The following is a 57,671-nucleotide window of genomic DNA, read 5'->3' on the forward strand; positions in this document are numbered from 1 at the left end:
GCGGCGTGCCAGGGCACGGACGGCGCCGGCCAGCGGTGCGGCGCCCATCGCGTCCGCCTCGACGAGGGCCTTGGTCGCCTCCACCCCGGCGAGCTCCCGCTCGCCGGCCCCGAGCAGGGCCTCGGCCCACCGGTAGCGTGACCGCGCCACCTCGTACCGGTAGCCGAAATCGAACGCTGTCACGGTGTCCTGCCACACGTGGGCCGAGTCCCGCCAGGTGGAGGGATCGGCGACCGCCCGCAGGCGGGCGTTCTCCGCCTCGGCCCGCTGTAGCCACGCGCGCCCCTCGGGGCCCAGGACGCCGCCGCGGGGGCGTCCCCGCCGCGCGGTCTCGCGGGCCACCGCGAGCAGGGCGTCACCGCGGGCCACCCGGCCGGGATCCGCGCGACCCGGACCCGGGTCGGCGTCCGCGGCGTCGGCCAGGGCGGCGATGGCCAGCGCCGACAGCCAGACGCGCCCCAGGAAGAACTCCGACCACACGGCGCCCAGGTGCGCGGTCAGCTCCTCGCCGATGGTCACCGCCTCCTCGTACCGGCCTGCCCAGGTCAGGGCGTCCACGAGGCAGCCGCCGGCCACGAGCGCGATCATGGCGTCGTGGTCCCAGCCGGACCGCAGGACGATCCCCCGCTCCACCACGTCGGCGTCCCCGCGAGCCACCGCCGCGTACATGCGCGAGCCCGCCAGCCACGGCGCGGCCTCCGGCGTCACGTCGCCCACCGGCCGGTCCGCGAGGTCGCCCAGGAAGTAGCGGCACACCTCGCCGACCACCCGGAGCTCCATCGCGGGCCCGCTCCACCCCAGACCCAGCTCCTCGGCACGGGACAGCGCCTGGTCGAGGATCTCCTGGGCGGCCTCGAGATGGCCGGCGTAGAAGCGGTTGGACGCGATGTTGTACCAGCAGCGCAGCTCGGTGAGCACCTCACCGGCGTCCGCGGCACGCCGGCGGGCGGACTCGAGGAGCCGGGCGGACTCGTCGGCGTCGCCCACGAGGAGGACGGCGAGCGTCGTCAGCGCGTCGGCCTCCGCCCCGGGGTCGGGCACGGCCCGCGCCACCTCGATCGCCTGCTCGGCGACCTGCCGCGACTCGACGTCCTCCGCGCTGCCCTCATGGGCGAGGTACATGGCGGCGCGGGCCCGGATCGCCAGCGTCCAGGCGCGCGCGGACGACGACTCGTCCGGCAGGGCGTCGAGCGCGGCGGCCGTCTGCTCCATGGACTCCTCCACCGAGCCCGGGAGGTCGATGTCCAGCAGCCGGCGCGCGAGGACGTGGCGGGCGGTCGCCTGCCGGACCGGGTCGTGGGCCAGCGCCTCCACGGCACGACGGGCGAGCCGGACCGACCGGGTGCTGTGGCCGGCGCGGACGGCGGCGTCGCTGGCGGCCAGCGCCACGTCGACCCGGTCCTCGCCGAGCAGGTCGGCGGCGCCGGGCACCGAGTCCCAGAGGTTGAGCACCTGCTCCAGGTGCCGGAGCTGCTCCTCCGGCGCGAGGATGTGGCCCGCCCGGCGGGCGGCGTCCCGTGACGCGACGAGGGCGGTCGGGAGGTCGTGCGCCTGCAGCGCGTGGTGCGCGCGCTCCGCGGGCGACCCGAGCGGCCGGCCGGACGGGTCGGCATCCGCGAGGGCGGCGAGGTACGCGCGGTGCGCGGCGGCGCGCTCGCCGGGCAGCAGGTCCAGGTACAGGGCCTCGGCGAGCAGGGCGTGGCGGAACGCCAGGTAGCCGTCCTCCACACCGAGGACCTGGTGGGCGACAGCCTCGCGCAGGGCGGCGTCGATCCGCTCCGCGGACCCGGCCGTCGCGTCTCCGGGACGCGGTGCACCTCCGGTGAGCGCGACGTCGTCGGGCGCCCCGGCCGGGTGCAGGTGGACCGCCGCCGCACGCAGGACGTCCTCGCGGACGCGGCGCCCGGCCACCGAGGCGAGCCGCACGACCTGCTGCACCGCCGGGTCGAGGCGCTCGAGACGGGCGTGCAGAACGTCTGCCAGGGACCACGGCAGGCCGCCCCCGGGGCCGGCCTCGACCAGCTCCTCGGCGAAGAAGGCATTGCCCTCCGAACGGACGCGGACCTCCTCGAACGGTCCGCCGGGCAGCGGCCCGCCCGCCAGGGCGGTGGTGAACTCCCGCAGCTCGTCCGTGGTGAACGGCGCCAGGTCGACGCGCTCCGTGCTCGGGTCCCGGTGCAGCTCGGCCAGGAGGCGGCGCAGAGGGTGCCGGCGGTCGACGTCGTCCGTGCGGTAGGAGACGACGCACGCGACGTGCTGGGAGCGCAGGCGCGACACGACGAAGCGGAGCGCGTCGCGGGACGACGCGTCGGCCCAGTGCATGTCCTCCAGGACGAGGAGCAGGGGGTGCCCCGCCTCGCCGGCGGCCTCCAGGCTGCGCACGATCCCGTCGAAGAGCTGCAGGCGCTCGCCATGGTCGGCCTGCCCGCCGCCGCCCGGCTCGAGCAGGCGCCACAGCGCGGGCCGCTCGGCCACGAGGCTCTGCACGCGCTCGGCCACCTCGGGGCCCGCCCCACCGCCCTGGAGCTGCGTGAGGGCCTCGGTGAACGGGAGGTACGGGATGCCCACCTCGCCGAGGTCGACGCAGTTCGCAGTCACCACGACGGCTCCGTCGCGGCGTGCCCGCTCCATGACGTGGGCGAGCAGCCGGGACTTGCCCACCCCGGCGTCCCCGCCCAGCAGCACCACCCCCGGCTTCCCACCGGAGGCGCGCTCGACCGCCGCGAGGAGGGCGGCGGACTCCTCGCGGCGGGCGACCAGCGGCCCTCCGGCAGACCTGCGCATGCCGTCATCGTGCCACCGGTCGCCTACATCGAGTGCCGCCTTTTCCACGGGGGCTGCCATCAACGGGGCCGCGGTCCTCGCGGTCGTCACCACCGGTGCGGTGTTCACGCGGACCGACGGTCCGCCCCGTGGCCATGGCCGTCCGTCTCGTGCCGACGGTCCGCAGCCCGCCGCGCCTCCGCGGCCTTCTCCGCGCGCCGCCCGGCCCGCGTGGCCCCGCCCCTCCGGCTGGAGCCCCGGTCGTACGCGGACCGGACCTGCTCCTGGCGGTAGGCCAGCTCGGCGTCGAGCGCCGGTCCCCACAGCGTGCTCATGATTCCTCCTGCGTCCCCGGGAGGCCCAGCGCCTCCCGATGACCACGACTCTCGTCCTGAGTCGCGGCCCGGCGGATCGGGAGGTCGGGCAGTCCTGGCCGGTCAGACGGCCATCGGGACGTCTGAGGTACCTCAGACGGCGCCCGGGGTGCGGGAGCACCGGGACTGAGGCAGCATCGGACGAGTCGGGCACGCTCCGACCTTCTGCACATCCAGGGCCTGCCAGCCGTTGCGATCCGCGTCACAGCGGTCGCACACTGGAAGAGGCACCAACCTCGACGGGGGTGGACTCGTGACTGGAACCGAAGCAGGACCGTACGACATCTTGCCGATGCTCGGCCGTGGCAAGCACAGGAACCCGAAGAAGGGCGCGTGCTTCATGGAGCTGGCGTCCTACCTGGCGGGCGAGAGATGGAGCGATCACCCGCAGTGCACGCACCCGCTGATCGCGATGCTCGCACGCGCGGTGAACGACCTGACCTCCGACCAGGCCAGGCCCAAGCTGGCGCCGCTGATCCCGTCCGTGATCGGCCTGACCAGCGACGACCCGCGGTGGGACGTGCAGATCGCCCTCCGCGCGGCGCAGACCGCGCTGCCGGTGGCCCCTGCGGACCGCCAGCAGACCCTTGCCGTGGCGATCCTGGGCAGCGAGCGCATGCTCGACGCCCTCGACGGCCGCCCGGACGGGACCCTCGCGCCCGCGAGCCGTGACGCGCTGGCCACCGTTCCCCGCACGGCGGCGTGGGCGGAGCGCTTCTGCGCCGGCACCACCGTGCGACCCAAACGGTTCGTGCGGGACGCGGCACCGAGCGTGGTCTCGACGGCGGTGCAGGGGATCTCGGAGGCCTTCGTCCCGGACGTGGACGACCGCCTGCGGATGCTCCTCAACGACACGATCGAGGACGCGCGCCGCTGGGCGGGCCTGGTGGAGGAGGAGCCGGTGTCCCTCGAGCCTCAGGTCTGGGAGCCGGTGGTCAAGCCGGCGCCTGCGAGCGTCTGACCGGCCGCCTGTCGATCGGGACCCTGCCGGATCGTCATGGTGGTGTCCGACACCAGACACCACCGACGACCCGGAGGGCCGAACCATGCGCTACACCCTGCTCCTGCACTACCGCGAGATGACCGAGGCCGACCTGGGACCTGAGGTCCAGGCAGAGGGCGAGCGCGCCTTCCAGGCCTACGCCGCAGCCCTCGACGAGGCGGGCGCACTGATCTCGGCCGAGGTGCTCCAGCCGTCGAGCGCGAGCACGACGGTCACGCTGCGCGACGGCGAGCTGCGCGTCCAGGACGGCCCCTTCGCCGACACGAAGGAGCAGCTCGGCGGCACCTTCGTCATCGACGTGCCCGACCTCGACGCCGCGCTGGCCTGGGCGCAGAAGGCGCCCAGCGCCCAGTGGGGCACGGTCGAGGTGCGCCCCTCGGCCACGCACTACGCCGACGGCGCCTGGACGCGCTGAGTGCACGGCGTCGTGACCCCCGGCTCCGGCGCGCCGGCCGCCGGGGCCGGGGGTCCGCCGTCGGGCGCTGGAGAGGTGCTCGCCCGGGCCGACCTGGTCGCCCGGGCCTCGTACGGACGCCTGCTGGCGCTGCTCGCGGCCCGCGACGGGGACATCGCCCGCGCCGAGGACGCCCTCGCCGACGCGTTCGAGCGCGCCCTGCGCGTCTGGACCGCCGACGGCGTGCCCGCCAACCCGGAGGGCTGGCTCCTCACGGTGGCGCGCAACAGGCTCCGCGACCTGTACCGGTCGGCGGCCTTCCGCAGCGGCCCGCTGCCCGACGACGCCACGCTCGCGCAGGTCCTGCACGTCGCCCCGGGCGGGGAGCACGCGGGCGCCCCGGCCGACGCCGCCCTCGGCGAGCTGCCCGACCGGCGGCTCGCGCTCCTGTTCGTGTGCGCCCACCCCGCGGTGGACCCGGGGATCCGTACGCCGCTGATGCTGCAGACCGTGCTCGGCGTCGAGGCTCGCGACATCGCGGCGGCGTTCGCCGTGCCGGCGTCCGCGATGGCACAGCGGCTCGTCCGGGCGAAGCGCCGCATCCGCGACACCGGCATCCCGTTCCGCGTCCCCGGGCCCGAGGAGCTCCCGGACCGCCTGGGACCGGTGCTCGAGGCCGTCTACGGCGCGTACGCCGTGGACTGGCGCGGTGACCAGCCCGAGGTCCGCACGTCGCTGGGCGGCGAGGCGCTGTACCTCGCACTGCTGCTCGCCGACCTCCTGCCCCGTGAGCCCGAGGTGCTCGGGCTCGCGTCGCTCCTCTGCCACTCCGCCGCGCGGGCGCCCGCGCGCGTGGTGGACGACGAGCTGGTGGCGCTCGACGAGCAGGACCCCGGCCGGTGGGACAAGAGCCTCGTCCGGCAGGGCGACGTCCTCCTGGAGCGGGCGCGGCGCGTCGGCGGCCTCCGCCGGGTCGGCCGGTTCCAGCTCGAGGCCGCCGTCCAGTCGGCCCACGCGGACCGCGCCCGGACGGGGACCACCGACTGGTCCGCCCTCCTGCTGCTGCACCGGGCGCTCGTCCGGGTCGCGCCCAGCCTCGGCGTGCGCGTGGCGCTCGCGGCGGTGGTCGGCCGGACGGACGGGCCCGCCGCGGGCCTCGCGGAGCTCGACCGGGTCGACGACGCCGCCCTGGACGGCTTCCAGCCCGGCTGGGCCGTGCGCGCCCACCTGCTCGCCGCGACAGGCGACCCTGCGGCCGACGTGGCCTACGCCCGCGCGATCGAGCTCACGGCGGACCCGCACCTGCGGCGCCACCTGCAGCGGCGGCGGGCCGCCTTACCCGCTGAGACGCCGGACGGCGAGACCTGGAGCGGGTGAAAGACCGGGTCGGCATGGTCCTTCCAGGGAGTTACCTGTACGGTCCGGGCGTGACCCCTGCTGCCCGCTGGTGGGTCGAGCACGCATCCTGGTTTCTCGCGACTGAGCTCGTCCGCCGACATCCCGCGTGCTCCGTCGTGCACGTGCGCTCCGCCGACGGGCAGTCCGACCGGATCTGGATCGGCGGGTGGACGGGCGCGGCGTCGTCCCCCGTGTTCGTGCAGCGGTGGGCCCTGGACCGTCTGGGTGGCACCCTGCATGTGGGCCGCGAGATGCGTCTCGTCGCCACCGAGCCCTGGTTCGAGATCGTCCGCGACGACCCGACAGCCCTCGTGGACCTCCTCGAGGAGGCGGCCGGGTTCCCGGTCACAGTCGACCCGCGGCCGCCGTCGGCCCGGACGCTGACGTACCAGGTGATCTGCCGTCTTCAGGCGGTCACCGTGATGACGCCCGACCGCATCGTGGGCCGCTCCGTCGTGGTCGACGAGGCCGGGACCGGCCGTCTCGACGCACCAGCCGAGTACCAGGGCGTCATCGCCGCGCTCGCCCCTGGTGGCGCGCCCGCCGAGGCCTACCGCTTCTGGGTGCTCGAGCAGCGTGGGCGCCCCGCAGCCCTCCTGCACGACTCCGGGCTGGCCTGGATCGGCGGCGCGCAGCACGACCTGGCGGCGCTCTTCCACGCGCACGGACGCCTGCACCCCGTGGTGCACGCCGTGTTCGGCGATCTACTGACGTGACCTGGGGTGTCACAAACTGGTGACATCTCGCTCCCTGAACAACGGATCGAGGTGCTCGTGCGTCTTGATCAGTAGTGGACAGCACGGCGAGCCAGGAGTGGACCATGACCGCGACGTTGACGCAGGACGAGCGTGACCTCCGCCGGATGGAGATCCTGAACCGCCGGCAGCAGCAGCGCCTCCTGGCGCTCGCGGCGAGCCGCCCCCGATACACCCCGCTCCCCGTGGTGCGGCGCGTATCGTGGCGGCGTGCTGAAGCCTGACCTCACCACCACCCCGCTGGACGCGCTCGGCCTGGACGAGCTCCGGCGTCGGACCTCGGTCAAGTGGCGCGCCTTCGCGCCCGACGTGCTGCCGATGTTCGTCGCGGAGATGGACACGCCGGTGGCGCCGGTCGTCGCCGACGCGGTGGGACGGGCCCTCGCGACGGGCGACCTCGGCTACGACCACGGTCGCGTCTACGGCGAGGCCCTGGCCGAGCTCGCGGACCGGCGCTGGGGCTGGGCGGTGGACCCGGCGCGGACCCGGACCGTCGCCGACGTCATGGTCGGCACCATGGAGATCCTGCGGGTCCTGACCGGGCCGGGCGACGCCGTCGTCGTGACCCCACCGGTGTACCCGCCGTTCTACGGGTTCGTGCGCAACGAGGGCCGCCAGATCCTGGAGGCGCCCCTGCGTGACGGGCGCCTCGACCTCGCCGCCCTCGAGACCGCCTTCGACCGTGCGGTGAACCCGCACGGACCCGGCCCGGGCGCAGGACGGCGCGCCGTCCTGCTGCTCTGCAACCCGCACAACCCGACAGGCACCGCGCACACGCGCGACGAGCTGGCCGCGACGCTCGCGCTCGCCGCGCGCTACGGGGTGCGGGTCGTCAGCGACGAGATCCACGCGCCCCTCGCGGGCTACCCCGGGATGCCCGACGGCGCCGCAGCCGGGCTCGCGGGGAGCACGGCGGGCGGCGCGGGAGGTCCTGCGGGTCATCCTGCGGGTCAGGTGGCCGCCGCGGCGTGGGACGACTTCGTGCCGGTGCTCACCCTGCCCGGGTCGGAGTCGGCGATCGCCCTGCACTCCGCCTCCAAGGCGTACAACCTGGCCGGGCTGCGGGCTGCCGTCGCCGTCGCGGGGCCCGACGCCGTGGCCGACCTCCGCCGGGTGCCCGAGGAGGCCGACCACGCGGTCAACCACCTCGCGGTCCTGGTCCACGCCGCCGCGTACCGGGACACGTCCGACTGGCTGGACCGTGTGCTCGCCGGCATCGCCCGCAACCGCGCGCTCCTCGACGCCCTGCTCGCCGAGCACGCACCGGAGCTGCGGCACCGGGCGGGCGGGGCGACCTACCTCGCCTGGGTGGACGCCCGCGACGCCCTGCCGGAGGTCTCGCCGTACCGGTTCTTCGTCGATCGGGCCCGTGTGGCCCTCGGCGACGGCGCGACGTTCGGCGCCGGGGGAGAAGGGCACGTGCGGGTGAATCTTGCGACGAGCGCGGAGATCCTCACCGAGGCCGTGCAGCGGCTGGGCCGCGCGCTGGACGAGCGCGGCTGACGGCCGCCCAGGCTCGGCATGACCGGCGCGTGACGGCGGCGTGGCCTGCCAGGCTCCGTTACTCTCACCCGCGTGGGCCCAGAGTCGAGCTATCCCCCGAACCAGTCCGGACCCGGCGTGCCGGGCTACGCAGGCGTGCCCGGGCCGCCGACCGGCGGTGGGCAGCCGGGGACCTGGCAGCCGAGCGCGCAGCCTGCCGGGTACCCGCAGGACAGCACCACCCAGGGGTACCCGGGCGGGTCGGGTTATCCCGCCGGCCAGGGCTACCCGGGCGGGCCGGGGTACGCCGCCGGGCCGGGGTATCCGGGCGAGCCCGGTGGCCCAGGGGGCGCCCTCGGCGCCCAGGGCCGGCCCGAGGTCCCGGCAGGCCCGGCACGGTCGCGGGGCAAGGTGGTGGCCGTCGTGGTCGGGGCCCTGGTCCTCGCGGCGGCGGCCGTCCTCGTCTGGTTCCTCTTCTTCCGCGGCCCGACGACCCCCGAGCCGCTGGACGCCGCGGAGACGCTGGCCGCGGCCCTCGAGTCGGGTGACGTGTCGGCCGTCCCCCTCCACACCACCACCTCGGTGGTGCCGCAGGAGCAGTACGCCGCGGTCTTCGAGCAGCTGGCGGCCGCCGTGGGCGACCGCGGGCACACGGTCTCCGTGGCAGACCTGGAGGAGGTGGCGGAGGGTGCCGACGCCGGCAAGCGTGCCACGGCGACCCTCCAGTGGACGTGGCCGGTCACGAGCGAGACCGCCTGGGAGTACTCCACGCGTGTCGACCTCGCGTACGCGGAGCCCGCGGAGGGCGAGGACACCGGCGAGTGGGTGGCCACCTGGGACCCGACGGTCCTGGTCCCCGACCTGAAGGCCGGGGAGCGGCTGTCCGTCGACCGCACCCTGCCCCGGCGCGGCGAGATCCTCGGCGCCGGCGGTGCGCAGATCGTCACCGCCCGGACGGTCCACCGCGTGGGCATCGACAAGTTCAACCTGCCTGCCGACCAGTGGGACAGCTCGGCCCGTGCCCTGGCCACCCTCATGCACGACCTCGACCCTGACGAGTTCGTGGCAGCCGTCCGCAACGCGGGCGACAAGGCCTACGTCGAGGCCTACGTGGTGCGCGAGGGCGACAGCACCCACGACCTGGGCGCCATCCGGTCGGTGCCGGGCGTCCTCGTGCGCGAGGACACCCTGAACCTGGCACCGACGCCGGACTTTGCGCGGGCCGTCCTGGGCCGGTCCGGCGAGGCGACCGCCGAGATCATCGAGAAGTCCGAGGGGAAGATCCAGCAGGGCGACCAGGTGGGCCTGTCGGGGCTGCAGCTGCAGTACGACGAGCAGCTGCGCGGCCTGCCCGGCATCTCCGTCATGGTCCAGCCGGCCGAGGGCGCGGAGGAGGGTGCCGAGCCGCGGCAGGTCTTCGCCGTCGAGCCGGTCGACGGCACGTCGGTGCAGACCACGCTGGACGTCGACGTCCAGGCGCGCGCCGAGTCGGTCCTCGCGGGGGTGGTGCCGGCGAGCGCGCTCGTCGCGATCCGCCCGTCCACGGGCGAGGTGGTGGCGGCCGCGAACGGGCCGGGCAACGAGCACCAGAACTTCGCGCTGCTCGGGCAGTACCCGCCCGGTTCCACGTTCAAGATCGCCACGACCCTGGGCATGCTGCGTTCCGGCATGACGCCGTCGTCGATCGTCTCGTGCCCGCCGGAGATCGCGGTCGACGGCCGCGCGTTCCAGAACGTGCCGGGCTACCCCACGAGCGCGCTCGGCGAGATCCCGCTCGCGACGGCGTTCGCGAACTCGTGCAACACGGCGATGATCGGCCAGCGCGAGACCGTGAGCCAGCAGACGCTCCACGACTCCGCCGCCGCCCTCGGCCTGGGCGTCGAGTCTCCCCTCGGCACGGGGGGCTTCTTCGGGAGCGTCCCGACGGAGGCGGGCGCGACCACGCACGCGGCCTCGATGATCGGCCAGGGCGAGATTCTCGCGTCGCCGCTCGGGATGGCGACCGTCGCCGCCAGCGTCGGTGCAGGCCACAGGGTCGCCCCGGTGCTGGTGCCGTCGGACGAGGCGGCCGCGCCGGCGCCGGGCGGAGTGACGGCCGAGGAGGCCGCGGCGCTGCGCGACCTGATGGCGGGAGTGGTGCGCGAGGGCTCCGCGCAGGTGCTGCAGGGCGTGCCCGGCATCGTGGGGGCCAAGACCGGAACGGCGGAGCACGGCGACAACTCCGGGCCGCCGCACGTCTGGATGGTGGCGATCGCCGGCGACCTGGCGGTGGCCGTGTTCGTCGCGGAGGGCGAGTTCGGCTCCACGACGGCCGGCCCGATCATGCGGGCGTTCCTGGGCGGCTGAGCCGGGGGCGCCGTCGCCGGGTCGGCCCGAGAGCGGGGGCCCGCACGACGAGGCCGCCGGACCCTTTGTGGGGGTTCCGGCGGCCTCGTCGTCTGTCCGGCGACCGCCCGGGTAGCAGGGGTGCCCGGTTCTGAGGGTCAGCCCGTGTAGCCGGCCGTCTCGCAGGCGGCGGCGTACTCGTCCACCGCGGTGGTGACGTCGGCCGGGTCGGCCACCGTGCCCTCGATCGCCTGGTCGAACGGCAGCTTGATGGGCTCGAGGTACGCCACGGTCTCCTCGTCGACCAGCGGGATGAGGGCGGCGATCCGCTGGCTCGCGCTGGTGACGGGGCCCGTCGTCGTCTCGTCGAGCGGCGCGCTCACGAGCGGCGCTGCCGTCTGGATGTACGAGTTGAGCGAGCCCTCGCCGTAGAAGAACGTGCGGCAGGCGCCGACGGTGTCGTAGACGGCCGAGGAGGTCTCGCTCGCGGTGGTGGACGGGCTCGCGGTAGCGGCGTCGTCCGTGGTGGTAGCCCCGTTGTCGGAGCAGGCAGCAAGGAGCAGAGCAGAGGTCAGGACCGCGGTAGCGGCAAAGTACTTACGCATGCTAACGATTTGATCCTTAGGAGCGGGGTGTTCGCAAGTTGATATCGAAACGATCCGAGCCGGAGGCCCGGCTTCTAGCGGAAGTTGCGTGTCGGATGTGGCCAGGTTCACGTCGCCGGGTCACCTCCCGCCCCGCGACCCCGCGCGATCGGCAGTTCGGTGCATGATCGGCAGTTCGAACTGCCGATCATGCACCGAGCTGCCCATGACGCGGGGTGCCGGCTCCGGGGCGGGGGTTATGCGTCCGCGGGCGGCGTGCCCTGGCCGCCGCCGGGCGGCGTACCGGGCGCTGCGCCCGACCTCAGCGCGGCGAGCCGCGACCGGAACTCCGGCTCGTCGATCTCACCGCGGGCGAACCGCTCGGCGAGGATCGCGACCGGATCGCTGCCGGCCGTGGCCTGGTAGCCCGGGTAGCCCTGGTAGGCGGCCCACGGCGGCGGGCCCGCGTGGCCCCTGCCGAAGCCGTTCCGCGCCCGGCGGGCGAAGAGGAAGATCAGTGTGGCGAACAGCAGGAACCAGAGCAGGGGAAAGACGAACCACCAGGGACCCGGGCCCCAGTGGCCGTGCGGTCCGGACGCGACGGCGTCCGTGAGGGCGGTGAGCATCTCGACCTCCAGTGTCGGTGCGCCGGACGGTCCGGCGGGAACACCTCAAGGCTTCCCGCCCAGGGCCGACTGCGCGTCCGCCTGCCGTACCGTCCCGCGTACCCCACCGGTACCTCACCCGGCCCATCCCGGCCGCACGAGGCCCGCCTCGTAGGCCAGCACGACGAGCTGCGCCCTGTCCCGCGCGCCCAGCTTGGTGAGCACGCGGGACACGTGAGTCTTCACCGTCGACTCGGACAGGTACAGCCTCGCGGCGATCTCGTCGTTGGCGAGCCCGCCAGCCACCTCGACGAGCACCTCGCGCTCGCGCGGCGTGAGCCCGTCGAGACCGGGCACCGGTGCGACCGCGCGGGTGGCCTCGGCGACCCGTGCCAGCAGCCGGCGGGTCACGGTGGGCGAGAGCAGCGCGTCGCCGGCCGCCGCCACCCGGACGGCGCGGACGAGGTCGGCCGGCTCGGTGTCCTTCACGAGGAAGCCCGACGCCCCGGCCCGGATGGCCTCCGTCACGTACTCGTCGAGCTCGAACGTGGTCACGACGACCACGTGCACGCCCGACGCCCGCGGAGCCGCCACGATCCGGCGCGTCGCCTCCAGGCCGTCGAGCCCGGGCATGCGGATGTCCATGAGGACCACGTGGGGCAGGTGCTCGAGCGTGAGCCGCACGGCGTCGTCGCCGGTCGAGGCCTCGGCGACCACCCGCATGTCGTCCTCGGAGTCGACGAGCGCGCGGAAGCCGCCGCGCACGAGCGCCTGGTCGTCGGCCAGCAGGACGTCGATCACGTGTCTCCCTCGGTGGTGGATCCGGTGGATCCGGTGGATCCGGTCGGTCCACCGGGTCCGCCGGGTCCGGTCGGTCCGGCGGCGACCGGCAGCACCGCCCGGACCCCCCATCCCGGTCCGGGCTCCCGGGGCCCGGCCTCCAGCGTGCCGCCCGATCCCTCGACACGCTCCCGCATGCCGAGCAGCCCGTACCCGGGTGAGGTGTCCGCCCGGGGCGCGCGGCCGTCGTCGGACACCATGACCTCGACCGTGCCGCCGCGGCGGCGGACCGCGACCGCGACCTGCGTGGCGCCCGGCGCGTGGCGGCGCACGTTCGTCAGCGACTCCTGGACCACGCGGTGGACCACGCCCGCGAGGCGGTCGGGGAGGTCGTAGGCGGAGGGCTCCACGTCGAGCGTGACGGCCACGTGGGCGCGGGCCTGGTCGGCCAGCCGTTCCAGGTTCGCGAGGTCCCAGGTGGGGGCGAGGGGCGCGGCCGGGTCCCGCACGATGCCGAGCACCTCCCGCACCTCGTCCAGCGCGTCGCGGCTGGTGTCGCGGATGTGGGTGAGGGCGGTCCGGGCCTGGCCCGGGTCGCGGTCGAGCAGGTGCAGGCCGACGCCGGCCTGCACGGTGATGGCGGAGAGGGAGTGGGCGAGGACGTCGTGCAGCTCGCGGGCGATCCGGAGGCGCTCGGCGGTGACGGCGGTGCGCTCGCGCTCCTCCGCGCTGCGCCGCGCGGCCTCCCGGGCGGCGGCGAACCGCCCGGCCCGGTCCCGGAACGAGCCCGCGACCAGCAGGAGGACCGCCACCCAGGCTCCCCCGGCGACCAAGGACGCCGGGCTCGGTACGCCGGGGGCTGTGCGCAGGAGACCCGCCACGGTGACCACGACCCCGAGCAGCGCAGCCCCCGACCACGCGACCCATCTGCCGCGCGCCGCGGGCCCGCTGAGGATCACGCCCACCAGCACCAGCACCGGGCCCACCAGCACGGGACCCCAGGCGTAGCCGAGGGTGAGGAAGAGGCCCACCGCCGCCACCGACGCGGCCACGGCGAGGACCGGGCGTCGCGGAAGGAGGAGCACGAGGGCCAGAGGTGCGACGAGGAGCAGGGCGAGGCCGAGCCCGTCGGGCGGTGCACCGAGGCTCTCCCACGTCCCCGGCCCCCACCGGCCCCGGCCCGGTCCGTCGCCCCACCTCGGCCCGTCCCAGGGGCCGTGCGCCGCGCCGAACGATCCGGGCACGCTGATCACGAGGGCCAGGACGGCGAGGAAGACCCGTGGGCGACGGCGGTCCAGGGGGCCGGTGGAGCGGTCCGGGGGACCGGCGGGGCCGGGCGTCATGCCAGCACGGTACGCCCGGGAGTGGGGCGGCGCGTCGTCCTGGGGTGCCGCGCGGCGTGGTCCCGTGGTGCCGCGTGCGCGACTACCCCTCCCGGACCGCTTCCAGCACCCGCGGGTCCTGGCAGCCGCGCGCGAAGCCCGCGATCCGGCGGTCGATGTCCTTGCGCAGGAGGTACGCACCGACCCGCTCCGCGAGCGGGGCCAGCCAGCGGGGCCGGCAGCTGAAGGAGTACCGCCAGACGGCGCGCGTGCCGCCGCCGGGCTCGGGGGCGAACCGCCAGCCCGCGGCGAAGTGCTGGAAGAACCAGGTGCCGGTGAGCATCTTCATGCCGACGTTCGTGGGTGGGTTGTACGACACGTACTCGCTGGTCATCCGCAGTCCGGAGCGGTGCGTGGTGGCGACGCGCACGCCCTTGGCCGGGCGGGCGGCGCCGTCGAGCAGCCGTTGGCGCCGGATGAACGGGTCCCACAGGAGCCGCACCTCGCCGGTGGTCTGCGACACCGCGTAGGCGGTGTCGACGTCGACAGGGACGACGAGCGAGGATTCGACGACGGGCACTGCCCCATCGTGCCCGACGCCGGGCACGACGGGGCGCCGCGTCACGTCAGGCGAAGCGCTCCATGCGCTCCGCCACGACACCCCGGCCGCGACCGTTGCCGGCCGCGGCGTCCCACGTGAACACCTCGGTGCCCGTGATGAAGACGTGCTCGGCGCGCGAGTTCACGTCCAGCGGGTCGCCCGACCACACGACGACGTCGCCGTCGAGGCCCGGGGCCAGGGCGCCCACGCGGTCGTCGAGCCCGAGGAACGCGGCCGGGTTGGTGGTGAGCGCCTCGAGGGCGACCTGCGGGTCCAGGCCCTCCTTCACCGCGAGCGACGCCTGGTGCACCAGGAAGTTGATCGGCACCACGGGGTGGTCGGTGGTGATGGCGACCCGCACGCCCGCCGCGGCGAGGATGCCCAGGTTGACGATGGCGCGGTGGCGCAGCTCCACCTTGGAGCGCGAGGTGAACAACGGGCCGAAGATGACCGGGACGTCCTTCTCGGCCAGGACGTCGGCGAGGAAGGCGCCCTCGGTGCCGTGGTTGATCACGAGGCGGTAGCCGAACTCGGCCTGCAGGCGGAGGGCGGTGGCGATGTCGTCGGCGCGGTGGACGTGCTGGTCCCACACGAGCTCGCCGGCCAGCACCCGGGCGAGGGTCTCCTTGCCGAGGTCGCGGTCGAACGGCTTGCCCTCGGCGGCTGCGGCGTCGCGCTTGGCGACGTAGTTCTGCGCGTCCACGAAGGCCTTGCGGATGACGTTCGCGACGCCGAGGCGGGTGGACGGGAGCTGCTTCTTGTCGCCGTACACGCGCTTCGGGTTCTCGCCGAGGGCGCTCTTCACCGAGACGGACTCGCTGATGATCTGCTCGTCGACGGTGCGGCCGCCCCACGTCTTGATCGCCACCGTCTGGCCGCCGATCGGGTTGCCCGACCCGGGCTTGATGACCGCGCTCGTCACGCCACCGAGCAGCGCGTCCCGGAAGCCCTCGTCCTCGATGTTGATGCCGTCGAGCGCGCGCAGGGCCGAGCCGTCGGGGTGGGTCATCTCGTTGGTGTCGTTCCCGGCCCAGCCCTCCCCCTCCTCGTGGGTGCCGATGTGCGCGTGGGCCTCGACGAAGCCGGGCAGCACGTGGCGGCCGCGCGCGTCGAGGGTGGGGACGCCGTCGGGGACCGTCACGTCGGTGCCGACGGCGGTGATGACGCCGTCCTCCACGAGGACCGTTCCGTTCTCGATCGGCGCGGCGGCGACCGGCACGACGTAGGCGTTGATGATGGCGATGCTGGAGCGGGAAGTCATGGGGGACATCATTACGTAAGGAAATTACCTGGAGCAACGATGTGGTCGGGGCGCACCGGATCGCCGCAGGGTTCCTAGACTCAGGGCGTGGACTTCTACTCGGCCTACGCCCACGGGTTCGCCCGCGTCGCGGCCTGCACCATCCCCGTCGCCGTGGCAGACCCCGCCGCCAATGCCGCGGCGGTGCTCCAGCAGGCGCGCGGGTGTCACGACGACGGCGTGGCCGTGGCCGTGTTCCCGGAGCTCTGCCTCAGCGGGTACGCGATCGACGACCTGCACCTGCAGGACACGCTCCTCGAGGCCGTGCTCGCCGCGCTCGAGGAGATCGTGGCCGCCAGCGCGGACCTGCTGCCGATGCTCGTCGTCGGCGCGCCGCTGCGGGCCGGCAGCCGCCTGCTCAACGCGGCCGTCGTCGTCCACCAGGGGCGGATCCTGGGCGTGGCGCCCAAGTCGTACCTGCCCAACTACCGCGAGTTCTATGAGAAGCGGTGGTTCGCGCCGGGCGACGACCGGCACGGCGACACCATGACGATCCTCGGCGAGGACGTACCGCTCGGCCCTGACCTGATCTTCCGCGCCACCGACGTGCCCGGCCTCGCCGTGCACGCCGAGGTCTGCGAGGACATGTGGGTACCGGTCCCGCCGTCGAGCGAGGCGGCGCTCGCGGGCGCCACCGTGCTGCTCAACCTCAGCGGCAGCCCCATCACCGTGGCGCGCGCCGAGGACCGGCGGCTGCTGGTCCGCAGCCAGAGCTTCCGCTGCCTCGCCGCCTACGTCTTCGCGGCGGCGGGCCAGGGCGAGTCGAGCACCGACCTCAGCTGGGACGGCCAGACGATGGTCTACGAGACCGGCGACCTGCTCGGCGAGACCGAGCGGTTCCCCGACGGCCCCCGCCGCACCGTCGTGGACGTGGACCTCGACAAGCTCCGGCAGGAGCGCCTGCGGCAGGGCAGCTTCGACGACAACCGGCGGGGCCTCGGCTCGCGGCCCTTCCGCGACGTCCCGTTCGCGGTGCGCCCGCCCGTGGGCGACGTCGGCCTGCGTCGCAAGGTGGACCGGTTCCCCTTCGTCCCGGACGACCCCGAGCGCCTCGCCCTCGACTGCTACGAGGCCTACAACATCCAGGTCAGCGGGCTGGAGCAGCGGCTGCACGCCATCGGGCACCCCAAGGTCGTGATCGGCGTGTCGGGTGGGCTCGACTCCACGCACGCGCTCATCGTCGCGGCCAAGGCGATGGACCGGCTGGGCCGCCCCCGGAGCGACATCCACGCCTTCACGATGCCGGGCTTCGCCACGAGCGCGGTCACCAAGGAGCGGGCCACCCGGCTGTCGCACGCCCTCGGCGTCACGTTCGAGGAGCTCGACATCCGCCCCGCGGCCGAGCAGATGCTCAAGGACCTCGACCACCCGTTCTCGACCGGCGCTAAGCAGTACGACGTCACCTTCGAGAACGTCCAGGCGGGTCTCCGCACCGACTACCTGTTCCGGCTCGCGAACCACCGCGGCGGCATCGTGCTGGGCACGGGCGACCTCTCCGAGCTGGCCCTGGGCTGGTGCACCTACGGCGTGGGCGACCAGATGTCGCACTACGCGGTCAACACGGGCGTGCCGAAGACGCTCATCCAGCACCTGATCCGCTGGGTCATCGACTCGGGCCAGTTCGAGGCCGACACCGACGCGGTGCTCCGCGAGATCCTCACGCAGGAGATCACCCCGGAGCTCATCCCGACGGAGGTGGGCGAGACGCCCCAGTCCACCGAGGCGACGGTGGGCCCGTACGCCCTCCAGGACTTCTCCCTCTTCTGGACGCTGCGCTTCGGGTACCGGCCGTCCAAGATCGCGTTCCTGGCCTGGCACGCCTGGCAGGCGGCCGACGACGGCGCGTGGCCCCCCGGGTATCCCGTCGAGGGCCGGGCGGAGTACGACCTCGCGACGGTCCGCCGCTGGCTCGGCGTGTTCGTACGGCGGTTCTTCGCGTCCCAGTTCAAGCGCTCGGCCCTGCCGAACGGTCCCAAGGTCGCGGCAGGCGGCACGATGTCGCCGCGCGGGGACTGGCGCATGCCGTCGGACGCCAGCCCGGCGGCCTGGCTGGCGGAGCTGGAGCGGAACGTCCCGGAGGCCTGAGGTCGACCCGGCGGGGGTGGGGCTCCCAGGCGCGGGCGATATTGTCGGGACATGCCTGCCGTCAGCCTCGCTCTCCCGCAGCCGCGGGTCCCCGCACGCCTTCTCGCGCTCGCCGCGGCCTTCGTCGCCCTGACGGTCGTGACGGTGCTGGGCCTGGTCGTGGGCGCGCAGCCGGCCGCCGCGCACGACCGGCTGCTGTCGTCCGAGCCCGCCGACGGCCAGTCGGTCGAGGCGCCGGAGAGCATCCTCCTGACCTTCTCCTCGGCGCCGCTCGAGACGGGCGCCCAGCTCGCGATCACGGGGCCCGACGGCGCCGCGGTGGACGCCGAGGCGCCCGTCGTGGACGCTGCGGGCGCGAGCGTCGAGGCGGCGCTCCCCGCCGGCCTCCCGGGGGGCGCGTACACCGTGGCCTGGCACGTCGTGTCGTCCGACGGGCACCCGATCGAGGGCACGTTCGGCTTCACGGTGTCCGCGGCTGAGCCTGAGGCGAGCCCCGCGCCCGAGACCGAGGTGAGCGAGACGTCGTCGGGCGAGGCCGGGACCGAGGTGGCCGGAGAGGCCGACGACCTCGCGGTGGTGCCCGGCGCCCCGGACGGCGGCACGGCGAGCCCGCTCCTGCTGGGCCTCGCGCTGCTCGCCGCCCTGGCCGTCGTGATCGCCTCCGTGGTCGTCATGCGGCGCAAGATCATGGAGAACGAGGATCTCCGCGAGGCGAGCCGGCGGGCCGCCGAGGAGGCGGAGGAGCCGCCGTCGGCCACGGACGACGACGGCGAGCCGCCCGCGAAGGCCTGAGACACGCCCGAGAACTCCAGATTTCACCCCATCTGGCCCCCGAGCAGGCGTGGACGAGGCATTGTGAGCGGAATGTCACGGGAAAGTTGTGTGGTGAAGCCCTGTTCTCCGCGAAGTTCCGCCGATCTGCTGGCAGGATGGGACATCGACGTCGCGCAGTGACCGCCGTGTGACGTGACCGAAGAAGGGAAACGCATGTCGCTCAACAAGTCCGAGCTCGTCTCGGCGATCGCGTCGAAGTCTGGCCTCACCAAGTCGGACGCTGAGAACGCGCTCAACGCCTTCCAGGAGGTGCTGATCGAGTCGCTCGCCCAGGGCGAGGCCGTGAAGGTGACCGGTCTGCTCTCCGCCGAGCGCGTCGAGCGTGCCGAGCGCACGGGTCGCAACCCGCGCACCGGCGAGGAGATCACGATCCCGGCCAACTTCGGTGTGAAGCTCAGCGCCGGCTCGCTGCTCAAGAAGGCAGTCGCCAAGTGACACGTCGCTGACTCAGCGACTCCGCTGGATCAGCGATTCCGCTGACTCAGCGACTCCGCTGACTCAGCGACAAGGCCCGGCCCCCTCCCGAGGGGGCCGGGCCTGTGTCTTTCCCGGTCCGCGCGACGCCCGGCGCCCGGCGCGTCAGAGATGCCCCTTGCGCTCCAGCCACCGCATCGCGACCCACCCGATCGGGATGCGGCCCCAGTAGGTGACCACGCGGTAGAGCAGCGTCGCGGAGAGGGCGATGGTGTACGGCAGACCCGCCGCCGCGAGACCTGCGGTGAGGGCGCCCTCCACGCCGCCGAGGCCGCCGGGCGTGGGCACCAGCGCGCCGAGGGCGTTGCCGATGAGATTCACGAGCGCCACGTCGATCAGCGCGAGCGAGTGCCCGAACGCCGCCAGGCACGCCGCGAACGCCATGATGTAGCCGACCGTCATCACGAGGTTGCCCGCCACGCCCAGGGCGAGGCGCCCGGGGTGGCCGAGCATCTGGGCCAGTCGCGGCCACACCTGCTTCACGCGTGGCCCGATGAAGGAGATCGCCCAGCGGCGCACCGCGGGGACCAGCAGGGTGGCCACGACGCCGAGCGCGACGCCGCCCAGCGCGAACAGCACGGCGGGCGACGGCAGCTCCACCAGCGCCCCCGAGCCGGTGAAGACGCTCAGCAGGACGAGCAGCACCACGGTGACGACGAACTGCGACACCTGGACCAGCGCCACCGTCGCCACGGCCATGGGCATCGAGACGCCGCGCTGCGTGAGCATGCGGAGGTTGAGGGCCGCAGGGCCGATGCCCGCCGGTGCGGCGAGGGCGACGAACGACCCGGCCATCTGGGTGAGGGTCGCCTGGAACATCGGCAGCTTCACCGGGGAGAACGCCACCAGGGTGAGCGCGGCCCCGAACCAGGTGAGGATCGCCAGGGCGAAAGCCACGGCCGCCCACCAGGGGTTGGCCCGCTGCACGGATGCGGCGATGTCCTCGAAGTTGATGGTGCCCACCACCACGGCGACGACGACGATCGTCAGCGTCACCATGATCACCGTCCGGGCGCCGAACCGTGTGATCCGCTGCGGCTGCACGTCGGCCTCGGGGAGCCGCTCGACGAGGGCCTCCCGCAGGTCGGACAGCAGGCCCGTTCGGCGCCGCACGGCCTCCCGGGTGGCCCGCGGCAGCGCGATGGACTGGAGCAGTGGGCCGATGGCGGCGATGTCGTCGTCGGGCACGGCGCGTGCGGCGGACGCGACGGCGCGGCGGCCGCCCACGTGGACGGCGAGGAGCGCGAGCATCTGCACCAGGTCGAGCCGGCGCGAGAGCGGTGTGGACGCGATGTCCCCCTGCTCCCAGCCGGTCAGCCAGACGTGGGGGCGGCCGGCGTCGTCGCGGTGCACCAGCAGGACGTCCTGGGTGAGCGCCCGGTGCGTCAGGCCCGCAGCATGGGCGCGGCGCAGCTGCTCCCACGCCTCGGCGAGGACGTCGTCGGTGATCTCGTCCTCGGGCAGGTCGCGCAACGACACCGCGCCGCAGGCGTGCTCGAGCACGAGCGCCACGGAGTCGCCGCCCTCGCCCAGCCCCAGGAGGCGGGGGGTTCGCACCCCCGCCGCCGTGGCCGCGTACGTGAGCAGGGCGGTGCGTTCCGCGACCGCCTTGAGCGAGATGGCCGCCCGGCCCTCGATCCCGCGCAGCCGCAGCGACCGCCACAGCCGGGTGAGGAAGCCGACGACCTGCCGGTCGCCGTCGAGCACCACGACGTCGCGGCGCTCGCCGTCCTCCGTGAACAGCGCGTAGACGCGGTTGTCGCCGGCCCGGGCGAGGGCGAGGGCGGCCGGGTCGTCGACGTCGGGGACGGGCGGGGCGTCGTCGGACAGGTCGTGGACGCGCACGAGGTGGTCCGGGTGGAACCCCGCCCGCCGCACCGCGCCGACGAGCTCCGACCCGTAGGCGCGCTCGCTCCGCACGCCCGAGACGTACTGCACCGACTGGCCCGCGAGCCGGCCGAGGAGGAGCGCCATCAGGACGCCGGGCAGGGACACCTGACCGGTGACGAGCACGACGCCGAGCGCCACGAACATGAGGTTCCACGACCAGCGCACGGTCCGACGGCGGGTCGCGGGCCCGGCCACGGTCAGCAGGGCCGCGAGGCCGGCGGCGTACTGGGGGACCGCCAGGACGTACCCCGACCCCACCTCCCAGACCGACATGGCCCGCACGAGCTCGGGGCTGCCCACCGACACGATCAGGAGCGAGGCGACGATCCCGACCACCAGGCCGAGCATCCCGGCGACGATGGACTCGACCACCTGCCGGCCGAGGCGTCGCACGCCCAGCTCGACCAGCACGGCGACCGGCGCGAACAGCGTGACGATGCCCTGGAGCACGGCCACCGGGATGAACAGCAGCTGCGCGAGCAGGTCGTTGAAGCCGCGGACGTCCTCGGTGACCCCCTCGGTGGTGCCGTGCGCCACGACCGAGAGCACGAGCACGAGGGCCGCGGCGACCGCGCACAGGATCATCCCGACGAGGTCGCGCGGGTGCCGCACGCGCTGCTCGGGGGTGTCGACGACGCGCACGAGGTGGAGGTCCGCCATGGCCGGAGGTTCGGTGGTGAGGGCCTGCGGAGCGGCCAGGATCTTCGCGCGCGACTCGGCGGCGTGCCCCTGACGTGCGGGATCGCCGGCCCCGTGGGCACCGGAACCGGCGGGGTCCGCCTGGTCGGTGCGCGTGTCGGACATAGTCGCGAGTCTAGGGGCGCATCGTCGGCAGAGCCCCAAGAAAAAGGCACGCCGGATGAACCTCAGGGTACGTTTCGAGCCGCCCCCGACTCAGAGGAGAGCCCGCCAGGCGACGGGCAGCAGGGCATACCCCACGAAAGCCACTACATCGAGCAGGGTATGGGCCACGACCAGGGGCAGCGTGCGGCGGCGCCCCCACCGGGACGTGTAGAACCACGAGAAGAGCACGCCCATCACCACGTTGCCGACGAACGGGCCGATGCCCTGGTAGAGGTGGTACGACCCGCGCAGGAGCGAGCTGGCGACCACGAACCGCACCCTGTCCCACCCGAGGTCACGCGTGCGCTCGTAGAGGTAGGCCACCGCGACGACCTCCTCGAGGAGGCCGTTCTGCAGCGCGCTGAAGAGGAGGACGGGGATGGTCCACCAGTGCTGGTCGAGGGCGCTCGCCTGGACCTCGACGGTGATCCCCAGCGCCCGGCCCAGGAAGTAGAAGCCGAGCCCCGGGATACCGATCGCGGCTGCGAGCGCGAAGCCCCAGGCGGTGTCGCGGAGCGGCCGGGCCCGGTCGAGCCCGATCCTGGCGAGCGTGCCGCGGCCCCGTGCGCTGAGCAGGTACAGCGCGAGGGCGACCGGGACGAGGGCGAAGCCGATGCTCAGGAGCTGGTAGGTGAGGTCGAGCCAGGGCCGCTCCGACTGGCTCGCGTTGAGCGTCGCGGACTGCTCGGCGAGCGGCGTGGGCGCGGACAGCCTCGCGACGATGTTGACGATCGCGTACACGGCGGACTTCCCCAGGCTCAGCCCGAGGACGATCCAGATCTCGGCGCCGACCCGCCGCCGGCTCTCGGCCGGGGGCCGCCAGGTCGTCTCGGTCTCGGTACTGGCCATCCGCCGGTTATAGCACCGCCGCCTGAACGGGTCTTGCGGGACTGCCTCGCGGTGGTGCAGACTGGTTTGCAGTACAAACCACTTCGAGAGGCGAACCTCATGGACGACCACGGCACGTCGTCGGACGACGCGTTCGACCCCGCCGACTCGCTCCGCGTGATCCGCGAGCAGACCGACCGGGCCCGCGAGGCCACGGAGCCCGACGGCCGCGTCATGTTCGGCGCCTGGGGCCTCGCCTGGCTCGTCGGCTACCTGGCCATGTGGACCTCCGCCCGCGAGACGGGGGCACCCGAGCCCTGGGCGGGCTTCGTGCTGGCGGGCACCATCGTGGGCGCGACCGCCCTCACGATCGTGCACAGCACCACCCGGGCCTCCGGCGTGCGCGGCGCCAGCGCCCGGGTCGGAGCGATGTACGGGTGGACCTGGTTCCTGGGCTTCACCGTCTACGGCATGGTGCTCGGGGCCATGTTCAGAGCCGGTGCGTCGTGGGAGGTCGTCGCCACGGCCGCGAACGGCTTCGCGTGCCTCATCGTGGGCCTCATGTACATCGCGGGCGGCCTGCTGTTCGGCGAGATCCGGATGTACGCCGTCGGCGCCTGGATGCTGGTCACGGCCGCGGTGGCGGCGTTCGCCGGCATGCCGCACACCTACCTCGTCATGGCCCTGGCCGGGGGCGGCGGGTTCCTCGTCATGGTGGTGGTGGAGCAGGTCATCCGCGCCCGACGCCGGGGGCTCGCCCCCGCGGGCCCGCCCGCCACCAGCCCGCCCGCCACGGGCGGAGGGTCGAGTGACTGAGGACCTCGACCCCGTCATCCACGCGCCCGCCCGGCTGCGGGTGGTCGCCACCCTCGCGGCGCTCGCCCGGGGGGACGAGGTGGCGTTCCCCCGGCTGCGCAAGCTGCTCGACATGACCGCCGGGAACCTGTCCACCCACCTCCGCAAGCTCGAGGACGCCGGGTACGTGCGCGTCACCAAGACCCACGAGGGCCGGGTCCCCGCGACCTACCTCGCCCTGACCGACCGTGGACGCGCCGCGTTCGCGGAGTACCAGACAGCGCTGACGAACCTCCTGAAGGGAGCCGGGCATGAATGACGTGGTGGAGGTGTCGCGGGTGACGCGGCGCTTCGGAGAGGTGCTGGCGCTCGACGACGTGTCGCTCGCCGTGGGACCCGGCGAGCTCGTCGGGATGCTCGGGCCCAACGGCGCCGGTAAGTCCACGCTCCTGTCGCTGGTCAGCGGCCAGCGCAAGCCGGACTCCGGGACGGTCCGCCTGCTCGGCGGTGACCCCCGCGACCCCGCGTCCCGGGTCTCCCTCGGCATCACGCCGCAGGAGACCGGGCTGCCCGCGACGCTGCGGGTGCACGAGGTGGTCGACTTCGTGGCCCAGCACTACCCCACGCCGCTCCCCACGGGCGAGCTGCTGGAGCGGTTCGGGCTCCTGGACCTCGCCCGCAGGCAGACCGGGTCGCTCTCCGGCGGCCAGAAGCGGCGCCTCGCCGTGGCCCTGTCGCTCGTGGGCCGGCCGGGCGTCGTGCTCCTCGACGAGCCCACGACCGGCCTCGACGTGTCGGGTCGCGCAGCCCTGTGGGACGCCATCCGCGACTACCACGCCGACGGCGGCACCGTCCTCCTCACCTCCCACTACCTGGAGGAGGTGCAGGCGCTCGCGGAGCGTGTCGTCGTGATCGACCACGGGCGTGTCCTCACCGACGACACCCTCGACGCGGTGCTCCGGCGCGTGTCGGTGCGGCGGATCGTCGTGTCGAGCACGGACGACCTGGGCGGGCTGGCGGGCGTCGCCCGCTCCGAGCGGGAGGCCGGTGACCGGCAGGTGCTCTGGACCGCCGACTCCGACGAGCTCGTACGCGAGCTGGTCCGCTCGGGGACCGCGTTCTCCGACCTGGAGATCCGCGGGGCCACGCTGGAGGAGGCGTTCGCCGAGCTGGTGGCGCCGACGGACAAGCTGGTCGAGGCGAGCAGGGGAGAGGCACGATGAGCACTCAGGTGACCCGTCCGACGTCGGACACCACGCGGCTGCGGCCCTTCTGGGCGCTGTCCTGGCTGCACCTGCGGTACCAGTTCCTCGAGACCGTCCGGGTGCCCATCGCGGTGCTGGGCAACCTGCTGTTCCCCGCGATGTCGATGTTCTTCTTCGTGGTGCCGCAGGAGTCCGTCGCGGGGAACCCGGTGTTCGCCACCACGGCCGTCGCGTCACTCGGCCTCTTCGCCGTGTGCTCGGCGAGCCTGTTCACCTACGGCCTGGGCGTCGCCGAGGACCGGCAGCTCCCGTTCGACCCGTTCGTGCGCTCGCTGCCCGCCGGGCCGGGGCCTCGCATGGTGGGCCGCGTGCTCAACGGCGCGATCTTCTCGCTGTTCGGCGTGCTGCCCCTGATCCTGATCGGTTGGCTGTTCACTGCGGCGACCGTGACGCCCGGGCAGCTGGTCGCCGGGGTCCTGACGATCGTCGGGGTCGGGGTGCCGTTCGTGCTGCTGGGCATGGGGATCGGGCACTCGATGTCGGCCAAGGCGGCGCTGCCCGTCGTGCAGGTCATCCTGTTCCCGCTCGCGTTCGCCGGCGGGCTGTTCCTGCCGCCCCAGCTGTTCCCGTCCTGGCTCGACGGGATCTCCCTGGCGACGCCCACGCGGGCCGGGCGCGACCTGCTCGTCTCGGCCGTGACCGGGCTGGACGCGCCCGGGTCGTCGCTGCCGGTGCTCGCCGGGTGGACGGTGGTGTTCGCTGCCCTCGCCGTGTGGGGCTACCGGAGGGACGAGGGCCGGCGCTTCCGGTAGACCTTTGCTCGCCGAGGTAGTCACCTGGTCGGACGAGGTGACTACCTCGGCGTTCCGGGGCGGCGGGTGCGGGGGTCAGCCCGCGCGGCGCAGGCGCAGCGAGTTGCCCACCACCAGCACCGAGCTCGCCGCCATGGCGGCCCCGGCGATCATGGGGCTGAGCAGGCCCGACGCCGCGAGCGGGATCGCCGCCACGTTGTAGGCGAACGCCCAGAACAGGTTCTGCTTGATGATCCGGAGGGTGGTCCGCGACAGCCGGACCGCCGACGCCGCCGCCCGCAGGTCGCCCCGCACGAGCGTGATGTCGCTGGCCTCGATCGCCACGTCGGTCCCGGTGCCCATCGCAAGGCCCAGGTCGGCGGTGGCGAGGGCGGCGGCGTCGTTGACGCCGTCGCCGACCATCGCGACCGTACGGCCCTCGCGCTGCAGCTCGGCGATGCGCGCGGCCTTCTCCTCGGGCAGGACGCGGGCGAGGACGTCGTCCTCCGCGATGCCCACGGCCTTGGCCGCCTCGCGGGCGGCGCCCTCGGAGTCGCCGGTCAGCAGGTACGGACGCAGGCCGAGGGCCTTCAGCTCGGCGATCGCCTGGGGTGACGTGGCCTTGGCCGGGTCGCGCAGCGTGAGGACCCCGCGTGCGGTCCCGTCCCAGGCGACGGTCACGGCAGTGGCGCCGCTCGCCTCAGCCTGTCCGACGGCGGCCCGCACCTCCTCCGGCACCGTCACCTCGCGCCCGGCGAGCCAGTCCAGGCGGCCCACGAGGACGCGGCGCGTGTTCGGTGCGCCGTCGGGGGCGAGCCCGGCGTGCGACCGCCGGACCAGGCCCTCGACGCCGCCACCGGGGGTGGCGACGAAGCCGGAGACCTCGAGCCCGTGGCCGGAGGTGTCCTCGGCCTGCTCGGTGGTGCCGTTGGCGGCGCGCGCCGTGGCCGCGATCGCCTGGGCGATCGGGTGCTCGCTGAGCGCCTCGACGGCGCCGGCGTAGCGCAGGGCCTCGGCGTCGTCGACACCGTGGGCCGCGACCACCGACTCCAGGGCCATGCGGCCCTCGGTGACGGTGCCGGTCTTGTCGAGCACCACGGTGTCGATGCGCCGCGTGCTCTCCAGGACCTCCGGTCCGCGGATCAGGATGCCGAGCTGCGCCCCGCGCCCGGTGCCGACGAGGATCGCCGTGGGCGTGGCCAGCCCGAGGGCGCAGGGGCACGCGATGATCAGGACGGCGACGGCGGCGGTGAACGCGGCGTCGGCCCCGCCTCCGGCGACCAGCCAGCCGACGAGCGTCAGCACGGCCAGCACCACGACCACAGGCACGAACACCGCGGAGATGCGGTCGGCGAGCCGCGCCACGGGGGCCTTGCCCGTCTGCGCGGCCGACACGAGCCGGCCGATCCGCGCGAGCATCGTGTCCTCGCCGACGCGGGTGGCGCGGACCAGCAGGTGTCCTGACGTGCTCACCGTCCCGCCCACCACGGCGTCGCCCGCCGTGACGTCGACGGGCACCGGCTCGCCGGTGACCAGGGACGTGTCGACGGCGGACGCGCCCTCGACCACCACGCCGTCGGTCGCGACCGTGGCACCCGGGCGCACGGTGAAGACGTCCCCGACCTGCAGGGAGGCGACGGAGACCTGGGTGGTGACCCATCCGCCGTCGGGCAGCCGGAGGGGGGTGCCGTCCTCGGTGAGCGAGACACGCTCCGCGTCCTTGGCGCCGAGGGAGAGGAGCGCGCGGAGGGCGTCGCCCGCGCGGCGCTTCGAGCGGTGCTCGGCGTACCGGCCCGCGAGGAGGAACGTGGTGACCACCGCGCCCACCTCGAAGTACAGCTCGGGGCCCATGCCCTCCATGCCGCCCATGGCCGGGTTCAGCGAGTCCTGGACGAGCACCCAGAACGACCACAGCGTCGCCGCCGTGACGCCCAGCGAGACGAGCGTGTCCATGGTGCTGCTGCCGTGGCGGGCGGCCCGGGCCGCGGCCGTGTGGAACGGCCACGCGGCCCAGCCCACGACGGGCAGGGACAGCGCGGCGATCAGCCACTCGCGGCCCGCGAAGTCGATCCCCGGCACCATCGAGAGCACGAGCACCGGGACGGTGAGGACCGCCGCGACGCGCAGGCGGCGCAGGAGGTCGGCGCCGCGGTCGGGGGTGGTGTCGGTGGCGGGATCGGTCACGGGCTGGGCGTCGGTCTCCGCGCCGAGCGCCGAGCTGTCGGCCGAGCTGTCAGAAGCTCCCCGGTCTATCGGCCGGGGAGCTTCTGACAACGTGGGCGTGGTGCTGCGCGAGCGGGTGACCGTCGCGCCGTAGCCCGCGGCCTCGACCGCCGCCAGGAGCCTCGCGTCGTCGACGTCCGCCGTGAGCACCACGTGGGCGCTCTCGAGCGGCAGGTTCACCGTCGCGGCGACGCCCGGGATCTTGCCCAGTTTTCGTTCCACCCGCGCCACGCACGACGCGCACGTCATCCCGGTCACGGCGAGCTCGACCTCGCGGAGCGGGGTGCCGTCGGTGGGGGCGAGGGGCGTGGTGGAGGCGGTCATCACGGGCTTCCTGTGAGTGGGGGACCGGCGTGGCGCCGGTCGGGTCAGGCCTGGACGATCGGCAGGGTGCGCAGCGCCTGCTTGGCCGGGGCCTGGGCGGAGGCCTCGGCCTCGACGGCGTTCTCGAGCACGTCGACGGAGGCCACCGAGTAGCCGGCCTCGTCCACGGCCTCGCGCAGGGGCGTCTCGGGCAGCGGCTGCTCCGAGACGACGCGCACCAGCGAGGTGGCGCCGGCGTGCAGCTCGACGGAGACGTCCTGGACGTCGGAGACGCCGCGCAGCTCCTGGGTCACGGACGAGACGCAGTGACCGCAGGTCATGCCGTCGACGGCGAGAGTGGTGATCGTGGTCATGGTGGGGTTCCCCTTCGTGTGGTTCACATCCGGACGAGGCGGGCGATCGCCTCGGCGGCTTCGCGGACCTTGGCGGCCCCGGCGTCGTCGGACGCCTTGGCCGCGTCGACGACGCAGTGCCCCAGGTGGTCCTCGACGAGCGCGAGGCTGACAGCCTGGAGGGCCTTGGTGACGGCCGAGACCTGGGTGAGGACGTCGATGCAGTAGACGTCCTCGTCGATCATGCGGGCGATCCCGCGGACCTGACCCTCGATGCGGCGCATCCGCTTGAGGTAGGCCTCCTTGTCGGAGGCGTACCCGTGGGGTGCGTCGTGGTCGTGGGCGGCGTCGGGCGCCTCGTGGTCGGGGTGCCCGACGACGGCCTGGGTCGCCTCATGTGCCTGCGTCGCCTCGGTCATGCTCACCACGATACCCCCAGGGGGTAGTCAGTCAAGGGGCGTGGCCGTGACCCGGGTCACGGGACGGGCGGCAGAGTCACGCCTTCGCCACGGCCGCCGCCCGTGCCGCGCCGGGGAGCGCGTCGAGGATGCGGTTCACCGCGTCGTCGTCGTGCGCGGCCGAGACGAACCACGCCTCGAACACCGACGGCGGCAGATTGATCCCCGACTCCAGCATCGAGTGGAAGAGCGCGGTGTACCGGAACGACTCCTGGGCCTGCGCCTGCGCGTAGTCGCGCACGCCGCGCGACGCGGCCAGGGGCCCGAAGAACACCGAGAAGAGCGAGCCGGCCCGCTGCACCACGTGCGCCACGCCCGCAGCGGACAGCGCGTCGCCCACGGCGTCGGACAGCGTGGCGGCGACGGCGTCGACGCGGGCGTACGCGGCGTCGTCGGCCAGCCGGAGCGTCGCCAGGCCCGAGGCGACCGCGACGGGGTTCCCCGACAGGGTGCCCGCCTGGTACACCGGGCCCACGGGCGCGAGGTGGTCCATCACCCACGCCGGCCCGCCGAGCGCGGCCACGGGCATCCCGCCGCCGATGACCTTGCCGAAGGTGAAGATGTCGGGCGTGTAGCCGTCGGCGCCCTGGGCGCGGAGGATCGTGTTCTCCAGCCCCCACCAGCCCGACGGGCCCACCCGGAAGCCGGTGAGCACCTCGTCGAGGATCAGCAGCGCGCCGTGCGCGGACGTGATGCGGCGCAGGCCCTCGTTGAAGCCCTCGGCGGGCGGCACCACGCCCATGTTGGCGGGCGCGGCCTCCGTGATGACCGCGGCGATCTGCGACCCGCGCTGTGCGAACGCCGCCTCGACGGCCGCGAGGTCGTTGTACGGGAGAACGAGCGTCTCCGCGGCCGAGGCCTCGGTCACGCCCGCCGTGCCCGGCATCGCCAGCGTCGCGACGCCGGATCCTGCCTCCGCCAGGAGTGAATCCACGTGCCCGTGGTAGCAGCCGGCGAACTTCACGACGAGCGGCCGTCCGGTGACGCCCCGCGCGAGGCGGATGGCGGTCATCGTGGCCTCGGTCCCCGTGGACACGAGCCGGACGCGCTCGGCGGCCGGGACGCGGCGTCGGACCTCCTCGGCCAGCTCGACCTCGGCCAGCGTGGGCGCGCCGAACGACAGCCCGCGCGCCGCGGCCTCCTGCACCGCAGCCACCACCTCGGGGTGGGCGTGACCCAGCAGGGCGGGGCCCCAGGAGCAGACCAGGTCCACATACTCGCGACCGGCCACGTCCGTGACGTACGGACCGCGCGCCGACGTGAGGAAGCGCGGCGCGCCACCCACCGCCTGGTACGCACGCACCGGCGAGTTCACGCCGCCGGGGATCGCGCCCTGCGCGCGGACGAACGCCGCCTGGTTGGGCTCCGGCGCGGGCCGGCGCAGGCCCTGGGACTCGATGCCGTTCTGCTGGGCCACTGCGCGCTCCCCCGTCACTTGATCCACTCCGCGATCTCGAGCGCCCAGTACGTGAGGATCACGTCCGCGCCCGCCCGCTTGATGCTCGTCACCGACTCCAGGACGGCGCCCTTCCGGTCGATCCAGCCGTTCGCCGCGGCGGCCTCGATCATGGCGTACTCGCCCGAGACCTGGTAGGCCGCGACCGGCACGTCCGACCGGTCGGCCACCGACCGCAGCACGTCCAGGTACGACCCGGCAGGCTTCACCATGACCATGTCGGCGCCCTCGGCGAGGTCCAGGTCGGCCTCGCGCAGCCCCTCCCGGCTGTTCGCGGAGTCCATCTGGTACGTGCGCCGGTCGCCCTTCAGCGTTGAGTCGACCGCCTCACGGAACGGGCCGTAGAACGCGCTCGCGTACTTTGCGCTGTAGGCCAGGATGCTCACGTCGAGGTAGCCCGCGTCGTCGAGCGCGTCGCGGATCATCGCGACCTGGCCGTCCATCATGCCCGACGGCGCCACGACCTCCGCGCCTGCCCGCGCCTGCGCCACGGCCAGGGAGCCGTACCGGTCGAGCGTCGCGTCGTTGTCGACGGTGCCGTCGCTCGCCAGGACGCCGCAGTGGCCGTGGTCGGTGAACTCGTCGAGGCAGGTGTCGGCCATGATCACGGGTGTGCGACCGTCGGTGCGGTCCGCGACGGCGTGCCGCGCGATGCGGATCGCCCGCTGGAGGATGCCGTTCTCCGCGTCGCCCTGGGAGCCCGTGGCGTCGCGTCGTGCGGGGATGCCGAACAGCATGACGCCGCCGATCCCGGCGTCGGCCGCGGCGGCGACGGCCTTGCCGAGCGTCTCTTCGGTGTGCTGCACCTGGCCCGGCATGGACGCGATCGGCACGGGCTCGGTGAGGCCCTCCTTGACGAACAGCGGCAGCACCAGGTCGGCCGGGTGCAGCCGGGTCTCCGCCACCAGGCGGCGCAGGCCCGGGGTGGCGCGCAGGCGGCGCGGCCGGTAGACGATGCCCGAGGTGCTCACGGGTACTCCTTCGTGGTCGGTGCGGTGCTGGGGGTGCGTGCGGCGACGCTGCGGCCGGCGACGGCGGTGCGTGCGGCGAGCGTGCTGAGGACGGCGTCCGCGAGGGACTCGTCGGTGGGCTGTGCTGCGGTGGCGACGACGTCGAGACCCGCCGCGCGGGCGACGCGGGCCGACGGCTCCCCGATCGCCACGACGGCGCGTCCGGGGCCGAGCTGCGCGGCGACCTGCCGGGCGGCGGACCCGGAGGCGACCACGACCAGGTCGTACGCCTGCCCGACGAAGTCCGCGGGCAGCTCGTGCGCGACCGTGCGGTACGCGGTGACCACGTGGGGCTCCCAGCCCTTGGCCGCCAGGGCGCGGGGGAGGGAGTCGCCGACGAGGTCGCCGAGGGGAAGCAGGACGGCGCGGGTCGCTTCGGGGACGCCGTCGAACACGAGGAGCGCGCCGTCGGTGCTGTCCTCGGGGGCGGGTGGGAAGGTCTCGGCCAGGCCTGCGGCCGTCATGGTCTCCGGAACCAGGTCGGCGCGGAGGCCGTGCCGGGCGAGCGCCCGCTCCGTCGCCGGGCCGACGGCGGCCCACCGGGTCTCCCCGGGGATCCAGTCGGGGTGCGCGACGGGACCGGCGTCGGCCGGGTCGGCCTCGACCGGCACCGGCCGCCCGAGGAGCGCGTCGACCGCGTTCACGCTCGTGATGACCACCCACTCGAACCAGCCTGCGGCGAGGAGCTCGCGCGCGGCCTGGAGCCGACTCGTGTCCTCGACCGGCGCGCGCTCGATCACCGGCGCCGACGTGACCCGGACGCCTGCGGCGCGGAGCCGCTCGACGAGCCCGGCCGCACGGTCCTCGGTGCGCGCGACGAGGACGGAGGCCTGTCGCACCTCGGGTCGCGAGGTCGTCACGCACCCTCCGGGTCGTCGGTCCCGGTCGGGTGGTGGTTGGCGGGGGCCCCCACCGGGACCGGCGCCCGGAGCAGCGGGGCGAGGCGCTCGGCACCCTCCAGGAGCAGGGCCTCGCCGACACGGACGCCGAGCCTGCGGGCGACGTCGTCCAGTGCCTCCGGCCCGGCGTCGGGCGAGAGGCCGGCCTTCGAGCGGTGCACGAGCTGCTCCGTGCCGTCCACACGGGCCACCACGGCGGTGAGCGTCAGCACGCCGCTCTCGGCGACGGCGTGGGCGCCCACGGGCGCGGCGCAGCCGGCCTCGAGGCGGGCGAGGACGGAGCGCTCCGCGAGGACCGCGAGCCGCGTGGGCCGGTGGTCGAGCGCCCGGATCGCGAGGGCGAGGGACTCGTCGTACGAGGGGTCGTCCGACGTGATCGACGACGTGCGGACCTCGACGGCGAGCGCGCCCTGCCCGGGGGCGGGCGAGACGACGTCGGTCTCGAGCACGTCCGTGACCGCGTCCGTGCGGTCGAGCCGGGCGAGGCCGGCGAACGCGAGGACCACCGCGTCGAGGTCGGCGTCCGGGCCGAGGGCCCGGCCGAGACGCGTGTCGACGTTGCCGCGGATGTCGACCACCTCGAGGTCCGGGCGGACCGCCCGGAGCTGCGCGGCGCGCCGCGGCGAGCCCGTGCCGACCCGCGCCCGGAGGGGCAGCGAGTCGAGGGTCAGACCGTCGCGCGCGCAGAGCACGTCCCGCGGGTCCTCCCGCTCGGGGCTGACGTAGGTGAGGCCCGGCGCGAGGGCCGTCGGCAGGTCCTTGAGGGAGTGCACGGCGACGTCGCAGCGGCCGTCCAGCAGCGCGTCGCGGAGGGCGGTGACGAAGACGCCGGTGCCGCCCAGCGTCGCCAGCGACCCGGTCCGCACGTCGCCCTCGGTGCGGATGTGGACCAGCTCGACCGGACGCCCCGTCAGCTCCTCGAGGCGCCGCGCGACCAGGCCGCTCTGCGTCGTCGCGAGGGCGCTCGCCCGGGTACCCAGGCGGAGCGGGGTGCTCGCCGCCGGGCGTTCGGCGCGCTGCTCGGCGGTGTTCTGCGGGGTGCCGGGCATGCTGACGGACTCGGGGGTCGGGGTCACATACCCAGTGTCCCCCTTCCGGCCCGGTGGGACGAAATGAGGAGACGGCCCTGCGGCGGACCTCACACCCTCGGCGCGCTGGTCGCGGGGCCAGGGCCTGCCACGGCCGCCGCCGCGTGCTGCGCGTGAGCCACGATCGCCGCGAGACCCGTGCCCGCCACCCAGCCGCCGGTGACGGCCAGACCCTGCGTGGCGGACACCGCCTCCACGAACGACCGCACCTGCGCCCGGTACGCGGGTGTGGGCGGCGGGAGCGAGCCGTCCCACCGCTGGACGAGGTGGTCGCGGACGCGGCCGCGCAGGTCCACGCCGAGGAGCGCCGACGCGTCGCTCGTGGCCTGCTCGACGGTCGGTTCCGGGGTGGGCTCGCCGATCCGGCCGTAGCTGAGCCGGACCACGTGGACGCCGTCGTGCCCCGCCGCCTCGCGGACCCGGCGGGCGAGCCAGGGCCACTTCGCCGTCGCGTGGGTGAGGGCCTTCGCGCGGACGGGCGGTTGCCCGAGCGCCGCGTCCGGGGCCACGAGCATCCCGGAGCCGCGCGGTGCGGCGTCGAGCTCGGGGGCGTCGAGCAGGAGCGCGACGAGGCGGATGTCGGCGCCGCGGGCGGGTTGCGGGACGGCGCACCCGCAGCTGGCGCCGGGATCCGCGCACATGGCTTCGGCACTCTGTCGTCGGATCGGCACTTCGAGCTGCCGATCGGACGACAAGGTGCCGATCTGATGTGCCGAACCGTGGGGCCCGCCGATCACCTCGGCGAGGCCGGGGACGCCGGCCGTGGCGATCACCAGTCGGGGCGCGCGCAGCACGTTCGTGCCCGCCCCGCCGTCCGTGCCCTCGCCCGTCCCGCCGTCCGGCCGGGCGCACCGCACGAGCCAGCCCGCGCCGTCGTCGGCCCCCGGCGGGCGGGGCGCGCGCTCCACGCCCGTCACCCGCGTGGCGACACGGACGTCCAGGCCGGCGGCCAGCGCGTCCACAAGCCTGTGGAGGCCGCCGTCGATGCCGCGGACCGCGGAGCCCGCCGGCGCGGCGGCGCGCAGCTCCGCGACCGCGCGGGTCAGGGAGCCGGTGCGGGCGAAGGCGTCGAGAAGGCCGGGGGCGACGGCGTCCACGTCGAGCGACGACAGCGGAGCCGAGTGGACCCCCGCTGCCACGGGGCCGACGAGGCGGTCCGTCACCCGGCGCCCGAGCCTGGTCCGGGCCAGCGCCCCCAGGTTCGATGTGTCGGCGAACCGGCGCGGCAGCACCCGGTCGAGGGCTGCGCGGGCGACGCCCGGCCAGCCGACGGCGCGGCGGACGTCCGCCGCCCAGGGGCGCGACGGGATGCCGAGGACGCCCGCCGCAGGGAGCGGGAACGCCCGGCCCGCGGCGAAACCCCAGGCCGGGGCGGGTGCCGGAGCCTGGACGGTCAGCCCGAGCTCCGAGGCCAGGGCGTCGACCGCCGCGCCCCGGGTGGCGAACGACTCCGCGCCGAGATCGAGCGGGACGTCGGGCAGGGAGGGGAAGGACCCGCCGCGGACCGGCCCGCCCGGACGGTCGGCCGCCTCCAGGACCACCACGCGGAGACCCAGCCCCGCGAGGGTGTGGGCCGCCACCAGCCCGCCGATCCCCGCGCCGACGACGACGGCGTCGACGGAGGTCACAGCGAGTGGACGAGCTCGACCACGCGTGTCAGCACCGTCGGGTCGGTCTCGGGCGGCACGCCGTGACCGAGGTTGACCACGTGCCCGGGGGCGGCGAGCCCGCGGCGCACCACGTCGCGCACGTGCGCCTCGAGGACCGGCCACGGGGCCGCGAGGAGTGCCGGGTCCACGTTGCCCTGCAGGGGCACCCCCGGCAGCAGTGCGGCGGCCTCGTCGAGCGGGGTCCGGTAGTCGACGCCGACGGCGTGGTCGGTCATCCCGGCGTCGACCAGGACGGACCGCATCGCGGGGAGGAGGTGCCCGGTACCGGTGCCGAAGTGGATCGCGGGCACGCCGGCGCCCGCGACGTGCCGCAGGGCCCGGGTCGAGGCGCCCGCGACGTGCGCCGTGTAGTCGGCGAGAGACAGGGAGCCGGCCCAGGAGTCGAAGAGCTGCACCGCGGACGCGCCCGCCGAGACCTGGGCGCGAAGGAACGCGCCGGTGAGGTCGGCGGTCCAGTCCACGAGCCGCTGCCACGTCTCCGGGTCGGCGTGCATGAGGGTGCGCGCGGCGAGGTGGTCGCGCGACGGGCGCCCCTCCACCAGGTACGCCGCGAGCGTGAAGGGCGCCCCGCCGAACCCGATGAGCGGCGTCACCCACTCGTCGCCGTTCGCCGAGGCGAGCTCGGTGAGGCCGGTCACCGTCAGGGCGACGGCCTCGCGGATGGGTTCGAGCGCCTCGTCCGTCAGGGGGCGCGAGACGAGCCGGTCCACGTCGGCGGCAGTCCGGTACGGCTGGTCCATCACGGGTCCGACGCCGGGCACGATGTCCACGCCCACTCCGGCAAGGCGGAGGGGAACCACGATGTCGCTGAAGAAGATCGCCGCGTCGACACGGTGCCGGCGGACGGGCTGGAGGGTGATCTCGGCGGCGAGCGGGGGGCGGAGGCACGAGTCGAGCATCGTGACCCCCTGCCGCACCTCCAGGTACTCGGGGAGGGAGCGGCCGGCCTGGCGCATGAACCAGACAGGCGTCCGACCAGGCCGTTCACCCCGCAGGGCCTGCACGAGAGGTGCGGCGGAGGTGCGCCCGTCGCTGAGCGGATGGGCGGTGTCGAGCGTGGTGGACTTCACGCTAACCGATTCTGCCCCTGCACCCCTGACCGCATAAAGTCGGAGCACTGTGGTTCTCCTCTCCCTCACGGCCAGCCATCGCGAGCTGGACCTCGATGCGCTCGAGCGCCTGTCCACGGGTTCTACCTCCGTGGGCCGCGTCGTCGTGGGCTCGTGCGGTCCCGTCCAGGGCGCCGTGATCATCTCCACGTGCAACCGGTTCGAGCTCTACCTCGACGTGGAGGCCCCCCTCGACGGCGACGGCGTGCGCCATGCGACGCGGCACGTCGCCCAGCTCGTCGCGGGCGCGTCCGGCGTGGACGACGACACGGCGGCCGCCAGCTTCACCGTCCGCTCCGGCCCGGAGGTCACCGAGCACCTGTTCGCCGTGGCATCCGGACTGGACTCGATGGTCGTGGGCGAGCGCGAGATCGCGGGCCAGGTGAAGCGCGCGCTCGAGATGGCGCGCGAGCAGGAGACCACCTCGAAGACTCTGGAGCTCCTCTTCCAGACGGCCTCGCGCACGTCCAAGCGGGTGGGCACCGACACGGAGCTCGGCGCGGCGGGCCGGTCCGTCGTCGCGCTGGCGCTGGAGCTCGCGGAGGACCAGCTCCCCCCGTGGGGCGCCTCGCGCGCCGTCCTGATCGGCACGGGCTCGTACGCGGGCGCGTCGGTCGCGGCCCTGCGGGCCCGCGGCTGCGACGACATCCGCGTCTACTCACGCTCCGGCCGCGCCGGGATCTTCGCCGCGTCCCACGGCGTCGAGCCCGTCGACGACCTGGTCGCGGCGCTCGCGGAGGCCGACCTCGTGGTCAGCTGCAGCGGCGCCCGCGGCCGTGGCCCGGCCCGGACCACGTCGCCCGTCCCCGGACCCCTCGCGGAGGCCGACGACGGAGCTCACCTCGGGCGGCCCGGCCGCATCGGCCTGGTGGCCGGCCTGGACGCTCCCGCGGAGGCGAGCCTCGGTCACGTGCTGGACGCCGCCGCGGTGGTCCGCGCCCGGGAGCGCGCCGCGCAGCGGGCGGGGGACGAGCCCGAGCCGCCGCCGCTGGTCATCCTCGACCTCGCGCTGCACCGCGACGTCGACCCGCGGGTCGCCGACGTCGAGGGCGTCCTGCTCTACGACCTCGCCACGCTGAAGGCGCACGCGCCCACGGTGGCCCGGGACGTCGTCGGGCACGCTCAGGCGATCGTCGACGACGCGGCCCGCACCTTCGAGGACACCCGGCTCGGCCGTGCGGCGGACGCGGCCGTCGTCGCGCTGCTGGACGAGGCCGAGGAGCAGGTGCGTGCCGAGGTCGAGGCGGCCGTGGGGCGGCTGACCGCCGAGCTCGCGGAACGGGGTGAGGCCGGGCCGCAGGAGTCCGACGTCGACGCCGTCGCGCACGACGTCCGGCGGCGGGTGCACGCGCAGCTGCACGACCGGATCGTCGCGGTCCGGGCGGCGGCCCGCGCCCGCGCTCGCGCGTCGGAGGCGGAGGTCGTCGCCGGTGCCGAGGCCGTCGCGCGGGACGCGGCAGAGGCCCGTGTTATCGAATCGTGATCGCGCTGGGCGATATTTCCTTCTGTAAGCACTATTTCGTGTTTCTTCTCCGGTAGCGTCGGCGCAACCGACTGTTTGGTGTCCCGGTCAACCGCTGGAGCAGAGCTCATGAAGCACGCAGCAACGAAGCCGCCGTCGCAGAGCGCCGGAAAGACCCAGGTCGCACGTGTCGTCGCGACCCTCGCCCTCGCGACCGCCGCCACGGCGGTGGCCGGACCGGCGATGGCTCACTCCGACGGCTTCGGCCACGGTGGCGACCGCGACCGGGATCACGGCGGCGGCAGGTCGCAGCAGCACGACAGGTCTGACCAGCGCGACGGGTCGGACCGGGACCGGTCGGACCGGGACCGGTCGGACCGCGAGCGGCGCGGCGGCCGGGTGCAGCAGGCCACGGCCGCGCTCCCGTCGTTCGAGCCGCAGAGCCATCAGCCCGCCGACTACTCGGTGCCCAGCTTCAAGGACAAGGACTGCGACCGCGGGAACGAGGCGCAGGCGCAGCCCGCCACTCCTGCCGCGACAACGCCTCCGGCGCGGGCCGCGGCACTCGAGAGCTCGGCGGCGACCACGACGCCGTCGGCTCCTGTCGTGACGGCGGTGCCGGCGACCGCCGGAGCGCCTGTGACGTCCGCGGAGGCGGCCGCGCCTGCTGAGGCTGCCCCTTCGGAGGCGGTGCCCGCCGAGGCTGTCGAAGCCTCCGGCGCCCAGTTCGTGTCGTCCTCGACCTCGCGGTACGACGCCACGGCCGTGGCGCAGATCGCCGCGGACGCCGAGGCTGTCCGGACTGCGACCCTCGACGCCCCGATGGCGATGCCGATCACCGGTTCCGAGGCCATGGCGCTCACCGGTCTCGCCGGCGCGCTGGTGGTCGGTGGTACCGGCTCGCTCGTGATGGCGCGGCGCTCCGCGCTGCAGAACTGACCTGCCCGTCTAGACCTGTGGGAACCTCTGGGCACGGATAGACTCCACGCATGGTCAAGAACTCCGCGTCCGACTTCGTGCTCCGCCCGTTCGAGGGGCTGCCAGGGGAGACCGACTGGGTGGCGATGCGCGAGGTCGTACCCTCCGCTACCGCGACTGCTCGCACCACCGCCGAGCACGGCTCTCGCGACGTCACCGTCGTGACGCTCCTGCCCGGGGGCTGGACCGCGCTGCACCGGACGGACGGCAGCATCCTCCTGGCGGTGCAGGGCATCGTCGGCTCCGGCGACGTGAGCCGGGACCTCGCAGCGGCGCTGCTGGAGGCCATCTCCCTGGAGCCCGGCACAGCCGTGGAGCCGGGCGCCCTGCCCGGCGACGGCCCGCGCCTGCAGGACGTGCTCGACCTGTCCGTGCCGTTCGAGATCACCGTGCACGACGGGTTCGACTACTGGGTCGACCCCTCGACGGAGGTGACTCCCGAGGTGAAGGATTCGCTCGAGGACGCGGCGTCAGGCACGGTCCCCACCGTCCGGCTCGAGTCGGTGCAGTCGGCGTACTGGTGCCGCATGAGCCGGGAGTTCCTGCGCTGGGCGCGCCCGGAGCCGGAGGAGCAGCTCATCGACGCGCTCTCCCGTCTGCACGCGAAGCGGGAGTCCGGGATCTCCGGCGGCCGTTTCGTGGGCGCCTTCCGCGCTTCGGGACTGCTCGTCCCCGTGTGGGAGCTGCCGTCGGGCACCGAGGCCGCCGAGCTCGAGGGGCCCGCCAAGGAGCTGGACGAGCGGCTCACCGCGGCGCTCGCCGTGGACGCGCCGCTGGACGCCAACGAGCGACGTGCCCGGGCGGGCATCGTGTCCCGCCAGGTCACTCTCCGCTAGGCCGAGGTCCGGGGTTTCCGTGGCAGGAACATGCCGGTTCACGACAAGTTGCCCGCTTCAGGCTCCACGTCTTCACGGCAACTCCGCAACCAAGGGAGTAGGATTTCGCGGGTAATCCTTTGCTTAGTGAGAGAGTAAGGGCCACCGACGATCACCACCCATCGACCCACCAGGCAGGACAGGTGTGAACGCTCTCCCGGTCGCCAAGACCGCGCGTCCAGGTAACGCCCAAGCAGGCAGGAACGTCCAGCGGGTTGCCGTGATCATCCCCGCCAAGGACGAGGCTGAGCGCATCGCTGCGACGGTGCGCTCGGCTCGGGCGATCCCGCATGTCGACCTCGTGCTCGTCGTCGACGACGGGTCGGAGGACAACACCCAGGACGTGGCGCGGGGCGCCGGGGCGGTCGTGGTGCGGCACTCGCACAACCGCGGGAAGGCTGCCGCGATGGAGACGGGCGCCGCGGTGGTGGCGATGCGCGACGCCGAGGGGCGCCCGCCGAGGCTGTTGCTCTTCATCGACGGTGACCTGGGCGACACCGCCGTGAACACCGCGCCGCTGGTCCGTCCGGTGCGCGAGGGCGTGGCCGACGTCGCGATCGCACTCCTGCCCAAGCAGCCGGGCGCAGGCGGGCGAGGGATCGTCGTCGGCGCCGCCCGGCGTGCGATCGAGTCCATGACGGGGTGGAGCCCCACCCAGCCGCTCTCCGGGATGCGCTGCCTGACCCGTGAGGCGTTCGAGGCGGCGACGCCGCTCGCCCGCGGCTGGGGCGTCGAGACCGGCATGACCATCGACCTGCTCCGCCGGGGCTATGTCGCCGTCGAGGTGCCGTGCGACCTCCGGCACCGGGCGTCGGCGAACGACCTCCAGGGCCAGATGCACCGTGCCGCCCAGTACCGCGACGTCATGTTCGCCGTCGGCGCCCGCCGCGCGCGGGCTGCCGTCACCGGTGTGCGGCAGGCAGGTCAGCAGGTCGTCCGGAGCTGATGCCCTCGGGCGCCCGGGTGCCGGGCTCCCCCGGGTCGGGCGGCACGGCCGCGCCCGGCGGGAGGGGCGGCGTGGTCCGCAGCACCGTCAGCAGGATCAGGGGGACCGCCGGGATCAGGGCGATCATCGCGATCCGCACGCCGAAGTCGTTGACGACGGAGCCGAGCGCCGCGAGCGTCCACACCGCCAGGACGGCCGGCCGCAGCAGCGGCCACTCCTGCTCCGTCCGCAGGAACCAGTGCGGGGTCACGCGCTTCCGCACCGACGCGGGAGCGAAGAGGGCGACCGCCACAGCCACCAGGATCAGCACGGTGATCCAGACCGGGACGCCGCCCAGCACGGACCTCAGGGCGTATCCGGCCTTGCGGGCGAGCGTGGCCCACGCCTCGCCGTCGATCACCTGGCCCACGAACCGGCCCAGGTGCGAGCGCTGTTCCGTCGGCTGGAGCCAGTCGAGGACGCCCACCGCGCCCACGAGCGCCACGCCGGCGAGCGCGACGCCCGCGAACCGGGCGAACGTGAGCCGTAGCCCCGAGGCCGCGAGCCCCACCACCACGAAGGCCGGGACGAGCACGAGCCCGCCGCCCAGGTCGGCCCCGAGCGTGGGCCACACGTCGACGGCCATCGCGACGACCGCGATGATCGTGACCGCCAGGGCAGCAGCCACCCGCCGCCCCCGCACCACCAGGGACTGGGCCAGCGCCGCGGCGAACACGACGGCCGCCACGGCGTAGACCGAGAACGTCGGGTTGCCGAACCCGTAGAACCGCGCCCCGTAGGTCGGGGCGGAGCCCAGCGGCGCCGCACGGTTGAGCGGGGTGCCGATGAGGGCGTCCACCGTCAGGACCAGGAACGTGATCGCGGCGACCACGCCGGGGGCGACCCACGGGGGGTGGCGGGGGGCGAGCGCCGCGAGCCCGGCCACGCAGGCCGTCAGCACCACTGTGGACAGGACTAGCACCCAGCCTGCCGCGGGGAACCGCCACCAGTCGGCGAGGGACGCCAGGAAGCCGCCCACCGGGAGGGCGGCCAGGAGCAGGGCGGCGGTCTCGGCCGCCCGGCGGCGGCGTGGTCCCACGGCCCGGCCCGAGCGGGTGGCCCTCACGCCGACGACGAGGCAGGCCGCGGCGAGCACGATCCCGGCGTAGAACGGCACGTCGACGAGCCAGACGTACGCGGCCCGCCGCAGGTGGTCGCGCGACGTGAGATCGGCGAGCTCGTCCGCGACCGTGGCCGCGACCGCGGGCCGGACCTCGGCGCGCACGATCGGGGTGTCGTCGAAGCCGTCCGCACCGGTCCCCGCCGCCGTCAGGAGGGTGACCGGCACGTCCTGGATCCGCACGACGCCTGCCGTGCGCGTGGCGGTGCTCGCGAGGTACCCGGGCTGGCCGCCCTGGTTCGGCGACGGGCGCATGAGCGCGACCCCGAGCTCGAGCGGCGCACCCGGCACGCTCGCGGTGTCGACCACGAGGATCGTCGCGTCGGTCGGCGCGGAGGCCACCACGCGGCGCACGGCGGCGTCCACGGCGGCGACCGCGTCGGCCCGGATCCGGGCGGCGTCCTCCGAGGCGGCGTCCACCGGGTCGAGGATCGCGCTCCCGGCGTCGACCACCGTGACAGGGCAGGCGAACGCCTCGTCGCGGACGGGGAAGGTGTCGTCGAGCGGGAGGTAGCGGTCGACCGTGCCGTCCGAGGCGGCCAGGGCCACCGCGGCGCCAGGGCCCACCGCTGTGGCGCAGGCCCCCGTGTCACGCAGTGCGTCGCCCAGCGACCCGAGGATGGCGGCATAGGCCGAACCGGCCTGGAGGCCGGTGAGGCGGTCCCAGCCGGCGACGGTGGCGGCGGTCGCGCCTTCCCCTCCGGACCCGGCGGCACCCGGCTCGACGACGAACGGAGGGCATACCCATCCCTCGTCGGTGGGGGTGTCGGAGACCTCCGCGAGCCGTCCCGCCGAGAGCGTCAGCCATCCGCCCTCGGCGCACCTGCTGGCGGCGCCGTTGGGGAGCGCCACGCCTGCCGCGTCGGCCCCGTCGGTGAGCAGCCCGGTCAGTGCCGGCGCGGCCGAGGTGCCGGTGGCGGCCGACGGCCGGACGTCGCCCCAGCGCAGACCGGCGGTACCGACGACGACCAGGGGCGTGCTCGGGTTCCCGACCACGTCCGCGCCGGCGCCCACCGCGTGGGACTCCTCGCCGGCGAGCCCGGTGCCGGACGCGCCGGGGAGCATCGCGGACGCCAGCAGCAGCACCACGAGCAGGCCCCCACCCAGGGCCGTCGTGGTCGCGGGCAGCAGCCACGTCTGTGCCCGGGCCCGGGGTACGGCCGCCGGGGGACCCGCCGCGGCGAGCCCGGCCGCGGCGAGCCCGGCCGCCGGGGCCTCGGCCGCGTGCAGGCTCATCAGGGCGAGTCCCGCGAGCAGCACGACCCCGGCGATGGCGACGCCCGAGTCGTTGAGGGCCGACCCTGCCCCTGCGACGACCACCAGCGCGACCACGGCGTGCCGCAGCACCGGCCGGGCGCCGTAGGCGTCGGCCAGCCCGGAGATCCGGAACCGGGTCGGGTGGAGCACCGCCCACGCAGCCGTGATCACGGCCAGGAGTGCCACCACGCCGGCGGGGTGGGCGACCGTGGCCCAGGCACCGGCTGCCTTCCCGGCGATCACGCCGAGCGCCTCGCCGTCGAGCACCCGCTGGACGAACGCGCCCAGGTGGGACGACGCCCCCGGAGCCAGCCAGTCCGCGACCGCCACCGCGGCCACGATCACGAGGGTGGCGGCGGCGACGGCGAGGAGCCGCCGGGCCGTGATCCGTACCCCGCCCACCAGGAGGGCCAGCACGGTGAACCCGGGCACGAGGGCGAGGATGCCGCCGAGGTCGGCACCGAACCGGGGGCCGCCGTCGACCACGGTCGTCACCACGCCGACCGCGACCACCGCCGCGACCGCCAGCCGGCGGCCGCGGCGGAGCGCATAGGCGGCCAGCCCGGCCGCGAGCACGACGCCCGCGGTCGCGTACACCGCGAACGTCATGTTGGTGAAGCCGTAGAACCGGGCGCCGAGCGCCGGCGACGGGCCGAGGAGCGACCCCTGCTGCAAGGTGGTGCCCGTGAGCCCGTCGACCGTCAGGACGAGCCAGGTGACGGCCGCCGCGGCTGTCACGAGCCGCCACGGGGACGCCGGGAGCGCCCGGGACAGGACCCACGCCGCCAGGGCCGCGACGACGGCGCCCACGGCGACCGACGCCGTCAGCGCGAGCGTGGGCGCGGGCCACACCCACCAGCGGGAGAGGGTCGCGAGCGAGGCCGCCACGGGTGCGGCCGACGCGAGCAGGCAGGAGGCGACGAGGAGCCGCCGCCGGCCGGTCCACAGGGCGGTGGTCACCGCGCCCGCGAGCAGGACCACGAGCGCCGCGAGGAACACGGGCAGCAGCGCGGGGATCGTCTGCGAGAGCACGTTGACGTACTGCCGGTTCTCCACGGTGCGCGCCACGTTCATGCGGCGTTCCTCGCCGTGCTCCAGGGGGTGCCCCACGATGGTCAGGACCGGCTCCGCGCCGCCGCCGGGGTCCGGTGCACCCGGATCGCCGGTGGAACCCTGCCCGTCGTCCGGCACGGCCTCCTCGGGGAGCACCCCGGCGCTCTCGGCCGCGGTGGCGGTGAGGTCGACGAGCTGCACGACGCCGACGGTCCGTGTGCCCTCGGACGAGAGCCACCGGGCCTGCGACTCTCCCGACGTCCAGTCCACGACCACCTGCAGACCCTGGGGGGCCAGCGGCGAGCCCGCGATGCCCGCGACGACCACGCGCGTGCCCTCGGGCAGCAGCCTGGTCAGGCGGCGCAGGGTGGCGTCGAGGCTGTCCAGCGCGTCATGACGGCCAGGGCCGTCGGGGAGCACCCCGGCGTCGACCATCGCCACGGGGCAGGCCGTGAGCAGCCCCGCCACCTCCGCGTCGGGCACAGGGTCCAGGGAGTCGACGTACCGGGCGAGCCGTCCGTCGCTCCCGGCGAGGGCGGCGGCCGCCCCAGGACCCACGCCCGTGGTGCACGCGCCGCTCCGGCCGAGGAGCTCGCCCAGCGTGCCCGGCGTCCCCGCGCTCATCGCCGTCGGGTCCGTGGGGTCGGGCTGCGGCACGATCGTGGCCCACCCCGGGACGACGGCACCGGTCACGACCCCGGGCTGGTCCTCCGCCAGGACGGGTCGCGGCAGCGAGGTGCACGACGCCGGCAAGGTCGCCCCGAGCGGTTCGGTCACCCCGGGCTCGGGCTCGGCGGGCGCCACCGGGTCGGGCTCCGCGGACGCCGTGGACGCCACGCGCCGGCCGGCCGAGAGCGTGAGCCACGCGTCGAGCGGGCAGGTGAAGGGCGCGGCGGTCCGGACGTTCAGCGACGCCACCGAGCCGTCACCGATCATCCGCCACAGCGTCGGCGTCGAACCCCGGGAGACGTCAGGCCAGCGCAGCCCGCCGACGCCCACCACGACGAGCGATTCCTCGCTGCCCGGGGCGAGGGCCGTGGTGGTGATCTGGACGCCGTCGGCGCGCGCCGCAGTGGCGCCGCCGAAGGTGCCCACCACCGAGGCCAGGACCGCGAGGAGGGCGACGGCCGAGGCGAGGAGGCGGGTACGGGGCATCACGCCGCCAGCCTACGTGCGGGCCCCCTCCTGGCGGGCGCCGCCTGTGGACAACCGGTGGTCACGGCGTGCGGACGTGCAGCGACGCGGGCTGGACCCACGTCTCCAGCTCGACGGCGCGGCCCAGGGGCTCGCCGTCGACCTGCGCCTGCTCGCTGCCCGTGACGCGCACCCGGACGCGCCGGGCCTTGGCGTGGTCGATGCGGCCGAGCTTCTCCGGGAGGTCGTTGCGCACGCCGAAGTTCTGCATCACGACCTCGCCGAACAGCTGGGCCCAGCCCACCATGCCGCCCCGGGTGTCGATGGCGGCGACGTCGAGCACGCCGTCGTCCACCACGGCGTCCGGGAGGAGGATGATGCCGCCCGGGAGCAGCCCGCAGTTGCCCACCAGGAGCGATCGGAGCCGCGTCTCCGCGGGCGGGGCGTCGTCCAGCCAGATGCGCGCGCGCATCCGCCGGCCGTGCAGGTGCGACAGCCCGGCCACGAAGTACGCGACCCAGCCCACCCTCTTCTTCAGGTCGGCGTCGGTGTCGGCGACCATCGCCGCGTCGAAGCCGAGGCCCGCGATCACCAGGAAGAGGTGCTCCGCCGAGGTGTCGCCGTCGTCGCCCTCGGCGAACTGGGCGACGCGGAGCCAGCCCACGTCGATCGCGCGCGTCCGGCCCGTCACCAGGACGTCCAGGGCGTCGTCGAGGGAGGTGACCGAGATGTCGAGGTTGCGAGCCAGGAGGTTGCCCGTGCCCATCGGCACCAGGCCCATCGGCGTGCGCGTGCCCACCAGGGCCTCGGCCACCGCCCGGACCGTGCCGTCACCGCCGGCCGCGAGCACGATGTCGGCGCCGTCCTCGACGGCCTGCCGCGCCTGGCCGACCCCGGGGTCCTCGATGGTCGTCTCGTACCACCGGGGCTCCTCGAGGTCGTTGTCGGCGCAGAACTCCTTGACCTTGGCCTCCAGCTCGTCCACGCCCGCCTTCGAGGGGTTCGCGACGACGGCGATCCGCCGTGGGGTCGTCGGTACGGTCTGGACGTGCGTGACGCGCACGGGACCTGCTGCCTGGCGCTTGCGCATCCAGGCTTGCTGGGACCAGACCACACAGGCGACCACGAGGGCCGCGGTGGCGATGACGATCGCGGCGATGCCGAGCCATACCTGCCATTCCATACAGGCAATCTATTGTGGATAACGGGTCGGACGCGCAGCAGCCACTCGGTAGGCTTCGGGTGTGATCGATCTCCGACTCCTCCGCGACAACCCCGACGTCGTCCGCGCGAGCCAGGTGGCCCGTGGTGACGACCCCGCACTCGTGGACGCGGCGCTCGACGCCGACGCGCGCCGGCGCTCCTCCTTCGCGGAGTTCGAGCAGCTGCGCGCCGAGCAGAAGTCGATGGGCAAGGAGGTCGCCCGCGCCCAGGGCGACGAGAAGCAGGCGCTCCTGGCACGCACCAAGGCGATCGCCGAGCAGGTCAAGGCGCTGCAGGCCGACGCCGACACGGCGGACGTGCAGCTCAAGGAGGTCCTGTACTCCATCGCCAACGTGGTCGAGGGTGCGCCCCCCGGCGGCGAGGAGGACTTCATCGTCCTCCGCGAGGAGGGCACGATCCGCGACTTCGCCGCGGAGGGCTTCACGCCCCGCGACCACCTGGAGCTGGGCGAGGGCCTGGCCGCGATCGACACGCAGCGCGGCGCCAAGGTGTCGGGCGCGCGGTTCTACTTCCTCACGGGCGTGGGCGCCCGCCTCGAGCTGGCGCTGCTCAACGCCGCCATGGACCTGGCGATCGCCGAGGGCTTCACCCCCGTCATCACGCCCACGCTGGTCAAGCAGGAGACCATGCAGGGCACCGGGTTCCTCGGCAAGCACGCGGACGAGGTCTACCGCCTCGAGAAGGACGACCTCTACCTGGTCGGCACCTCCGAGGTGGCGCTCGCCGGCTTCCACAGCGACGAGATCCTCGACCTGGACGGCGGGCCCATGCGGTACGCCGGCTGGAGCGCCTGCTACCGCCGTGAGGCGGGGTCGGCTGGCCGGGACACCCGCGGCATCATCCGGGTGCACCAGTTCCACAAGGTCGAGATGTTCAGCTACTGCCGTCCGGAGGACGCCGCGGCCGAGCACCAGCGCCTGCTGGGCTGGGAGGAGGCGATGCTCCAGAAGGCGGAGCTGCCGTACCGCGTGATCGACACGGCGGCCGGAGACCTCGGCTCGAGCGCCGCCCGCAAGTTCGACTGCGAGGCCTGGCTGCCCACCCAGGACCGCTACCTCGAGCTCACCTCGACCTCGAACTGCACCACGTTCCAGGCGCGCCGGCTCGGCGTGCGGGAGCGTACGGAGGAGGGCACCACCCGCAACGTGGCCACGCTGAACGGCACCCTGGGCACGACACGGTGGATCGTCGCGATCCTCGAGAACCACCAGCAGGCGGACGGCTCCGTCTACGTCCCGGAGGGCCTGCGGCCCTACCTGGGTGGCCTCGAGGTCCTCGAGCCGGTCAAGTAGCGCCGATGGTTCCCGTCCCCGGGGCGCGCTCCGCGCAGTCCACCATGCTGGTCGCGCTCGACATCGACGGGACGCTCGTCACGTACGACGACGTGCTGTCCCCCGCCGCGCGTGACGCCGTGGCGGCCGTTCGCGCCGCCGGGCACCACGTGGTGCTGGCTTCCGGCCGGTCGCTCGTGGCGATGACGTACGTCGCGGCGGACCTCGGGATCGAGACAGGCTGGATGGTGGCGTCCAACGGCGCCGTCACCGTGCGTCTCGATCCCGAGGTGCCCGAGGGCTACGTGGTCGAGGACACCGTCACGTTCGACCCCGAGCCGGCGCTGCGGCTGCTGCGCGAGCACCTGCCGCACGCGCGGTACGCCGTCGAGGACGTGGGCCTCGGGTTCCGCATGAACGAGCTGTTCCCCGAGGGCGAGCTGAACGGCGAGCACCAGGTCGTCGCGTTCGACGAGCTGTGGGCGCGCGAGGTCACCCGTGTCGTCGTGCGCAGCCCCGGGGAGACGAGCGCCGACTTCCACCGGGTCGCCGCCGGGATGGGCCTCGAGGACGTCACCTACGCGGTGGGCTGGTCCGCGTGGATGGACATCGCCCCGCAGGGGGTCTCGAAGGCCACGGCCCTGGAGAAGGTCCGTGCGGAGCTCGGCGTCGAACCGTCGCGCACCGTCGCCGTGGGCGACGGGCGCAACGACGTCGAGATGCTGCGGTGGGCCGCCCGCGGCGTGGCCATGGGCCACGCCGACGAGGTCGTTCGCGCGTCGGCCGACGAGGTCACCGGCTCGATCGACGACGACGGCGTGGTGGCGGTCCTCCGGTCGCTCGCGCCGTAGGGCGTCGGCCTCCCCGAAGGGGCCGCGCCCCGGGTCAGACCCGGGCCGTGAGGACCAGCGGGCCGTCCGCCGTGATGGCGATGGTGTGCTCGCTGTGCGCTCCGCGCGAGCCGTCGGCCGACCGGAGCGTCCAGCCGTCGGGGTCGGTCCAGATCTCGTCCGTGGTCTCGAGGAACCACGGCTCGATGGCGATCACCAGGCCCGGCTTCAGCGGGAAGCCACGGCCCTTGCGGCCGTTGTTCGGCACGTGCGGGTCACCGTGCATGGTGCGGCCCACGCCGTGCCCACCGAAGTCGGTGTTGATGGCGTAGCCCTCGGCGAGCGCGACCTCGGCGATGGCGGCCGAGATGTCGCCGATCTTGTTCCCGGCGACGGCTGCCGCGATCCCGGCGTCGAGCGCCACCTCGGTGGTCCGGATCAGCCGGGCGTCGGTCTCCGCGCGCCCGGGCAGCGGGTTGCCCACCACGAACGACTGTGCCGAGTCCGACACCCAGCCGTTCACCGACGCGGCGAAGTCGATGCTGAGCAGGTCGCCGTCCTGGAGCGCGTAGTCGTAGGGCAGGCCGTGGAGCACGGCGTCGTTGACCGAGGTGCAGATCACCTTGCCGAACGGCATGGCGCCGAACGACGGGTGGTAGTCGATGTAGCACGACTCGGCCCCGCGGTCGCGGATCAGCTTGTGCGCGACCTCGTCGAGCTCCAGGAGGTTCACTCCCGGGGCGGCAGCGGCCCTGACGGCGGTGAGCACCTCGGCGACGAAGCGCCCGGCGGGCCGCATCTCCTCGATCTCGCGCGGGGTCCTCAGCTCGATCATGTCCGTCCTCTCCTGCACTGGCGCACCACGCGTGCGCGTGTGCGGGACAAGCCTACGACTGCTGGGGGGCCCTGTTTTGGGAGCGGTCTTTCGTAATGTATTCGACATGCTCAGGTGGTGTGTCAGCGCTTGCATGTCCTTGCGAAACGCGGTTGCCTCAAGGGCAGGGGCCTGGCAGGGTCCCTTGCCGTACGAGCACGTCAACCGAGCACCACGAAGCAGTGGAGGTACGTCATGACTATCCGTACACGGCGACGCGCCCTGACGCTCGCCGCGTCAGGCGCAGCCCTGGCGCTGACCCTTACCGCCTGTGCGGACACCGGTGACGGTGGCGACGGTGGCGGTGGCGGAGAGGGCGAAGCCGGTTCCTTCGAGATCGACTGCGCCGCGTTCGAAGAGTTCGGCGACATCGACGGCACGACGGTAACGGTCTACACCACCATCGTGGAGCCGGAAGCCGAGACGCAGGTGAAGTCGTACGAGCCGTTCGAGGAGTGCACCGGCGTCACCGTCGAGTACGAGGCGTCGCGCGAGATGGAGGCGCAGCTGCCCGTCCGCGTCCAGGCGGGCAACCCGCCGGACATCGCGATCCTGCCGCAGCCGGGTCTGCTCAACACCCTGGTCACCCAGTACGACGCCCTCGTGCCGGCGCCCGAGTCGGTCGAGGCCAACGTGGACGAGGGCTGGCACGAGTCGTGGAAGGGCTACGGCACCGTCGACGGCACCTTCTACGCCGCGCCGCTGGGCTCCAACGTGAAGTCCTTCGTCTGGTACTCGCCCTCGATGTTCGAAGAGGCCGGCTACGAGATCCCCGAGACCTGGGACGACCTGCTCGCTCTGTCGCAGCAGATCGTCGACGACACCGGTGGCGAGATCAAGCCCTGGTGCGCAGGTGTCGAGTCGGGTGACGCGACCGGCTGGCCGGGCACCGACTGGATCGAGGACGTGGTGCTCCGCACGGCGGGCCCGGACGTCTACGACCAGTGGGTCAACCACGAGATCCCCTTCAACGACCCGCAGATCGTCGAGGCGTTCGACGCGGCCGGTGAGATCCTCAAGAACCCGGACTTCGTGAACGGCGGCCTGGGCGAGGTCAACTCGATCGCCACGACGCCCTGGACGGACGCGGGCTTCCCGATCCTCGACGGCAACTGCTACCTGCACCGCGCGGCGAACTTCTACCAGACGCAGTGGCCCGAGGGCACGAACGTGGCCGAGGACGGCGACGTCTTCGCGTTCTACCTGCCGGCGCAGACCACCGACGAGAAGCCGACCCTCGTGGCCGGCGAGTTCATCGGCGCGTTCAACGACCGTCCCGAGGTCCAGGCGTTCCAGACCTACCTCTCGAGCTCGGACTGGGCCAACGCCAAGGCCGTCGCGACGCCGAACGGCGGCTGGGTGAGCGCCAACTACGATCTCGACCCGGAGAACCTGGCCACGGACTTCGACAAGGCCTCCGCCGAGATCCTCGGTGACCCCGCCACGGTGGCCCGGTTCGACGGGTCCGACCTGATGCCGAGCGAGGTGGGCGCGGGCACCTTCTGGGCAGGGATCACGGAGTGGTTCGCCTCCGACCTCTCCTCGCAGGAGGTCACCGACCAGATCGAGGGCTCCTGGCCGTCGTGATGAGCCGGGCTCGGTCCTGACCGACGCGCGGAGGCGCGGGACCCTGTGTCCCGCGCCTCTGTCGTCCTACGCTGGGATCGGGCCCGTCGACGGCGACAGGTTCGGCAAGGATCGGAGGATCCATGGACTGGTTCATCTACGCCGGGGACGACCCTGGGCACAAGCTAATGATCATGCTGATCGCCATGGCGCTCTTCGTGCTGGTGATGGGGCTGATCCTGTTCATCGTGGACCGCCCGGCGAACGCCCCGAAGTGGCTGGTCACCGCAGGTTTCGTCGGGCCGGCCCTCCTGATGCTCACGGTCGGGCTGCTCTACCCGGGGCTCGACACCATCCGAAAGTCCCTGTTCAACAGGAACGGCACGGAGTTCCTCGGGCTCGACAACTACGTCAGAGCCTTCACGGAGCCGCAGTTCCTCCTGGTCCTCGGGACGACGGCGCTGTGGGTGCTGGTCGCGCCCGCCGCGGCGACGTTCCTCGGCCTCGTCTACGCGGTCGTGGTCGACAAGAGCCGCTTCGAGAAGTTCGCCAAGGCGCTCGTGTTCCTGCCGATGGCCATCTCGATGGTGGGCGCGTCGATCATCTGGAAGTTCGTCTACGAGTACAAGCCCAACACGGGCGCTGTCGAGCAGACCGGCTTGCTCAACCAGGTCCTCGTGTGGCTGGGCGGCGAACCGATCCAGTTCCTGCTGCAGCGCCCGCTGAACAACTTCCTGCTGATGGTCGTGCTGATCTGGATCCAGACCGGCTTCGCCATGACGCTGCTGTCGGCGTCGATCCGGGCCATCCCGGACGACATCGTCGAGGCGGCCCGCCTCGACGGGCTCAGCGGGCTGGGGATGTTCTGGCGGATCACCATCCCGAGCATCCGTCCGGCCCTCGTGGTGGTTCTCACCACGATCGCCATGACCACACTGAAATCCTTCGACATCGTCCGAACCATGACCGCCGGCCGGTATGGCACGTCGATCGTGGCGAACGAGTTCTACGAGCAGAGCTTCCGGCAGAACAACGCGGGCTTCGGCGCCGCGCTGGCCGTGCTCCTGTTCGTCATCGTGATCCCGATCATCATCTACAACGTGCGCCAGATGCGCCTGGCCGAGGAGGTCCGATGAGCACCGTCGCGGGCGCCGCGGGAGCGGCGCGGGACAAGTCCGAGGCGGTCGATGCCCTGGTGAGCACGCCGCCTGAGCCCAAGCGGACGCCGTCGGGCATCAACGAGCGGGCGCGGAAGGCGAAGGCGCGGCTCAGCAACCCCTGGGCGAGCGCGATCGCGCTCATCATCGCGCTCCTGTGGACGATCCCGACGTTCGGCCTGCTCGTGACGTCGGTCCGTCCGGAGCTCGACATCCGGCGCAGCGGCTGGTGGACCGTCTTCGGCGACGCGTTCGCCGGCGAGGGCGTGTTCTCGATGCGCAACTACGAGGCCGCCCTGTTCGGCAGCTCGACCAACCTGATCAGCTTCTTCCTGAACTCGTTCGTCATCACGCTGCCCGCCGTGGTCATCCCGATCACGCTCGCGCTGCTCGCCGCCTACGGCTTCGCGTGGATCGACTTCAAGGGCCGGGACATCCTCTTCGTGGCGGTGTTCGCGCTGCAGATCGTCCCGATCCAGATCACCCTGATCCCGCTGCTGTCGCTCTTCGTCGCCGCCGACGTCAACGGGTCCTTCTGGACGATCTGGTTGTCCCACTCGGCCTTCGCGCTGCCGCTGGCGATCTTCCTGCTGCACAACTTCATGAAGGACATCCCCGCCTCGCTCGTCGAGGCGGCCCGGGTCGACGGCGCCGGGCACGTGAAGATCTTCTTCCAGGTGATGATGCCGCTGCTGACGCCGGCCATCGCTGCCTTCGGGATCTTCCAGTTCCTGTGGGTGTGGAACGACCTGCTCGTCGCCCTCGTCATGGGCGGGCCCGACACGTTCCCGCTCACGGTCCGCGTGGCCGAGATGGCCGGCTCGCGTGGCGGTGACTGGCACGTGCTGTCGGCGGGCGCGTTCATCTCGATGGTGATCCCGCTGATCGTGTTCCTCGGGCTGCAGCGGTACTTTGTCCGCGGCCTGCTGGCGGGCTCGGTCAAGGGCTGACCCGCCCGCTCGCGCGCTGTCAGAAGCTCCCCGGTGCCTTCGCCGGGGAGCTTCTGACAGCTCAGGCAGAAGTCACCAGGCTCACGCCTCCCGCGCCAGCAGACGCTCTTTGACCGGCAGCCCGTAGCGGAAGCCGCCGAGCGTGCCGTCGGTCCGCAGGATCCGGTGGCACGGCACGAACAGCGCCGCCGCGTTCCTGGCGCAGGCGCCCGCGGCGGCCCGGACGGCTGCGGGCCGCCCGGTCCGGACGGCGTACTCGCTGTAGGTGAGCCGCTCGCCCGGTCCCACCTCGCGGAGCACGTCCCAGGCGTGCGTCCGGTACGGGCCGCTCGCCTGCCGTACGGGCACGCGGCCCGGGGCCGCGAGATCACCGGCGTAGTAGGCCTCGACGGCCTTGGCCGCGTCGTCCAGCACCGAGCGGGCAAGGCTGCCCGACGACGTCCCCGCGCCCCCCGCGACCGGCACCTCGGCGGGCCGCAACGTGGGGTGCACGAGGGCGACGAGGGAGGCGAGGTCGTCGGTCCAGCCGGCGGCGAGGACCGCGACGTCGTCGACGATGACGCTGAACGGGCCGTCCGGGGTGGTGAACGTGGTGGTCAGAGCGGTCACGGGAGGCTCCTCGTGGTGGTGGGTGCTGCGGAGGTGGACGGGGTCGCCGCGCGCCACAGGTGCATCGCGGCGTACGACCGCCACGGGGCCCACGCGGCGCCTCGCGCCTGGAGGGCTCGGAACTCCTGCGCGCGGCCTGCGGTGCCGGCCCGGTCGGGCGGCTCGAGCAGCCCCAGCGACCGGGCACCGGCGAGGAGGGCGACGTCGCGGTCGAGCAGCACGTCGGGGTCGCCCAGGACGCGGAGCGCCACGTACCCGGCGGTCCACGGGCCGATCCCGGGGCGCGCCACGAGCGCGGCCCGCAGCTCCTCGACGTCGTCCCCCACGCTGACGCCGAGCTCGCCGTCGGCCAGGGCCTGGGCGGTGTCGACGACCGTGCGGACGTTCCGCGCGGGGAGGCGGAGGTGCGCCGGGGCGGCGTCGGCCACCTGGTGGGGGGCCGGGAAGAGGGTGGTGAGCCCGGCGATGCCCGCCGGGTAGGGCGTACCCGCCGCGGACGCGAGCCGCGTGAGGTGCGTACGGGCCGCCGCGACGCTGATCTGCTGACCCACGATCGCACGGACCACCAGCTCGTGCGGGTCCACGGCCCCTGGCACGCGGATCCCCGGCGTCGCGGCCACGAGCGGGGCGAGAACGGGGTCGGAGGCGAGGGCCGCGTCCACGGCCTCGGGGTCCGCGTCGAGGTCGAGCAGGCGACGGACCCGGGCGACCGCGACCGGGACGTCCGCCAGGTGGGCGACCTCCAGGTGGAGGTCGATGCGTGGCCGGGCGCGGCCCGCCGCCGCCCCGGGCCGGTACGTGACCTCGAACGCGCCCGGCCCGTTCGGCAGCGTGACCGTGCGGGCGTAGCGCAGGTCCGGCCCGGACAGGTCCGCCGACTCGACGCCGTCGATCGCGCGGACAGCGAGGAACTCCAGCACGCCGCGCGCGTCGAACGGCTCGCGGAACGGGAGCGTCAGGTCGATCCGCACCGGCTGCGGCGCCGCGTCGGTCGCTTGTCGCGGCGTCGGTCCGTTGATCGACCGACCCTGCGACGACGGACCGACGCCGGAGGCCCGGGCCCGGCGGGCGCGGGCGCGCAGCTCGGTCGGCGTCGTGGCGAACACCTCGGTGACCGTGTCGTTGAACTGCCGGATCGAGCCGAACCCGGCAGCGAAGGCGACGTCGGCCACCGGCAGCGTGGTCCCCACGAGCAGAGCGCGGGCGGTCTGCGCCCGCTGGGCGCGGGCCAGGGCCAGCGGCCCCGCCCCGAGCTCCCCGGCGACGAGCCGGTGGATGTGCCGCGTGCTGTAGCCGAGGCGCGCCGCGAGACCGTCCACGCCCTCGCGGTCCACGACGCCGTCGGCCACCAGACGCATCACGCGGCCCGCGAGGTCGCGCCGCAGGTTCCACTCCGGCGTTCCCGGGGCGGCTTCGGGGAGGCAGCGCTTGCACGCCCGGAAGCCCGCCTCGTGCGCGGCGGCGCTGGTCAGGTAGAAGGTGACGTTCTCGGCCTTGGGGGTGCGCGCCGGGCAGGACGGCCTGCAGTAGATCCCCGTGGACCGCACCGCCGTGAAGAACTGGCCGTCGAAGCGCCGGTCGCGCGCGGCGATGGCGCGGTAGCGCTCGGAGAAGTGCGTGTCCATGCCGCCATCCTCACCCGGTGGAGCCGGGAGTGCTAGCGGCTTTCGGACACGGCTGTGGCGGCCCGACGGCGGAGGGCTGCGACGGTAGGCGCGAAGTGCTGCCGACTTCCATCACGACCTTGGCGGAGACCTTCACGAAACTCGCCCTGTGGACAACGTCCAGGAGACCTCCAGGATCCGCCAGGATGGCCGCCATGAGAGAGCCCTGGGTCGACGTCGCGCTCGCCCGCCTGCCCGACACCGCCGGTTGCCCCGCGTGCGGCGCGCACCTGACGTCGTCCACGTGCGGGCAGTGCCGGCTGGACCTGAGCGGTCCGGTGGCGCACGAGATCGCGCGCACGTCCCGGGAGGCGGCGGCCGCCCTCGTGAAGCGGCAGCAGGTCCTGGAGGCGCTCCGCGCCCAGCAGCCGGCGGCGGCAGGCTGGGCCAGGTCCGGTCCGGGCCTTGCCTGGTCGATCAAGGCGCAGAACGTCGCGACGCGCCTCCGGCGGGCCATGGACCAGATGGTGGGCCCGGCCGAGGCTGCCGGCGGCCCGGGCGCGATGCGGCCTGCGCCGATGCGGCCCGTGCAGACGCGGTCCGGCGGTGCGGCTCCGGCAGCGACCGCGGCCCGTCCCGCTGGTGGCGGCGCCGTCACGCCGGGGTCGGGCCCGGCCGCGCCCACGCGCTCGGCTGTGGGCCTCCAGCCCATCCTCGCGGGCGCCGGCGCCGGTCTCCTGGCCGTGGCAGCGGTGGTCTTCGTCTTCTTCACGCTCGCCGACCAGCTGGCGCTCCGCGCCGTCGTCACCACGGGTGTCACGGTCGGCGCGGTCGCCGTGGCGGCCCTCATGAGGCGTGCGGGCCTGCGCTCGTCGGGCGAGGCGGTGGCCGCGCTCGCGGTCGTGCTGACGTGGGTCGACGTCGAGCTCGCCCTCCAGGCGGGGCTCATGTCGGCGCTGGACCCCGCGCTGACCCGCGGGATCCTGCTCGCCGTGGTGGTCGCCGCGCTGGGCCTCCTCGGCCACCGCCTCCGGGTCCGGGCCTGGGCCACAGCGGCTCTGCTGGCCGCCCCCCTCGTTCCAGTCCTGCTCGCCGCGGGCCTCTCCGGCGTGCTGCTCCCGCTGCCCACCTGGACCACCGCGTTCGTCGCGACAGCCTTGGTGGCCTACGGTGCCGGCCGGGCTGCGGTGCGGGTCGGCGCGCGGCTCGGCGCACCGATGCGGCCCGAGTCTGCTGTGCTGCGGTGGGTTCGTGCGGCGGGGTTCCCGGCCGCGCTCGTGGTGGTCGCGAGCACTCCCCTGCAGGTCGAGGCGGTGGGTGTGCTCACCCCGCTGACGGCCTCGGCGATCGCCTGGGCCGCGGTCGGCGCTGCGGCGGCTGCCACCGGCCATGTCGCCCGCGTGCGGTCCTGGGTCTCGGCGGGCGTGCTGGCGTTGCCGCTGACGCCCGCGCTGGTCGCAGGTGCGCTCGCTGCCGACCTGCCGTTCGGCTGGGTGATGGGATCGGGACTTTTTCTCGTCTCCGTGGCCACCGCGGCGGTCCGCCTCCTCGTCCGCACCTCCGGTGCCCGGGTGCAGAGCGACCTCGCCCCCGAGCGGACGCTCCTGGCCCTCGTCCGGGGGCTGGCCTTCGCCCTGGCGCTGGCCTGCGGGTTCGTCGTCGGCTCCGTCGGTTCGCTACCCGGGATGAGCGGCCCTGCGGTGTTCTTCGGCCTGTCGGCTCTTGTGGCCGGGTTGCTGTGGCGCACCACCGGCGAGCGGGCGTGGGCCTTCGTCGGCGGCGCCGTGGCGGCAGTGGGCGGCGGTCTCCTCGGAGCCGTCCCCGAGGAGTCGACCGTCGGCTGGTTCCCGCTCGGCGCGGGCGCCGTCTGGCTGCTGCTCGCCGTGGTGGTCGTGGCGGTCCTGCGGGTGCGGGCGCCTCGGGCACGAGCCGCCGGGGACCTGCTCCTCGGCGCCTGGTCCGTCGCGGCCGTGGCGGCTCTGCCGGCTGTGGCCCTGCACATCGTCCTCGGGTTCGAGTTCCTCGAGAGCGTCATGGGCGGGATGCCGGGATGGACGCCGCACGGCGGGCCGCTCGGCGGAGACGGCGCCCGGATCTCGTCCGCCGAGGTCTGGGCCCACCTCGGCCACGCCACCCTGGTGGTCGTCGCGCTGCTCGCGGCGCGGCTCGCCGTGCCGGGGTCCCTGACCTCGATCGCGCGTGCGGTGGCTCCGTGGGCGACGCTCACCCTGGTGCTCGCTCTCGCGCTCGACGGCCACCTCCTCGCGCTGACGTCGGTAGTCCTCCTCGCCCTCCTGACGACGCTCCTCCTGGCGGCGACCGCCGACCCGGCGCGGTCTGCGCCGTGGCTGCGCGGTGTCGTCGGCCTGGTGCAGCGAGGCCTGCGGGCGCTGGCGGGCGCCACGGTGCTCGCCCGGCGCCTGGGTGGGCACGCGATGACGGCGCGCGAGGCCCGGTTCTGGCGGGTGGCGGCGGTTGCGCTGGCCTTCCTCGCGCTGTACCTGACCATGGTGAGCTCCTGGTCGTGGCGGGTCACGGGCATCGTCGGCGGCGCTGTCGTCGCCGGGCTGCTCCTGGCTGCCCGTGCGTCGGTCCCGCGCCCGGCGCACCCCTGGTTGGTCGGCGGTGCGTACGCGTACGCCCTGTGGGTCCTGATGCAGTGGCTCGGCTGGCTCGGGCTCGAGGGCGTCGCGATCGCCTGCACCGTGTCGGCAGCGGCCTC

At 74.2% G+C, this 57,671-nt stretch carries 48 protein-coding genes (2 of these 48 cut by a window edge); 24 read left to right on the forward strand and 24 right to left on the reverse strand.

The genetic code is table 11. From position 1 onward, the window contains the following. Positions 1-2,784 carry the 5' portion of a helix-turn-helix transcriptional regulator gene (locus D1350_RS24690; RefSeq protein WP_206074371.1) on the reverse strand. 237 nt of this gene lie to the left of the window's left edge, so only the first 2,784 of its 3,021 coding nucleotides appear in the window; it begins with the start codon at positions 2,782-2,784; its stop codon lies beyond the left edge, outside the window. Positions 2,785-2,888: 104 nt separating this feature from the next. Next, a complete protein-coding gene (locus D1350_RS00240) occupies positions 2,889-3,098 on the reverse strand; it encodes a hypothetical protein (RefSeq protein WP_125772730.1) in 210 nt (69 codons plus the stop codon). A 292-nt stretch (positions 3,099-3,390) separates the two neighbouring features. Between D1350_RS00240 and D1350_RS00245 the strand changes: the two genes are divergently transcribed. From D1350_RS00245 to D1350_RS00270, 7 genes are all read left to right on the forward strand, one after another. Then, the gene (locus tag D1350_RS00245) at positions 3,391-4,098 is read left to right on the forward strand and encodes a hypothetical protein (RefSeq protein ID WP_240643785.1); all 708 of its coding nucleotides are present in this window, start codon (positions 3,391-3,393) and stop codon (positions 4,096-4,098) included. A gap of 85 nt (positions 4,099-4,183) precedes the next feature. Further along, the gene (locus D1350_RS00250; RefSeq protein WP_125772732.1) at positions 4,184-4,555 is read left to right on the forward strand and encodes a YciI family protein; all 372 of its coding nucleotides are present in this window, start codon (positions 4,184-4,186) and stop codon (positions 4,553-4,555) included. Beyond that, positions 4,556-5,911 carry an RNA polymerase sigma factor gene (locus D1350_RS00255; RefSeq protein ID WP_240643786.1) on the forward strand — a complete coding sequence of 452 codons (1,356 nt, stop codon included), beginning with the start codon at positions 4,556-4,558 and terminating at the stop codon, positions 5,909-5,911. Between the two features lie 50 nt (positions 5,912-5,961). Further along, entirely contained in the window at positions 5,962-6,648 is a 687-nt protein-coding gene (locus D1350_RS00260) for a TY-Chap2 family putative peptide chaperone (RefSeq protein ID WP_125772737.1), read from the forward strand. A 104-nt stretch (positions 6,649-6,752) separates the two neighbouring features. Beyond that, a complete protein-coding gene (locus D1350_RS23505; RefSeq protein WP_164544975.1) occupies positions 6,753-6,911 on the forward strand; it encodes a hypothetical protein in 159 nt (52 codons plus the stop codon). Further along, entirely contained in the window at positions 6,898-8,190 is a 1,293-nt protein-coding gene (locus tag D1350_RS00265) for a MalY/PatB family protein (protein ID WP_240643787.1), read from the forward strand. Before D1350_RS23505 ends, D1350_RS00265 begins: the two co-directional genes overlap by 14 nt. Positions 8,191-8,262: 72 nt before the next feature. After that, positions 8,263-10,515, forward strand: coding sequence for a penicillin-binding transpeptidase domain-containing protein (locus D1350_RS00270; RefSeq protein WP_240643788.1), 2,253 nt, complete (start codon positions 8,263-8,265; stop codon positions 10,513-10,515). A gap of 137 nt (positions 10,516-10,652) precedes the next feature. Here D1350_RS00270 and D1350_RS00275 read toward each other — a convergent pair whose 3' ends face one another. From D1350_RS00275 to D1350_RS00300, 6 genes are all read right to left on the reverse strand, one after another. Then, positions 10,653-11,099, reverse strand: coding sequence for a hypothetical protein (locus tag D1350_RS00275; RefSeq protein WP_125772739.1), 447 nt, complete (start codon positions 11,097-11,099; stop codon positions 10,653-10,655). A gap of 236 nt (positions 11,100-11,335) precedes the next feature. Then, complete coding sequence (locus tag D1350_RS00280) at positions 11,336-11,704, reverse strand: SHOCT domain-containing protein (protein WP_125772741.1); 369 nt, start codon at positions 11,702-11,704, stop codon at positions 11,336-11,338. 114 nt (positions 11,705-11,818) lie between these two features. Continuing rightward, positions 11,819-12,484, reverse strand: coding sequence for a response regulator (locus tag D1350_RS00285; RefSeq protein WP_125772743.1), 666 nt, complete (start codon positions 12,482-12,484; stop codon positions 11,819-11,821). Beyond that, positions 12,481-13,806, reverse strand: a complete 1,326-nt coding sequence (locus tag D1350_RS00290; RefSeq protein WP_125772745.1) for a sensor histidine kinase — start codon at positions 13,804-13,806, stop codon at positions 12,481-12,483. Before D1350_RS00290 ends, D1350_RS00285 begins: the two co-directional genes overlap by 4 nt. An 82-nt stretch (positions 13,807-13,888) precedes the next feature. Further along, on the reverse strand, positions 13,889-14,365 hold the full coding sequence (locus D1350_RS00295; RefSeq protein ID WP_125772747.1) for an SRPBCC family protein: 477 nt from the start codon (positions 14,363-14,365) through the stop codon (positions 13,889-13,891). A 46-nt stretch (positions 14,366-14,411) separates the two neighbouring features. Then, positions 14,412-15,647, reverse strand: coding sequence for an amidohydrolase (locus tag D1350_RS00300; protein WP_125772749.1), 1,236 nt, complete (start codon positions 15,645-15,647; stop codon positions 14,412-14,414). An 87-nt stretch (positions 15,648-15,734) separates the two neighbouring features. Between D1350_RS00300 and D1350_RS00305 the strand changes: the two genes are divergently transcribed. The 3 genes from D1350_RS00305 to D1350_RS00315 all read left to right on the forward strand — a co-directional run bounded on the left by D1350_RS00305 (position 15,735) and on the right by D1350_RS00315 (position 19,040). Then, positions 15,735-17,771 carry an NAD(+) synthase gene (locus tag D1350_RS00305; protein WP_125772751.1) on the forward strand — a complete coding sequence of 679 codons (2,037 nt, stop codon included), beginning with the start codon at positions 15,735-15,737 and terminating at the stop codon, positions 17,769-17,771. Positions 17,772-17,822: 51 nt separating this feature from the next. Beyond that, a complete protein-coding gene (locus D1350_RS00310; protein WP_125772753.1) occupies positions 17,823-18,563 on the forward strand; it encodes a copper resistance CopC family protein in 741 nt (246 codons plus the stop codon). A gap of 195 nt (positions 18,564-18,758) precedes the next feature. Next, positions 18,759-19,040, forward strand: coding sequence for an HU family DNA-binding protein (locus D1350_RS00315; RefSeq protein WP_125772755.1), 282 nt, complete (start codon positions 18,759-18,761; stop codon positions 19,038-19,040). 144 nt (positions 19,041-19,184) lie between these two features. On the opposite strand, the gene D1350_RS00320 is transcribed toward D1350_RS00315, so the two are convergent. Both D1350_RS00320 and D1350_RS00325 read right to left on the reverse strand, forming a co-directional pair. After that, positions 19,185-21,773 carry a lysylphosphatidylglycerol synthase transmembrane domain-containing protein gene (locus tag D1350_RS00320; RefSeq protein WP_240643789.1) on the reverse strand — a complete coding sequence of 863 codons (2,589 nt, stop codon included), beginning with the start codon at positions 21,771-21,773 and terminating at the stop codon, positions 19,185-19,187. A 90-nt stretch (positions 21,774-21,863) separates the two neighbouring features. Beyond that, positions 21,864-22,661: a CPBP family intramembrane glutamic endopeptidase gene (locus D1350_RS00325; RefSeq protein ID WP_125772757.1), complete on the reverse strand. Its 798-nt coding sequence runs from the start codon at positions 22,659-22,661 to the stop codon at positions 21,864-21,866. Between the two features lie 99 nt (positions 22,662-22,760). On the opposite strand from D1350_RS00325, the gene D1350_RS00330 reads away from it, so the two are divergent. From D1350_RS00330 to D1350_RS00345, 4 genes are read left to right on the forward strand one after another with little or no spacing between them, the layout of a single operon-like run. Further along, entirely contained in the window at positions 22,761-23,456 is a 696-nt protein-coding gene (locus D1350_RS00330; protein WP_125772759.1) for a hypothetical protein, read from the forward strand. Then, entirely contained in the window at positions 23,449-23,754 is a 306-nt protein-coding gene (locus tag D1350_RS00335) for a transcriptional regulator (protein ID WP_125772761.1), read from the forward strand. The genes D1350_RS00330 and D1350_RS00335 overlap by 8 nt, the downstream gene beginning before the upstream one ends. Beyond that, positions 23,747-24,658 carry an ABC transporter ATP-binding protein gene (locus tag D1350_RS00340; protein WP_125772763.1) on the forward strand — a complete coding sequence of 304 codons (912 nt, stop codon included), beginning with the start codon at positions 23,747-23,749 and terminating at the stop codon, positions 24,656-24,658. Before D1350_RS00335 ends, D1350_RS00340 begins: the two co-directional genes overlap by 8 nt. Then, positions 24,655-25,452 (forward strand): ABC transporter permease, encoded by a 798-nt coding sequence (locus tag D1350_RS00345; RefSeq protein WP_125772765.1) that lies wholly within the window; start codon positions 24,655-24,657, stop codon positions 25,450-25,452. The genes D1350_RS00340 and D1350_RS00345 overlap by 4 nt, the downstream gene beginning before the upstream one ends. Positions 25,453-25,527: 75 nt before the next feature. Here D1350_RS00345 and D1350_RS00350 read toward each other — a convergent pair whose 3' ends face one another. The 9 genes from D1350_RS00350 to hemE form a co-directional block, all read right to left on the reverse strand. Further along, positions 25,528-27,978: a heavy metal translocating P-type ATPase gene (locus D1350_RS00350; protein ID WP_125772767.1), complete on the reverse strand. Its 2,451-nt coding sequence runs from the start codon at positions 27,976-27,978 to the stop codon at positions 25,528-25,530. 44 nt (positions 27,979-28,022) lie between these two features. Further along, positions 28,023-28,331 (reverse strand): heavy-metal-associated domain-containing protein, encoded by a 309-nt coding sequence (locus D1350_RS00355; protein ID WP_125772769.1) that lies wholly within the window; start codon positions 28,329-28,331, stop codon positions 28,023-28,025. Positions 28,332-28,354: 23 nt separating this feature from the next. Continuing rightward, positions 28,355-28,729, reverse strand: a complete 375-nt coding sequence (locus tag D1350_RS00360) for a metal-sensitive transcriptional regulator (protein WP_125772771.1) — start codon at positions 28,727-28,729, stop codon at positions 28,355-28,357. Between the two features lie 76 nt (positions 28,730-28,805). Further along, the gene (hemL, locus tag D1350_RS00365; RefSeq protein WP_125772773.1) at positions 28,806-30,185 is read right to left on the reverse strand and encodes a glutamate-1-semialdehyde 2,1-aminomutase; all 1,380 of its coding nucleotides are present in this window, start codon (positions 30,183-30,185) and stop codon (positions 28,806-28,808) included. 14 nt (positions 30,186-30,199) lie between these two features. Further along, positions 30,200-31,195, reverse strand: coding sequence for a porphobilinogen synthase (gene hemB / locus D1350_RS00370; RefSeq protein WP_125772775.1), 996 nt, complete (start codon positions 31,193-31,195; stop codon positions 30,200-30,202). Then, the gene (locus D1350_RS00375; RefSeq protein WP_125772777.1) at positions 31,192-32,094 is read right to left on the reverse strand and encodes a uroporphyrinogen-III synthase; all 903 of its coding nucleotides are present in this window, start codon (positions 32,092-32,094) and stop codon (positions 31,192-31,194) included. The genes hemB and D1350_RS00375 overlap by 4 nt, the downstream gene beginning before the upstream one ends. Next, positions 32,091-33,209, reverse strand: a complete 1,119-nt coding sequence (hemC, locus tag D1350_RS00380; RefSeq protein ID WP_420807785.1) for a hydroxymethylbilane synthase — start codon at positions 33,207-33,209, stop codon at positions 32,091-32,093. Before hemC ends, D1350_RS00375 begins: the two co-directional genes overlap by 4 nt. Before the next feature lie 62 nt (positions 33,210-33,271). After that, positions 33,272-34,849, reverse strand: coding sequence for a protoporphyrinogen/coproporphyrinogen oxidase (locus D1350_RS00385; RefSeq protein ID WP_125772779.1), 1,578 nt, complete (start codon positions 34,847-34,849; stop codon positions 33,272-33,274). After that, positions 34,846-35,961 carry a uroporphyrinogen decarboxylase gene (gene hemE, locus D1350_RS00390; RefSeq protein ID WP_125772781.1) on the reverse strand — a complete coding sequence of 372 codons (1,116 nt, stop codon included), beginning with the start codon at positions 35,959-35,961 and terminating at the stop codon, positions 34,846-34,848. The genes D1350_RS00385 and hemE overlap by 4 nt, the downstream gene beginning before the upstream one ends. 49 nt (positions 35,962-36,010) lie before the next feature. Here hemE and D1350_RS00395 point away from each other — a divergent pair, with 49 nt between their 5' ends. The 4 genes from D1350_RS00395 to D1350_RS00410 all read left to right on the forward strand — a co-directional run bounded on the left by D1350_RS00395 (position 36,011) and on the right by D1350_RS00410 (position 40,261). Next, positions 36,011-37,483, forward strand: a complete 1,473-nt coding sequence (locus tag D1350_RS00395) for a glutamyl-tRNA reductase (RefSeq protein WP_125772783.1) — start codon at positions 36,011-36,013, stop codon at positions 37,481-37,483. Positions 37,484-37,591: 108 nt separating this feature from the next. Then, positions 37,592-38,401: a hypothetical protein gene (locus tag D1350_RS00400; protein ID WP_125772785.1), complete on the forward strand. Its 810-nt coding sequence runs from the start codon at positions 37,592-37,594 to the stop codon at positions 38,399-38,401. A 50-nt stretch (positions 38,402-38,451) separates the two neighbouring features. Further along, a complete protein-coding gene (locus D1350_RS00405; protein WP_125772787.1) occupies positions 38,452-39,276 on the forward strand; it encodes a DUF5926 family protein in 825 nt (274 codons plus the stop codon). Between the two features lie 184 nt (positions 39,277-39,460). Continuing rightward, a complete protein-coding gene (locus tag D1350_RS00410; protein ID WP_420807786.1) occupies positions 39,461-40,261 on the forward strand; it encodes a glycosyltransferase family 2 protein in 801 nt (266 codons plus the stop codon). Here the strand turns inward: D1350_RS00410 and D1350_RS00415 are convergent. Together D1350_RS00415 and D1350_RS00420 are read right to left on the reverse strand one after the other, a co-directional pair. Next, positions 40,218-44,888 carry a hypothetical protein gene (locus tag D1350_RS00415; RefSeq protein WP_125772791.1) on the reverse strand — a complete coding sequence of 1,557 codons (4,671 nt, stop codon included), beginning with the start codon at positions 44,886-44,888 and terminating at the stop codon, positions 40,218-40,220. The genes D1350_RS00410 and D1350_RS00415 overlap by 44 nt on opposite strands. Positions 44,889-44,946: 58 nt before the next feature. After that, positions 44,947-46,047, reverse strand: a complete 1,101-nt coding sequence (locus D1350_RS00420; protein WP_125772793.1) for a diacylglycerol/lipid kinase family protein — start codon at positions 46,045-46,047, stop codon at positions 44,947-44,949. A 61-nt stretch (positions 46,048-46,108) separates the two neighbouring features. Here D1350_RS00420 and serS point away from each other — a divergent pair, with 61 nt between their 5' ends. Both serS and D1350_RS00430 read left to right on the forward strand, forming a co-directional pair. Continuing rightward, the gene (serS, locus tag D1350_RS00425; protein WP_125772795.1) at positions 46,109-47,380 is read left to right on the forward strand and encodes a serine--tRNA ligase; all 1,272 of its coding nucleotides are present in this window, start codon (positions 46,109-46,111) and stop codon (positions 47,378-47,380) included. A 5-nt stretch (positions 47,381-47,385) separates the two neighbouring features. Then, positions 47,386-48,210: an HAD family hydrolase gene (locus D1350_RS00430; RefSeq protein WP_125772797.1), complete on the forward strand. Its 825-nt coding sequence runs from the start codon at positions 47,386-47,388 to the stop codon at positions 48,208-48,210. Positions 48,211-48,244: 34 nt separating this feature from the next. Here D1350_RS00430 and map read toward each other — a convergent pair whose 3' ends face one another. After that, on the reverse strand, positions 48,245-49,024 hold the full coding sequence (gene map / locus D1350_RS00435) for a type I methionyl aminopeptidase (RefSeq protein ID WP_125772799.1): 780 nt from the start codon (positions 49,022-49,024) through the stop codon (positions 48,245-48,247). A gap of 234 nt (positions 49,025-49,258) precedes the next feature. On the opposite strand from map, the gene D1350_RS00440 reads away from it, so the two are divergent. The 3 genes from D1350_RS00440 (at position 49,259) to D1350_RS00450 (ending at position 52,736) form a co-directional block, all read left to right on the forward strand. Beyond that, a complete protein-coding gene (locus tag D1350_RS00440; protein WP_125772801.1) occupies positions 49,259-50,650 on the forward strand; it encodes an ABC transporter substrate-binding protein in 1,392 nt (463 codons plus the stop codon). A 122-nt stretch (positions 50,651-50,772) separates the two neighbouring features. After that, positions 50,773-51,765 carry a carbohydrate ABC transporter permease gene (locus D1350_RS00445; protein ID WP_125772803.1) on the forward strand — a complete coding sequence of 331 codons (993 nt, stop codon included), beginning with the start codon at positions 50,773-50,775 and terminating at the stop codon, positions 51,763-51,765. Further along, positions 51,762-52,736 (forward strand): carbohydrate ABC transporter permease, encoded by a 975-nt coding sequence (locus D1350_RS00450; protein ID WP_125772805.1) that lies wholly within the window; start codon positions 51,762-51,764, stop codon positions 52,734-52,736. Before D1350_RS00445 ends, D1350_RS00450 begins: the two co-directional genes overlap by 4 nt. 81 nt (positions 52,737-52,817) lie before the next feature. Here the strand turns inward: D1350_RS00450 and D1350_RS00455 are convergent, their stop codons facing one another. Both D1350_RS00455 and D1350_RS00460 read right to left on the reverse strand, forming a co-directional pair. After that, entirely contained in the window at positions 52,818-53,345 is a 528-nt protein-coding gene (locus D1350_RS00455; protein WP_125772807.1) for a methylated-DNA--[protein]-cysteine S-methyltransferase, read from the reverse strand. Beyond that, entirely contained in the window at positions 53,342-54,970 is a 1,629-nt protein-coding gene (locus tag D1350_RS00460; RefSeq protein ID WP_125772809.1) for an AlkA N-terminal domain-containing protein, read from the reverse strand. The genes D1350_RS00455 and D1350_RS00460 overlap by 4 nt, the downstream gene beginning before the upstream one ends. Positions 54,971-55,164: 194 nt before the next feature. Here D1350_RS00460 and D1350_RS00465 point away from each other — a divergent pair, with 194 nt between their 5' ends. Further along, positions 55,165-57,671 carry the 5' portion of an SCO7613 C-terminal domain-containing membrane protein gene (locus tag D1350_RS00465; RefSeq protein ID WP_125772811.1) on the forward strand. 1,978 nt of this gene lie beyond the right edge of the window, so only the first 2,507 of its 4,485 coding nucleotides appear in the window; its start codon is at positions 55,165-55,167; its stop codon lies beyond the right edge, outside the window.

It is taken from the genome of Antribacter gilvus, assembly GCF_003946865.1.
GTDB lineage: Bacteria > Actinomycetota > Actinomycetes > Actinomycetales > Cellulomonadaceae > Antribacter > Antribacter gilvus.

Coding starts and splice junctions, on each gene's coding strand:
- D1350_RS00330 (WP_125772759.1), top strand. CDS start 22,761: ATGGACGACCACGGCACGTCGTCGGACGACGCGTTCGACCCCGCCGAC.
- D1350_RS00460 (WP_125772809.1), bottom strand. CDS start 54,970: ATGGACACGCACTTCTCCGAGCGCTACCGCGCCATCGCCGCGCGCGAC.
- D1350_RS00450 (WP_125772805.1), top strand. CDS start 51,762: ATGAGCACCGTCGCGGGCGCCGCGGGAGCGGCGCGGGACAAGTCCGAG.
- D1350_RS00345 (WP_125772765.1), top strand. CDS start 24,655: ATGAGCACTCAGGTGACCCGTCCGACGTCGGACACCACGCGGCTGCGG.
- D1350_RS00440 (WP_125772801.1), top strand. CDS start 49,259: ATGACTATCCGTACACGGCGACGCGCCCTGACGCTCGCCGCGTCAGGC.
- D1350_RS00430 (WP_125772797.1), top strand. CDS start 47,386: ATGGTTCCCGTCCCCGGGGCGCGCTCCGCGCAGTCCACCATGCTGGTC.
- D1350_RS00445 (WP_125772803.1), top strand. CDS start 50,773: ATGGACTGGTTCATCTACGCCGGGGACGACCCTGGGCACAAGCTAATG.
- D1350_RS00420 (WP_125772793.1), bottom strand. CDS start 46,047: ATGGAATGGCAGGTATGGCTCGGCATCGCCGCGATCGTCATCGCCACC.
- map (WP_125772799.1), bottom strand. CDS start 49,024: ATGATCGAGCTGAGGACCCCGCGCGAGATCGAGGAGATGCGGCCCGCC.
- D1350_RS00310 (WP_125772753.1), top strand. CDS start 17,823: ATGCCTGCCGTCAGCCTCGCTCTCCCGCAGCCGCGGGTCCCCGCACGC.
- D1350_RS00325 (WP_125772757.1), bottom strand. CDS start 22,661: ATGGCCAGTACCGAGACCGAGACGACCTGGCGGCCCCCGGCCGAGAGC.
- D1350_RS00275 (WP_125772739.1), bottom strand. CDS start 11,099: ATGCGTAAGTACTTTGCCGCTACCGCGGTCCTGACCTCTGCTCTGCTC.
- D1350_RS23505 (WP_164544975.1), top strand. CDS start 6,753: ATGACCGCGACGTTGACGCAGGACGAGCGTGACCTCCGCCGGATGGAG.
- D1350_RS00320 (WP_240643789.1), bottom strand. CDS start 21,773: ATGTCCGACACGCGCACCGACCAGGCGGACCCCGCCGGTTCCGGTGCC.
- D1350_RS00340 (WP_125772763.1), top strand. CDS start 23,747: ATGAATGACGTGGTGGAGGTGTCGCGGGTGACGCGGCGCTTCGGAGAG.
- D1350_RS00350 (WP_125772767.1), bottom strand. CDS start 27,978: ATGACCGCCTCCACCACGCCCCTCGCCCCCACCGACGGCACCCCGCTC.
- D1350_RS00315 (WP_125772755.1), top strand. CDS start 18,759: ATGTCGCTCAACAAGTCCGAGCTCGTCTCGGCGATCGCGTCGAAGTCT.
- D1350_RS00290 (WP_125772745.1), bottom strand. CDS start 13,806: ATGACGCCCGGCCCCGCCGGTCCCCCGGACCGCTCCACCGGCCCCCTG.
- D1350_RS00280 (WP_125772741.1), bottom strand. CDS start 11,704: ATGCTCACCGCCCTCACGGACGCCGTCGCGTCCGGACCGCACGGCCAC.
- D1350_RS00355 (WP_125772769.1), bottom strand. CDS start 28,331: ATGACCACGATCACCACTCTCGCCGTCGACGGCATGACCTGCGGTCAC.
- D1350_RS00405 (WP_125772787.1), top strand. CDS start 38,452: ATGGTCAAGAACTCCGCGTCCGACTTCGTGCTCCGCCCGTTCGAGGGG.
- D1350_RS00300 (WP_125772749.1), bottom strand. CDS start 15,647: ATGACTTCCCGCTCCAGCATCGCCATCATCAACGCCTACGTCGTGCCG.
- D1350_RS00400 (WP_125772785.1), top strand. CDS start 37,592: ATGAAGCACGCAGCAACGAAGCCGCCGTCGCAGAGCGCCGGAAAGACC.
- D1350_RS00360 (WP_125772771.1), bottom strand. CDS start 28,729: ATGACCGAGGCGACGCAGGCACATGAGGCGACCCAGGCCGTCGTCGGG.
- D1350_RS00250 (WP_125772732.1), top strand. CDS start 4,184: ATGCGCTACACCCTGCTCCTGCACTACCGCGAGATGACCGAGGCCGAC.
- D1350_RS00240 (WP_125772730.1), bottom strand. CDS start 3,098: ATGAGCACGCTGTGGGGACCGGCGCTCGACGCCGAGCTGGCCTACCGC.